This is a genomic window from Emcibacter nanhaiensis (assembly GCF_006385175.1).
Taxonomy (GTDB): domain Bacteria; phylum Pseudomonadota; class Alphaproteobacteria; order Sphingomonadales; family Emcibacteraceae; genus Emcibacter; species Emcibacter nanhaiensis.
Map to the genome: position 1 here is coordinate 1 of NZ_VFIY01000009.1, position 48,813 is coordinate 48,813.

Here is a 48,813-nt window from a genome sequence, read left to right on the forward strand (position 1 = left end):
CAATTGTCTCAGAGGATCGGAGATATCGCTTGGTGGTCAGATCATAGGCGTTGCCGATGTTGTGTCAGCGCTTGTTTCTAAACGAACATATCGCACCGCTTCAACCGCCGACGAGGTTGAAAAGATTCTGATGGACCTGATACCTCATCAGATGGACCCCGAAATTGTTCAGACTGCTCTGGATTGTTTAAGGGCTGAAGTAGACGAGATATTCATGGTAACTGACTATGCCCATGAAATGCAGAACGCCGTTCATCATTATCATTAAGCCGGCATTTAAACTGGGCACGCCTTAAACCAAGAACACGCCTAATCTAAAAACAGGCCCCCGCCTTTGCTCGCTTGGGGGGTCGAACTGGCGGGAGCCCGGCAGCTGTAGAGCCACAATTATTTATAGCACAGAACTTGGCTCAACTGACTGTAAATATTCATATTTGAACATATAATATCTTTGCTCACCACTCAGACTGAATTACTCCAAGCGTCCCAAACACCTTGTATAGTAGCAATGAGGCAAGGTGTTATTATTTTGTTGGTTGCGGGTGATTTGAACCTATAAACTTAACGCATTGATTTTATTGGGTATTTATATTTCTACCCAAATATGAGAAATGTAACCCACTGGAATATAAAGATATTTTTCATATGATTGGTTGCAGGGGCACGCAATCACTGATGCAGTCAATTGAAGTTGGCAGCTGTATTTTAACAACTACCGTATAAATCAAGGACGAACTAGCAGCTGAACCAAGACTCTTATTCTCTTCAGTTTTTTCGCTTGATTTTATACTACTGACCTACTTCAGTTCACGGAGGTTCATATATTTTTATGCTGAGCGTAAGCAGCGGAAACATCATTGGAGGGCACCAGGATTGTGACTTCGGTTCCCTTCCCAACCTCACTTTCAATAGCCAGCCTTCCGCCATGCATTTCGACCAGATGTTTACACAGCGGCAAGCCCAAGCCAGCCCCTTCATGGCTGCGCGACTGGGCACGTTCCACCTGCCCAAAGGGAAGCATAGCAAGTTCAATATCCTCCCGGCTCATACCGATTCCCTCATCTCGGATATAGAACACCAGATACCCGGAAGAATCACTTGCCAGACGTAGGGATACTTGACCGCCATGTAGGGAGAATTTAATGGCATTGGACAAGAGATTGGATAAGATTTGCCGAACGGCCCCCTCATCCATGCAAACCTCATCAATCTGCTGAGGGTTCTCAAAAGCGAGGCTTATACCTCCGGCAGCAGCCACAGGGGCAAATTCGTCATATTTTTCCTGAAGGACTTTTCCGATGTTGAACAGGGCCGGGGCAATATCAAATTTTCCGGTCTCGAGCCTGGATATTTCCAGTATATTGTCAAGCAGGACTAGTAACCTCTCTCCACTGCTATGAATGTTCTGGATATATTCCCTGTATTTTTCATGGCCCAGGCTGCCAAAATATTCCTCCATGATCATTTCAGAATATCCGATGACCACATTCAAGGGCGTGCGCAACTCATGGCTCATATTAGCGAGAAAGTCATTTTTTACCCGGCTGAGTTCCAACGCCTGTTGCATTAGTACATCCTGACGTTGCTTACATTTCTTTTGTTCTGTTATATCGGTTCTGACCGAGACATAGTGAGTTGGCAAACCGGAACTCTCGCCTAGAAAAGGAACGATTGTTGAATAGACCCAATACTCTTTTCCCGCCTTGTTCAGATTGCAGATTTCCCCCTGCCATACTTCTCCAGAGGAAATGCACCTCCAGATCTCCTCATAAAATTCCGGGCTGTGTTTCCCGGATTTGAGGATACGGTGATTTTGTCCCATTAATTCCGAGGAGGAATACCCGGAAGTGTCACAAAACTTCTGGTTCACAAAAATAATGGTACCTGATGTATCCGTGATCGAAACCAGAGCATGATGGTGAAGCGTCTTTTCCAGATTCCTCGTATAATTTTCCACCAATGTCAATTTCTCGCTACTGTCCGCATATTTGGCTTCTGTCTCGGCCTCACGGGTCTTGTCCCGAACAATGCCTGACACGGCCTTTAACCGCCCTTTGGCATCAATTTCAGGAACTCCTTTCACCTCTATAAACTTGCGCTCCCCTTCCATATTGGTAGTTACAAAAGTATGATTGAAAGGCTTACCTTTCTCGAACGCCTCTTCAAGGCTGTTTTTCAGTTCTCGTCGGTCATCCTCATCGAAAAGTTCACCTATGGTTTCCATCGTCGGCATAGAGTCTCGCACGAAAACCCCAAGAATCTTAGAAACCTCGGGAGACCAGTGAACATACCTCGTTTGTTTGTCGACCCGCCAAAATCCTGGACCTGCATCTTCCTCCATATTCAATAATCGCTTGCGGAGACTTCCATCTGCTGAAACGTTTGCTCCGACTTTCAGAAGATACTTCTTACCGCGCAGAAAGAAAACAAAGCTAGACCACTTCACCGAGATCACATTTTCGTTCTGATCTTCCTGCTCCAATACCCTCTCCTCGGGTTTGTCGCCATAAAGCTGTTTCTTCACGCTCCTGATTTCTCCGGATGTCAGGTCCGCAAAGACATCTTTCTCCGGCTCAGTGAGAGTATCGGAATGTTTTTCAGGGAAAGTCTCTTGATAACGCGGATTGGAGACAAGAAGTCGGCCTTCAAGATCAGTAACAACAAGAAACTTGTATTCGATTACGTAAAACCCTAAAAATTCCGTCAGAACTGAAAAAAAATCCATTGCGCCCTCTATGCTAGATTTCTGCCCCACATCAAACTCCCGACGCCTGCAAAGTGAATGTATTTTGCCTGGGCTTTACTTTTCTTTTTCTTCAGTGCAGTCTTTCCGGGTACCTTCGGCTTAATTTCAGAGATGTTTTGAGGAACAGTCTTTCGCAGCTGATCTCCTTGATGCGCGAGCGAGCCAGCGTCGGTTGGCGTTTAAATCAAAGCCAGGAGCGATAAAATAAGATAAAGGAAGACCGTACACCCTCTTAAGATTGCTCTTCCTATGACCGTTCATTAAGCCTAGGTTCTAACAACCCACCCCTCCACCACCTAAGATTTCAGATAATTCTAAATCAAGACAAAACCCGACTGCCACTATTCTAAGCTACGAGTTATCGGCTAATTTCTACGGATTCTTACATTTTGCTAGAATTATTTAACTGTTTTTCTATGCGACCCGTCGAACGTCCCCACATATTGATTTCTTGATCCAACGAGGGATGTAGTCCTCATTATCAAAACCATCTCCTCCAGGCCTTTTTTAGGACTTGTACCAGAAGGCCATTGAAGCTTAAAAAAGGTGAAATATTACAATATTTTAGTTGACAGAAGTCCATTTTCCAGAAGATGAACAATAGTGGATCATGACTAACATACAAAAGATATGCCTGTTGAAAGAGGCACCTTTCACTATTCCTACACTGAGCCGCTGGTTTGTCGACGAGTGGACGTCTTGGTACGGACCAGAGGGCAAGGGAAACTCCACAAGAGATTTGGAAGCCTGTCTGCAGCACGATAACCTACCTCTAGCCGTAGTTGCGCTTGATGACAACAATACTGTCTTGGGAACAGCAGCATTGAAACTCCAGTCGCTCGGAAGCGAGTTAGGATACGGGCCGTGGCTATCCGCACTTCTCGTCGGCCGCCCTTTCCGGCGGCAAGGTATAGGTAACTCTCTGATCCGCGCCATAGAAGACCAGGCCCGTCAGCTCGGTCTGAAACGTATCTATGTTTCTACAGACACGGCCATCTCCCTGGTCACACGGAGAGGGTGGATTCTAACAGGACAACAAGTGGCATCCCCTCGAGGAAGCGTTCCAATCCTTTATCGCAACCTATGATCGACCCGAAGATTACAACCGCCATCTCCGAATATAATGGGATTGGAGCTCAGATTCCGTCTGAAATGTCTATTTCTAAAATTTCGACTTTCTGACTTTTTCGATGTACTCTGAAATAGAACCTCTCCTATAAGGATCTTGGGCTATCCCTTTCAACAGATTCAACAATAGAAATACCCGACATAACACTAAATCTACGCCATTCCGGGCTTGGAAATTATTCAGAAGAAGCCAAGACTATGCTAGTGAGACAATTAATCAAACGCACAGAAGAAGAGACCTGTCTGCGAAAACATAAGGAGGTGCATCAAATGTTCGTTCCTTCACACTTGGCGAAGCGATCAATCCGGCACAGCGCGACGATGCTTTGTTCACCGTGCAACCCTTCCAGCACAGTCCGGCCCTTCTCTTTCATGTTAACCTTGCGGCGGATCGACCAGCGGGTCTATCGTCACAGGTTCAACCAGCAACGCAAATATTCACCGGGAAAACAGGTAACCAAGATATTGCCCCGCCCAAAACCTGAATTCTTCCTCTGCTGAAAGCCATTCCTTTAAAATTTCCGCGTCAGTCCATTTAACAGGTCTGAATATAACCTTTATCAGAGGCCTCCTTGTTGTTTGTCACAGTCACCAGCAGACAGCAGCGACATATATGACGGCTGTGATGACAATTGTCGCAATGATATTGAGAATGAGTCCTGCCCGCATCATTTCGGGTATGGAAAACATCTGAGTTGAAAAAGCAATTGCATTTGGCGCCGTTGCCACAGGCATCATGAAAGCGCAGCTTGAGGCCACAGCCCCAGCAACAGCGAAAAACAACGGATCCGCCCCGCTAGCTTCTGCAACCGGGCCAAGCACCGGTAAGGCTGCCGTTATGGTTCCGACATTGCTCGTGAATTCAGTCAGAAACACGATCGAACCAACAACAAGCGCCATCAACAAAACCAAAGATATCTGGCCGGTTCCCCGCAACTGGCTGCTCAGCCAGTCAGAGACACCGGTATCCGCTACTATCGCAGCAAGCGACAATCCACCACCAAACAGAATCAGCATTCCCCAGGGTATTTTCCTGGCAGTTTCCCAGTCCAGAATGGCGCCGGCATTACCTCCGGATGTATTTCCTGACGGCACTAGAAAAAGAACCAGCACACCAGAGAGTGCAATGACTGTATCGTTCAGGTTGGGAAGCCCGAGAATTTCCGATAGAAGAGGTCTGAGGATCCAGCAACCGGCAATCATAAGGAAAATAACAACAAGTCGTTTTTCCGACGTCGTTACTTTTCCCAGAGCAGTCATTTCGTCGTAAATGATTGAGGACACTACCGACGTTTCCTTCACGTCGAAACGAAAGGTGATCTTAGTCAGCACCAACCATCCGGCCGGCAGCAATAGCAGAGCTACAGGTACGCCGAACATGGCCCACTGAAGAAATGTCACCGTCTGACCGTAAGCTTCGCTCAGATATCCGGCAGCAATCACGTTAGACGGTGTCCCTATCAGCGTGGCGATTCCCCCGATGTTCGCGCCATAGGCCACACCGATGACAAGACAGACTAAGAACGGATGTCGTCCCGCCTCGCCACCAAGAACCGCCCGACCAACTGTTAGAGCGATGGGCATGATCATTAGGGTGCTTGCCGTATTACTGATCCACATGGATAAAAGAGCGGTAACAAACATAAAACCCGCGACCACATGTGACAAATTATGACCCACCCTCAACAGAATCCACATGGCGACGCGTCTGTGCAGGTTCCATTTTTCCAGGCTGGTAGCAATGATAAACCCGCCCAGCAACAACATTATTACCGGATGGGAGTAGGGCACCGCAACAGTCTTGAGATCAGCAACATCCAGCAAGGGGAAGATAATCAGCGGCAACAAGGAGGTGGCAGGAATCGGAATCGGCTCGAATACCCAGAATGTCGCCATGAGCATCGCAACACCGATTGTTTTCCAGCCGTCAGCGCTTAACCCGTCCGGAGGAGGTAAAAGCAACACGGTCGAGAACAGCAAAAGCCCCAAAAACAGCCCCGTTAGCTTAATAGAAGACATATTTCATCCTTTACATCCGACCGGGGGATATTCGCCTTGCGGGCCAAGCCTGGAAACGCAATCAACAGGGCCTTGTTTTTCTTAAAATAATAGTTGAAAAATTTGTTTGCCGCTGTGATGTTGCTGTCTCCAATATAATCAGCCAAGTAAGCCTCAATCGGTTCGCAGTAGTTATTATTTTTAGTTTGGTAAAACATATGCACGACTCAAATTATATTCAGCGAGTGTCCAACCGTCTTTGAAGACAGACACCATGAATTGCACAAAACCTACATCACACTGGCTCGGAAACTCTTCAGAAGAAACCGGGAATGTATCCGTGATTTCTCTAGTCGAACGAGTGGAAGAACGGACCGGTCTGTGGGAACATAAAAACCTGCTTCAAATGTTTATCTTTTCACATTTGACAAGACGAACATTCCGGTCCGTCACAATTGGGACTGCCAACCAAGTCAACCCGGAGTAAAATGAACCATGGGCAAAACAAGAGGGCAGTGATTTGGTTGGACCTCCGCACGGTTCACTCTTATCGTGGGGGGGACGGTGAACCGGCGGAGGCCCTGCAGCTTTACAAGCTGCACCTCTTCTTGGCACGCCAATGCCAGGATTTGTATTCATTTAGATCTGTCCCGAAAATCTACTAACGTCCAAACCTCTCCCATAGGCAAGATGCCTCTGTCTCTTCACACACCGTCTCGCTGGGAAAGCTATAAACCAAACCCGCCATAATGATATTGACGGCGAAATTGTCGTTGGAAAATGGAAGCCCCAAAGCGTCATACTCTAGAAAGTCTTTCTCGGACCAACTCAATCTGCCGTGGTAAAGATATGGGAGTTTCTCCTTCACAACCCAATCGAAGCGGTCCACCGATTTAGACATACCAGGAATATCATCAAGATATTGGCCAATTATGCTTTTACCAGTCACCTCGGCTGTTTCAGTCCCCACCAACCGAATTTGATATTTCTTCGTATCCTGCTCGACGTTGACCATAGCGATATAAGGCAATAAATGCGGCACATCAATTGGGCGAAAATCCTTTCTCCGCGGTATCGATCTTGCTCCCCTGATTTTACACCAGTAAAGGAACAACTCCTTGAGAACATTGGACTCTATATCCGAGAGATTAACAGGGGACTTAAACATACAACGCCCCTCCTTTCCACTGGCAATTACATTTTCTTTTAAACTTTAAATTCAGTCATACTGAAAATACAAAACCCTGATTGCGAAAAAACACCCCATACTCCCCCCATTTGACGGTCGTCGTCTCTGTTCACATTCTCCCGCTTACTTTTTTACCAAATGCACCGATGAGCAAGGGTAGGTATTCAATTTTAAAGTGTCTTCGACACGATAAAAACTTACAGGCTCCCCGGAGATAACAAAGAAACCTCTGTTCTCCTCATCAGAGAAATAGGCTCCCTCAAGGGACGGTTTTTCCATTCCAAAAAAAGTGAGAATCATACGTTCTTCCGTAACGAAGTGGATGCGCCTTACAATGCATTCTTCCTGCTTGCCGGCAAAAGTTTTGCCTTTGAGAGTATCGTATGATGTGGAGTGATCGGTACTACTACATCCGGCAAGGATACTGCCCCAAACTAAAAAAACTGCAATAAGGATTAATCGAATAATCTGCTTTCCACACACCTTTTTCTCCTCTCCGCCAAACCTATTTTGTCTAGAATGTAATTGTTGCAATGATTGTGTCTCCATAACTTCCAGATTCAACAGTTTGTCCCATTGGAACCAAGCCATAGATCACGAAATCATCCTGACAAACTGGTGTTTTGTTTTTCAATTTCTTGCATTTCTTTGGAGGCATCGCCTGGGTGCCACCTGTACCATCTCCCCAGATAATCGAATAGTTCTGTTTTTGATAAAGGTTATAGTTGAGCGGTACGCTCCCCTTCATCATCGTACGCGGACTGAATGATCCACTTACACCCGTATCAATCGCCAAAGAATAGGATACATTGGCAGTCGCACCGCTTATCAACTCACACGTCACACTGAGGCTTCCCGTGCTGCTCACGTCAGCGGGGTTAAGAACACTATAATTTCCGAACACGACATCCGTTGTCGAAACACTACAGCTGTAGTTGGCGAACGCTGGGTCAATAGTTCCCCAAACCAGAAAAAGTGAGACCAACCACTTTCTAATGACAGATAAAAACTGGAAGTACATTTTGCTCAACCTCTGACTGATTAGTATTGAAATCCACCTCAAACTCACATGTTTCTGATCCAACAGTCAGAAAATAACGTTCTAAAGAGGTTTGAGACGTCAAATAGACACGCCCCTCATAACCAACAGGTAGAGCGTCGGAATGATCCATAGTCTTAACTAGGGTCCCAGGTGGTGGAAATTCTCCACTGAGAAACTGAACAACTCCCTCTTTCCGGTAAATTTTAAGCGGTGTGAAACTGACAACAGACACTCTGCTCCGCCCAACAAGAACATCCGCTGAAGTTCGATTCATGCTTACGCTCAATGGAAGAACTGTGTCATCGATCGACACCTTGCCTGGAACGTGGGCAGACTGCGGAAAAGCCAGCCACCCTTCCTCCCCTGTTTCTCCAACTTTTCGATTGTTTATATAAACGGGAACTTGTGGCAATTGTGGAACCTGCACTAACACTGTTCCCCGATCTGCTTCCCGGGTGGCAATAAGCTTTCCCTCAGCGACAAGAAGCCCTCCCCCCAAATGCCCATGCCAGCCCATCTTACCAAAACGACGAAATAGATTCATACGCGCGTCAATGGCTGCTCCCCTGTATTCAAGCATGGCGCGTCCGTCCATTTCCTCTCCCACTCCCAGATCAATGTTATATCCAACGCCTGTTTCGCCTCCGATCGACTTTCCAAAGCCTAGCCTTGCTTGACGCGTTCCATCGGTGTGACGTTGTAGTTCGCTCGAAACACGCTTGCCACCTCCGAGCGGTACAGTCCAGGACAAGCGAATACCCAGTTCGTTTGTTTCTCCTTCAATCCACATTCCACCAACTGACAAATAACCCATTTCCCCGAGGGTTCTTGAATAATTGAGCGAAACGAAACCAACATCATCGTCTGTGCGACTATTCATCCAATGAGCGGAAACATTCATCATTCCCCCAAACAAACGCCGACTTCCCCAAAAATTATATCGGGTCTCTACATGTTGTTCGTCGCTCCCACCAACCTGCCGATAGCTCTGGCTGACATAACTGACATCACCGCCGAAATTAAAAGTTGGAGACTTTCTACTGAACGAGACCCGAAACATATATCCTACGGGAGGTCCAACCTCATCCGGCTCCAGCTTCCAGCTGAGACCAGTTCCGAAAGAAAGTACTCCCAAATGACCGAGCATAACCTCGCCACCTAAAACCCCATCAATTACACTTTCATTTGCCTCGAGAGCCCCGGATAACGTAAAGTTACCGGATAAGCCGTAACGGAGAATGCCTTGTGCAAATGGTTGGGAATATTGGAAGTCCTCTTCCGCCCAGGAGTCACGCTCCCATCCTAACGTTACTCCATAAGCCGCAATATCCTCCCCCAGGAGTTCTGTTGCAATATAAACGGGATACCTGCCAATGGTTGTTCCTCCCTCGTGGTTCCTGGTCATGAGTTCGATCTCCGAAAAACCGTCCGGTGCCGGGATATCTCCAATACCGAAACGACCACGAGGGATTTGGGCTTGAAAACGGGAACTTCCATTCACTCTGAGGTCAACGTTTTCCGAAGTCATCAACAATCCGCTCACCATAGGTAGAGAATAGGAGACAAAATCGGGATCTATATCAAAATTACTGAACCAGCTGATACCTCGATAAGTAACCGGTGCGACTACCGACATCCCTCTGGTAATACCATCTCCAATGACTAAGGTTCTATGCCCTTCTATATCATCGAAAATTGCTGAACTTTCCAGATGATATAAATCGCCCTTTTCACCCGATACCCCCCAACGGCTGTGCACAACCCCCCAGTTCCCGGAAATACCAATGTTGCCTGCCCCCAGACCGTATATTTTACCATCAGCTACATAGGCCTCAAGGTCATAATCAAGAAAAAATGCCGTCACTGCATCAGACGTGACAGCGGCAGGAGAGCCTTTTTTTCTTCCGCCGGCACTCACTTTGGTCAGGCAATAGTGGCAAGGAGATAACTGAACGTGCAAATGAGCATGTGCGGAATCATAATGAAAAGAAGCACTCTCATCCTGCTCAAATGGCCTATACAGATCCCCATCCAACAAGAGATAACTCCCACTGTCCTCGATCCTGAACGCGTCCAATTTTCCCTTTGGAAGTGCCCAGACACCTTTCTGCCGGAACACAACTATCGGCTCTTTTCCCCCTTGGTCATTTATGGTGAGAATTACAACCATGGGAGTCCAGGCCTCCTTCCCTATTACAGCGTTGTTCACCGAAGAAATAACCGATGAAGCCGCGAGTTGTTCAGGGACGGCGAGCATCGCGCCCGTTAATAACAATACTAAAATTCCCCACATCGCTTTCTACATTAAGCACCTCCACAGATGATGCCTCCTTCATCTCGGTCGGGCAGGAAAGAGCAAGCGTCGTAACACCCAGTATGTAAAGTGGCGCTCTGAACTTAAATGTGTTCTTATTTGATTTCGCCTCCACTGACAGAAGCTTCGCATGGCGAGAACCCGAATTCTTTACATTAAGAACGCATTTGTCGCTCTGTTTTTCGTAAAACAGCTCCAGGGGCCCCGCCTCTGCCTCTCTGCCCCCCACAAATAATGGCAATACATATCGCATACGCAACGAAAGCCCCCCTCCGGAAGACGGTGATCGAGGCAACTCATCTATTACCAAACGATATGCCTTCTCGCGCTCCGGATCGGCAGATATTCCTGATTTTAATGCATACCGAATAGTTTGCTGTTCATTAGGGCCAATACGCATAATAGGTGGGGTCAGAATAATATCGTTAGACTTGACCAGAACGTCATGCCCTTTCTTCTTCTGCTGCCAGCCAAAAATGCTTGCCTGCAGAGTGACCTCCTTGTCCTTCTGGTTAATCACATTGACTTTGCCGCCTCGAGAGCCATCAGCGTCCAATGTGAGGTGTATCGGTCGTATCACGATCCCGGTACCTGCAGATGCTGAAAGAGAGGAAACGCCCATCAAAATGAAAATGGCAAACAGAAAAAATACTAAGGACACTCTCCACACAATTCACCCCCTCATCTAGCTATTGAAGCCCATATTCCAAACCGACCATCCGTCACAGGAGCCAAACTTTCCTACGCATGACAAGAATTCTCAGAAACTCACCGTTACAGTGATTGTATCACTGTAACTTCCCACCACGGCGGGTTGGTTAGCAGCGATCTGACCATAGACTGTAATAGCCTGATCCAACCCATCTCCCGTACCAGATACGACGTCGGTACCAGAAGTTTCACCCCAAACCATATTGTGAGCTGCATCCTGATACAGCGAATAACTCAAGGTGTCGCTGCCGCCACCACCCGTCATCTTACGAATAGCCGTTGTCGCACCGCTACCAGTTCCGGCATTCAGAAAAACTTCGTATGCTGTTGAACTCGAGCATTTTACCGTAATGCTTGTTGTCGCCTCCACTGCAAGACCAGTGGTTACAGAATAATCCGGGAAAGCCAGATCTGAAGCACTGACAATACATTCCGCCAATACTGTCGCTGTAACATTAAACGTTGTTGTACTGGTCGCAGCATAGAGACGCCCCCCCAAGCTGCTAAACAAAACTGCAAGAAAAATCAGACTAAATTGTCGTAAACACTTTAATATCATTACTTTATAGTCCCTTTGCCTTTTGTGTTGACACTTCCACACGCCGCCTCAACCCTCAAGAGTTAACTATTTCCATAAAACGGCAGTCTATTTATGCATGTGATGCCCCCGCCACCAGCCAGATGGCACACTCGACAGATGGCGGGGCCATCGCTCTCAGAAAACCGACACGGCACTAACCCAAACACCTTGAACGGTAGAATATCTACAATTCAGGTAGAGAGCACATTTCGTAGAAATACACTCAAGTATGTGTATAAGGCTGCCACTTTCCCGATAGGAAAGCGAGCCTGGAATACTACGAAAGAGTGAGTAAATTCTACGCCATTCTCCGCTTTACAGGCCTGCTAGCGTTTATTTGGAGGGGAAAAGCCAAAATAATTAACAGTTGCTTAATTATTTCAGTTTTCTTCCCTGAAACCACACGTTCAGGGTATCCCTCCATCCACCGGAAAGAGATTTTCTAAAGACGTGCCGAGCGTATCTACTTCCGTTCACCAGCGGTAGGATTCAGGAAACACTCAAGCATCGATTCGGGACTTATGATCGACTTACCATGAATTGAGCTGATCGAAAGTAACTTGGGCATATTTATCAGGATAGTCGCCACTTAAACCATGGACAGTAGATTATAGTATGGATACCTGCTCAATTCGCAGCCCCGGCAACTTCTCACCAGTCAGGATCTCGGAACCGAAGTAAAATTCGACATATTCAGTCGCTCACACCTACACTCGGTTCCTCAAATCAGTTCATTCCCTGGCTGTGGATAGCAAGTCATCTAGTTTTTCATGCAATTTGTTTAAATCAATAGGCTTTTGAAGTTGCAAATAATGGTCTGCCCCCCCAAATTCCACACTAAAATTTGCATCAAAATTACCGCTGATGAAAATAATTTTATCGCTTCGACAACGTTCCAGAAACTCGTGTGCAACCTGATATCCGTTCATTAACGGCATCTCAACATCCGTGATCAACGCATCGCAAGTCGAGTGCGCGAAAAATCTAATTGCCTCTACAGGATCACTGAAAAGGAAAGCTTTATACCCCCAAAACCCCAAAAGCTCCGGAATTTCCTCCAAAAAGTCTTTATCATCATCTACAACGGCTATTGTCCTGGAAAAAGTTGAGCACATGTCGGCTTATTCCCTGCGAACAAATTCATGTGAATTTGGTTCCTTATATAATAGATTCCGAAGTAAACCTGTCATCAATCACGTCCCTTTGTTCAGGTATTGGAAGAACAATAGTGAAAATCGTTTTCCCCGGCGCAGAACTCTCAAGATACATACGTCCCCCCATATACTGCACAACATTCTGGGAAAGTGACAAGCCAACTCCAGAGCCTCCTGTCTCCTTCTTTGTCGTAAAAAATGAGTCGAACACTTTACCTTGAATTTCCTTTGTTACGCCAATTCCCGTATCAATGACTGAGATCTTCAAATAGGCCTCGTTGGCGCCCGGTTTTATAATAATCGTAATTTTTTCCTGATCCGAATTGTCGCGTTTCTTCTGCAAAATTGCATCTTTCGCATTCAACACCAGGTTCAGTAGCGCCTGTTCAAAAAAAACAATATCTCCATCCAGATAGGGTAACGCCATCTCTACATTTACATCCAAACTTATATTCTTCAGTTCCAGGGATGTCCGCATCAGTTCGACAATATTGCCAAGAGCCTTTCCCAGGAAAAATCTTTGCCTTCGAAAAGCATTCTGCCGATACAAGAAACTTATATGCCCGATGAAGTGTGAAATCCTATCGATTTGAGAGGAAATCTTCAGCGCTTTTTGAACCACATAATCTCTGTCGTTACCATCAAAGTTGGCCAAGTTCGACGCCGCCATCTTTATTACATTTAGCGGCTGATTCAACTCATGAATAATGTTGGATGACATTTCACCCAACAACTCAAGTCTGTTCTTGTGAAGATCTTTTTCTTTCATTTCCGGTTAAGATACGCCTTCAAACAAACTTCGAATTTTTCAATATCCAAGGGTTTACAAAATATCGCCAGCGGGCTGTTCCTGTTTTGAGACAACTCCGCCTCAATCTCATCCAAACCGCTTATCACAAAGAAAATCTGCTTCGGGTTTACTCCCAAAACCAGATCCAATAGCCTCCCGCCACCGTAGCCGGGAAGATCAAGATCCATACAAACAATTGCATCAGGATCGTTTATAATTGAATGAATGGCATCTTCAGCCGAATGAAACACTAAAGACCTGATACGAAGCCTCTCAAGATACTCCGTCATCTCGCTGATAAAATCAGCATCATCGTCAACCAATATCACGCTTCGGCTAGTCACCAGCATTTCCCGCTTCAAAAGGATCCGGATTGAACTCCCCGCATAACCTCATACTCGCAAGAAATTTTCTAAGCCTTCTCCTCCCTGTCTCTGTAAAAACGACAAATGAACGACGCCGACTCCTGGTATCATGCCTTTTTTCAACGATTTTAAGCTCCTCCAACTCGTTAATTTTACGCTCTAGCGTAGCTTGAGGTAACTGTGTTGCAGTACACAGGGAGGTCATAAATGACAATTTCCTTGAATTCTCACACTGAAGCATCTCTCTGACAATAAGTAGAGCTTCCTGGCTTAAACTGTTGCTCAAGAAATTTTGATTAGCTAGGACAAGAATAGAGAAAGATCTAAATAATTGTTCCGGCGTGGAATGTATAATACCGGAGTAATCCAGAACTGCCGAACCTGATTGCACAGGCCTCAACTGGTACGATAGTGGAGATACCAAGACCGGAAAATTCAAACTTTCAAAATCCACAACTTGCTCATCCGGCCTCTCCTTTCCCCTGATCTGTCCGACCACATTGTTGTAGATCGTGAGTTTGTTAACAAAACTGTCCGTCATATTGTCGTCATCCGGATCAAACATGGTGTGTTGAAGATGTTCGTTATAATTATATTCTGATAACGATATGCTTTCCTTGAGCGCATCAGGATTAATCGGCTTGACCAAATAATTCACAACATTTTTATCCAACCCGTGGACCAAGTCATCCAGATTGGGATGTCCCGTTACCAATATGGCCTGGATACCTCGCTCACGAAGTGCACCACTATGCAGCCGGTCCAATAACTCAACCCCGTCCATAATCGGGAGCCTCACATCGGTGATAACAATACCGATATTGAGATTGGTACTGATAACCTTCAAAGCATCGACACCAGTTGTTGATGTGTGGCAAATGTACCCAAAACTTTCGATATATTCATGCAGTTCGGACAGAAACTCTTCATCATCGTCAACGATGAGAATTTCCGGGTTTTCCCAGGTGCCGTTTGACTTATCCCTATATTGCGATCTCATTCACTCATACCATCATTCAAAAGATAGTTCGGGATACGGAGGGCAAGAAAAAGGTCCCTAAATTGGATAAGTAACAGCTTGCTGTCGCTGCCAACCCAAAGGTATTTCCAGTGCCCGCAAATTCTTCCTGATCCCGCAGCTCCTCGAGCTTTCTTCTGATCATATTTCCAGATCCTCCCGCAGAGCCATTTCTGCTGCTTCAGGCTTGTGAAACAAATACCCTTGAAACCGGGGGACACCCAGCCGCTTGAGTTCACCAAAGACTTCTTCCGTCTCCACACCTTCTACAACCAGATTAATGTCGAGACTTTCTGCAATAGAACATGCTGCAGAAACGACGGCTTGATCCACAGGACTTGAGAGAATATCTGCAACCAGGGAGCGTTCAATCTTGATGCCGTCAACAGTCAACGTTTTCAGAAGATCAAAAGAGTTATATCCTGTCCCAAAATCATCGAGATAGACGGGGACATCAAGTGAGCGGATTTGTTCTATAAACTCTATTTCCTCAGGAGACCAGTGTACTTCATCCGTCTCTGTGATTTCCACCATAAGCCGTTTCGCTGCTTTCGGGTTTTCGGAAAGCCGCTCCAGAAACCATTCCCTGAATAGATGATCACATAAAGAAGCTGCTCCAATATTGATCGCCAGATAACGGCCATCTGATGGGAAACTGTCATCACTGACCAACTCAATAGCCTTAGTCACAACTTCTTCATTGATTTTGGTGATCATGCCAAAACGCCTGGCCGCAGGCATAAACACTCCAGGCGCAATCACTCCACCATCCTCTTTCGGCATGCGGATCAACGCCTCATAGCCCAGTGTTCTTAACTCAGGGGAGACCACTCTCTGGAGAAAAAGTTCAAAACTGTGTTCTGATAAACCCTCTTGAATTTGATTAAGCCAATCAACCGACTGCCGCGCTTCAACAATCGAGGAATCATCGAACCGAAAGACGTGTATGTGCCCCCTCCCTTCCTGTTGCGCTATCTCGCATGCAGCGACAACTTCCGACATAAATTCTTCCGACTGAACTTCAGGTCTGTCCAGAACAGTCATGCCGGCACTTGCAGTCACCGAATAAACCCGTGCATTGTAAAGAAAACGATACTCCTCAATAGCCCCAACCAGTCTTTCCGCAACAGCTCTTGCTTTATCAAGGGATAGATCATGCAAGAGGACAGCAAACTCATCACTCCCGATACGCCCAATGATATCGCCATCCCGGATAGAGGTCATGAGCACCCAAACAATATTCTCAAGCATCTTATCCCCCGCATCGCGGCCGCAGCTATCATTAATTACTTTGAACTGATCCAGATCGATAAGCAGGAGAAATGCAGGGTTCTTGTCTGTTATGGTCCGCCGGGCAACATCAATTTGTTCAGAGAAACCACGACGATTCAGCAACGCCGTTTGCTCATCATGGGTTGCGAGCCAGCTCAAATGTTCCATCAGGGCCACCTGTTCTGCAGCATCACGCAGCACGAGAATTGCCCCCGCAGGTCCAGCTTCCCCGCCCGGTAGCCTCACACATGACAGGGTTACGATACTGGAGTTGTCTCCAACTCCCTTGATGTTTACAAACCTATGAATGTCTATTGTTGGCCGACCTTTCAGCGCCTCATCAACAGGATTGGCCATCTGTCGACCTGTAGCGCGATCGAACACCGACAATATGGAGCCAGCTTTTTTACCGATTATATTCTTAACATCAGTGCCGATAATATTTGCGGCTGCTTTATTACAAAGTCTGATCACGCCCTCAATATCAGTTCGTATCAGACCCTCCGTCATCGAAGATATTGTAATATTGGCAAGATCGTTCGCCTCCCGCAGCGCCGATTGTGTTTGTTTAAGACCTGAAATGTCATAGCTCCTGGCCAGGACCAGAATGACTGTTCCGTTTTCATCTTCAATTGGCTCGAAATAGACTTCCTTGGTTCGAATCTCACCCTGGGCATCACATTGATCAATTTCAAAGAAGATACTCTCCCCCGCAACGGCTTCCCGGAACCTCCGCTTCACGCGCTTGCGATCATCATCGTCAATCCAGCAGGATTCTTCCCATAATATCGGATCTCCTTTAACATCCGAACCCGACCCGGCAGGAGTTGATGAAATAGAGTCTGCTGAGACACGTTTCCCTTCCGGGGTATAGATACTCATAAAACGTTGCGTGGCATCAAAATAGGTGCGGAACCGCTGGTTAGTCTCATCCAGTCGGCGTTCAAGGTTTTTGCGCCAGCCGATATCCCTATAGACAAAATTTAGATAGAGTTGTCCGCTCAATGTAAAGCACAAAGCCGAGACCTCTGCTTCCACAACCCCTCCATCAGCTCGCTTAAGCTGTGTCAGATAGACCGGAGCAAATGTTGCCTCACCATCGTGCTTCTGATTATTTGCAAAAATTTCCTGGAAGTACCGCGTGTCCCAATCAGATAGCCATGCACCCACAAGTTTCGAAGGGTCGCGTCCCAGCATTCTTGCAAGAGCTGTATTCGCTTTCACGACTTTCAGATTCTCCAGAGAGATTACAACCATTCCGTCGCGAGAGTTCTCAAAACCGATAGTTTGCAGCTCCTCGCCGATCTCGGAGTTGCTCTCTATCCCGTCAATCCCATTTTTCTCTTTGCAAATGACATAAACATATCCCAAGCCATGGAGTGAAAACGCGGCAACACTCACCTGCACAGGCAGCAAACTGCCATCCTTTCGGCGCCAAGATGTTTCCATGAAGCCTTGTCCACCCCCACGATAACTTAACTCGTGAGATCTCTCGAGTATCTCGTCCTTGCTTGCCTCCGCATCCCAATCCCAGGGATGGAGCCCCAGAACCTCCTCATAGTCCAGTTGTAGCATCTGTAAGAAAGCCTGATTGGCCTCCACAACTTCCAACTCGCGGCGATAATCAAGAATGGCAATACCGTCAGTAGACGTTTCAATGGCAACTTTGATCAGAGGATCACAACCAGACTTGGCTTGTGCGTCAAGTCCATTACCCTCCTCTCGATGCAATTGCGTTTGACTGGGTCCCTGTACACTTTGACTGGTGGGTTCATGCGTCATACCATACTGTCCTTTCTCATTCAGTCAGCCACATATTGCCCTGAAACACTCTTTCAACTCGCTATTCACTTTCGTGTTTCCACTAAAATCTCTCTCAGCCAGTTTCCTTGCTTTTGCCAACTTCCTTGTGTTTTCGGGCAAATATCGAGTTTCCCTAGATCACAACGGACATGTTCGTTTGCACCCAGAGGTCGGCCGCCGCCGATCCGCCGAGATCGTAGAGGTTATAGGTGATGCCGCCCTCGGTCTGGGTGCCGAGCGAGGTGGCGCCGGCGGCGTTGACGGTGCTGGCGTTGTAACTGGTCACCTTGAGCACGTCGGTGTCGGATATCGCAACGATATCCTGATAGGTCACCGTCAGCGACTGGCTGGGGCTGACAAGCAAAATTTCTTCGATCCCCACCAAAGCGATGCCGGGCATCAACGTCGAAAGGTCTATTGCGCCAGACGACCCATTGATATTCAGCAGATCGGTTCCCGAACCGCCGTCGATACGGACGAGGCCGGCCTGACCAACCGTGCCGAGATTGCCGAGCGCGCCCTCATTCAGATAAAACCAGTCGTCGCCGCCGTTGCCGAGCATAACAGGGAAGCCGCTGCCATAATTGTAGTCGAATTTCTCGGAACGGTCCGTGCCGACCAAAAGGTCATGACTGCCAGTTCCGATTAACTTCTCATCCATGCCAGCGAAATTGCCCTGCGCATCGATCGCCGCATAGCTCACGCCGTTATTGCCAGCGCCGTCATTCCACATCCAGGAGACGACGACATCGCCATTGGGCTGCCCCGCGACATGCGCCGTGGTTTGCGAACCCGCCGGGCTTTGGACATCGGCCTGGACCTCGCTGCCCACCTTGTTGCCCAGGGAATCGAACCGCTGCACGAAGACATCGGTGCCGCTGCTGCCCGGCCCCTGCCAGCTCACCGCGAAGCCGCCATTGGGGAGCGCGGCGATATCGGGGTTTGTCTGCGTCCCGGAGATGGTGGTGTTGGCCGTGAAGGTCGCGATCGATTCCGTACCATCGGCGTTGAAAACCCGCACCTCGACGTCGCCGAGGGAGGAATTATACCAGGTGACGGCAAACCGCCCATCCGACAGATGCGCGATCCGCGCATTATATTCGCTGGCGCCGGTGGTGGCGACGGCGGTCTGACCGCCCACCATGGCGCCCGTATTGTCGAAACGCTGAAAATAGACATCGGAGCCGGTGTCCCAGACGGTGACGAAACCACCGCCGTCGAGCGCCGCCACCTCCGCACGCTGCTGCGTGCCGCTGGCCGGCGCCGCTAAGAACTCGCCGCCATTCTTGGTGCCGTCGGCGTTGAACCGCTGGCCATAGATATCGCTGCTCTTTTGCCAGACCACGACATAAGTCCCGTTGTCGAGCCCCGCGGCGGCCGGATTGGCGTCCGAATTAACCGTGGAACTGATCTGTAGGGCGCCGACTTTCGAATCGGCAGCGGAGATGGAGGTGTTATAGGCCTGCACGGCGACATTGTATGTCCCGCCATACAAGCTTACCCAGGTCGCCACATGGCCGCCGCCTGAAACCCCGGCGACCGCTCCGTTATATTCCGTTGCGGCGCTGTTCTCCTCGTAAGTGATACCTGTGAAGACGTTGCCGCCAACGTTATAAACAGTGGAATACGACTGATAATAGGGACTGCCGGTAGTTTTAACTATGACGAATCCGCCCCCCTCCAATGGCGCCAGTTCCTGATCGACAAATACAGCAGTGGAAGTGGGCAAACTCTGGAGGAGATGCTCCGCCTGGACCTTGATGGTGACGTTAGAGGTGTTGCTGGTGGCCGCCCCCTTGGTCGCGACAACGCTGGCCGAATGAGCTGTCGAGGAATAGGCCAGCGGGGCGATCGTATCGTCGGCCAGCGTCCAGGTGCCGTCGCCATTATTGGTGGCGATGTAGGGGGTGCCGTCAACCGTGACCGTAACCACGGCGTCGGGATCGTCGACCAAGCCGTGCAGGGCCGGGGACTGGTCTCCGGTTTCGATAGAGATCGCCCTGACGGTGATCGACGCCGGAGCGGCGCTGGTGACCGCGCCGAGCGAACCCGCCGCGCCCTGGTTACCGGCAAGGTCGGTCTGGCGCGCCTGCACCTCGCCCGCCGCATAGGAGCCGAGAGGCAGGGTGAAGGTGCCGCCGCTGCCGGCCGTCCAGGTGGTTCCGTTGTCGGTTGTATATTCCCAGCTCGCCCCACTCTCAAGCCCGGTCACGGTGACGATATTGTCGGTCAGCGACAGGCCGACGGCGGCGGGCGCCGTCTGGTCGATCTGCGCCCAGCCGAGATCCTCGCCGGCGACCGGCGAGCCGCTGACGATTTCGCGGATCTTCACATCGCCCGCCAGATAGGTTCCCTCGCTGAGGGTGAAGCTCGTCCCCGTGCCGGTGGTCCAGGTGGACCCGCCGTCCGTCGAATATTCCCACGACGTGGCGGTCGGTTCGAGCTTGTCGATATTGACGGTTCCGTCCTGGCTGATGAGGTCGGTGGCGGAGCCGCCCGTATCGTTCGCGAGGTACATGTAGAGCGTGCCGACGACCGATATCGCGCCCAGGTCCGTGGCAGTGCTCTGGTTGCCGGCAAGGTCGGTCTGGCGCACCTTGACGTCGCCCGCCGCATAGATGCCATTGTCAAGCGTGAAGCTCGATCCCGATCCCGTGGTCCAGGTGGTTCCGCCGTCGATCGTGTATTCCCAAATCGCATTGGCTTCGAGCCCGAAGACATTGATCCGGCCATCGGCCGTCTGGCCGTCGCCGACAACTCCGGTATCTTGCGCCCAGGCCATTGTCGGCGCTGAGGGGGTTGAGATGTCCACGGTCACCGCGCCGAGATTCTGGGGACTGCCGATGACGGCGCCGCCGCCGTCTTTTTCGCGCACCTGCACCACGCCGTCGGCATAGGTGCCCGCCGCCAGGACGAAGCTCGTGCCCGTGCCGACGGTCCAGCTCGCTCCGCTGTCGAGCGAATATTCCCAGGTGACGCCGGTGGTCAGGGTGATATTGACCGTGCCGTCGCTGGTGATGCCGTCCGTGCTCGACACGCCGGTGTCGTTGGCCAGCACGGCGAGGCTGGTGATGGTCCAGGTTCCGGACAGCGACCCCGCCGATCCGGTGTTGCCGGCGACGTCGGTCTGCCGCGCCTGCACGTTACCCGCATTGTAGACGCCGTTGTCGAGCACGAAGCTGGTTCCCGTGCCGGCGGTCCAGGTGGTGCCGCCGTCCACGGAGTATTCCCACGTCGCGCCGGCTTCGATGCCCGTGACGTCGATCTGGCCGTTGGAGGTTTCGAAGTCGCCCACCGCGCCGGTGTCGGTATTGATGGCAAGCGAGAGCGCCGCCGGATTGGCGGTATCGATCTCGACCGCGCCGAGACTGGCCTCGGCGCCCGTGTTGCCGGCGACATCGGTCTGCCTGACTTTGACGACCCCATCGGCGTAGGTTCCGCCGGCGAGCATAAAGCTCGTGCCGATCCCGCTGTTCCAGGTCGTTCCGCCGTTGGTCGTGTATTCCCAGGTCGCCCCGGCTTCGAGATTGCCGATATCGACCAGGCCGTTATTGGTGATCTTGTCGGAACTGGACGAGCCGGTGTCGGTGTTGAGACCGACGGTCAGCGCCGCCGGGTTGGTGGTGTCGATCTCCACCGCGCCGGATAGCGCGCCGACCGCGCCAAGATTGCCGGCGACATCCGTCTGGCGCAGCTTGATGTCGCCATCGGCATAGGTTCCCTCGGCGAGGGTGAAGCTCGTCCCCGTGCCGGCGTTCCAGGTGGTTCCGCCGTTCACGGAATATTCCCAGGTCGCCCCGGCTTCGAGACCGGTGACATCGACCTGACCGTCATTGGAGATGAGGTCGGAGCCCGAGGAACCCGCGTCATTGGCGAGCGCCGCCGACGGCGCCGCCGGGTTGGTCGTATCGACCTCCGCCGCGCCAAGATTGGCCGCGGCGCCGGTGTTGCCGGCGACATCGGTCTGGCGGACCTTGACGTCACCGTTGGCGTAAGTTCCCTCGGCGAGCGTGAAGCTGGTGCCCGTCCCGGCGTTCCAGGTGGTTCCGCCGTCGGTCGTGTATTCCCAGGTCGCCCCGGCTTCGAGGCCGGAAATGTTCACCTGGCCGTCGCTGGTGATGAGGTCGGAGCCCGACGAACCGGTGTCGTTGGCAAACGCCGGTGTCGGCGCCGCCGGGTTGGTAGTATCGACCGTCGCCGCGCCGAGATTGGTCTCGGCCCCGGTATTGCCCGCGACATCGGTCTGGCGCACCTTGACGTCGCCATTGGCGTAGACGCCTTCGGCGAGGGTGAAGCTGGTGCCCGTGCCCGCGTTCCAGGTGGTTCCGCCGTCGCTCGTATATTCCCAGGTCGCCCCGGCTTCGAGGCCGGAAATGTCCACCTGGCCGTCATTGGTGATGAGGTCCGAACTGGACGAGCCGGTATCGCTGGCGAAGGCCGCCGTCAGCGCCGCCGGGTTGGTGGTGTCGATCTCGACCGCGCCGGAAAGCGCGCCGACCGCGCCCAAATGGCCCGCAAGGTCGGTCTGACGGACCTTGATGTCGCCGTCGGCATATGTCCCTTCGGCAAGAGTGAAGCTCGTGCCCGCGCCATTGTTCCAGGTCGTGCCGCCGTCCACGGAATATTCCCAGGTCGCCCCCGCTTCGAGGCCGGTCACATTGACCGTTCCGTCATTGGAAATAAGGTCGGATCCCGACGAGCCGGCGTCGTTGGCCAGCGCCGCAGAGGGCGCGGCCGGATTCGTCGCATCGACCGTCGCCGCGCCGAAATTCGTCTCGGCGCCGGTGTTGCCGGCGACATCGGTCTGGCGCACCTTCACGTCGCCGCTGGCGTAGACGCCTTCGGCCAGGGTGAAGCTCGTGCCCGTCCCGGCGTTCCAAGTGGTGCCGCCGTCGCTCGTATATTCCCAGGTCGCCCCGGCTTCGAGGCCGGAGATGTCCACCTGGCCGTCGCTGGTGACCTGGTCCGAACTGGACGAGCCCGTGTCGTTGGTAAACGCCGCCGTCAGCGCCGCCGGGTTGGTCTGGTCGATGGTCACAGCACCCAGGCTGCCGGGATCGCCGACGACGAAGCCGCCGCTGTCCTTCTTGCGCACCTGCACGTCACCGTCGGCGTAAACGCCTTCGGTGAGGGTGAAGGTTGTGCCCGTCCCCACGTTCCAGGTGGTGCCGCCGTTAGTGGTGTATTCCCAGCTTTCGCCGGCGCCCAGGCTCACCACCACGTTAACGAGGCCGTCAGTGGTGATCCCGTCCGACGACGATGCACCGGTGTCGTTGTCGAGCTCCACTGAGATCAGCACCGTCAGCGCGCCCGAAAGCGACGCCGCGCTGCCCGTGTTGCCGGCCAGATCGATCTGGCGGGCCTGCACGTCGCCGTCGGCATAGGTTCCCGGATCGACCAGGAAGCTCGTTCCCGTCCCGGCGCTCCAGGTGGTGCCGGCGTCGGTGGAATATTCCCAGCTCGCCCCAGCTTCGAGGCCGGCCACGTCGATCTGGCCGTTCGATGTGATCCCATCGCCGGGCGTGCCGGTATCGGTGTTGAGGGCGAGCGAAAGCGCCCCGGGGTTGGTCATATCGACCGTCGCCGCGCCAAGGTTGGCCGCGGCGCCCAGATTGCCGGAAACGTCGGTTTGTCGCACCTGCACGTCGCCATTGGCGTAAGTACCCTCGGAGAGCGTGAAGCTGGTCCCGGTCCCGGCGTTCCAGGTGGTTCCGCCGTCGATGGTGTATTCCCAACTCGCCCCGGCTTCGAGGCCCGTGACATTGACCGTGCCCTCATTGGTGACGAGGTCGGAATTCGACGAGCCCGCGTCCGTGGCAAACGCCGCCGTCGGCGCCGCGGGATTGGTGGTGTCGATGGTCACCGCGCCGGAAAGCGCCCCGGCCGCGCCGAGATTGCCGGCGACGTCGGTCTGGCGAACCTTGATGTCGCCATCGGCGTAAACCCCTTCGGCGAGGGTGAAGCTGGTGCCGCTGCCGATGTTCCAGGTGGTTCCGCCATCGGTCGAATAATCCCAGCTCGCCCCGGATTCGAGACCGGTGACATCGACCTGGCCGTCATTGGTGACGAGGTCGGAGCCCGACGAGCCGGTGTCGTTGGCCAGCGCCGCCGAGGGCGCCGCCGGGTTCGTCACATCGACCGTCGCCGCGCCAAGGTTGGCCGCGGCACCCGTATTGCCGTTGACGTCGGTCTGCCGCGCCTGCACGTCGCCATCCGCGTAAACGGCTTCGGCGAGCGTGAAGCTCGTGCCCGTCCCAGCATTCCATGTGGTTCCGCCGTCGGTCGTATATTCCCAGGTCGCCCCGGCCTCGAGGCCGGAGATGTCCACCTGGCCGTCATTGGTGATGAGGTCCGAACCCGACGAGCCCGTGTCGTTGGCAAAGGCGATCGCCGGCGCCGAAGGCTCAACCGTCTCGATGTCGATGTTTCGTGTTCCCCCCACACTGACATTGCCGGCGGCGTCCTCCGCCGTGGCGTTGATCGTCGTCGATCCGTCAGGCGGAACCTCGCCGGACGCAAAGGTCACCGTCCATGCACCGCCTCCGTCGGCGGTCGTGGTCTGGACGCTCGTCCCCCAGGTCACGGTGATCGCGGCATTCGCTTCAGCCGTGCCCGATACGGCGACACCCGCCGCCTTCTCCGTGGAATTGACGATGTCGTCGCTCGCTACGGCGCTAATGACCGGCGCCGAGGGCGCCGCGGTGTCGACCTCGACGGACCGGGTCCCGGCGGAACCGGTGTTCCCGGCCGCGTCCGTGGCCGTCACGCTGATCGTCGTCGATCCGTCCGCCGGAATGTCGCCGGCAGCGAAAGACGCTGCCCATGCACCGCCCGCATCGGCGGTAACGGTCTTCACCGTACCATCCCAGTCAACATCAACGCTAGCCCCCGCTTCCGCGGCACCTGTGATAGTGACGCCCGCGGTCTTCTCCGCCGCGCTGACGCGATCGTCGTCGCTGACCATGTTGATCGTGGGCGCCGATGGTGCGACAGTGTCAATGTCGACGGTTCGTGTGCCGGCGTCTCCCGTATTGCCCGCCGCATCCGTGGCGATGGCGCTGATCTGGCTCGATCCGTCCGCCGGCACCTCTCCGGACGCGAATGTCGCAGTCCAGGCACCGCCACCATCGGCCGTGGTGGCGTGGCTCGTCTCGCCCCATGTCACTGTGACTACAGAGTTAGCCTCCGCAGTACCCGAAACGGTGACACCGGCCGTCTTCTCCGTAGCATTTACAATATCGTCTGTAGCGACCTCCGAGATCACGGGCGCGGTCGGCGCGCTGGTGTCGATGGTGACGGGCCGCGTGTCCGCTGTACTCTCATTGCCGGACGCGTCCGTCGCCACGGCGCTGACCGTCGAAGCGCCGTCGGCCGGAACCTCGCCGCTGTCGAATGCCGCGGACCAGGCGCCGCTGGCGTCGGTCGATACGGTCTTGGTTGTCGAACCCCAGGTCACTTCGACGCTGGCACCCACTTCCGCTGTACCCGTGACGGTCACGCCAGCCGCCGCTTCGGCGGATCCCACGAGATCGTCCCCGGCGACCGCATCGATCGCCGGCGTCGCGCCCGTTGTATCGACGACAACGTCACGAAGCGCTGCGGCGCTCGGTCCCAAACCGGAATCGGCCGTGGCGCTCACCTGTGTCGCCCCGTCGGCCGGAACTTCGCCCGAGGTGAAGGTGACGCTCCAACTACCATCGGTCGCAGCTGTCGTTGAATGCGTGACGCCGCCCCAGGTTACGTCCACGCTCGCCCCGGCCATCGCCGTACCGGATACGACGACGTCCGCAGCTTTTTCTGTGGTATTAACGACATCGTCACCGGAAATCACGCTGATAACCGGCATGGTCGGAAGCGAGGAGTCGACGGTCACTGCGACAGCCGCCTGCGGGCCGACATTTCCGGCAGGGTCGACAACCTCTGCCGTAACCGCATGACTTCCGTCAGCCGTCACGCCGGCGGCCTGAATCTGCCAATTTCCGCTGGCAGGAATTGTTACCTCCCCGATGAAAGAGCCGGCGTCGTAAAGCCGTAAGACGGCCCCCGCCTCACCCGTACCTGCAACCATGAAGTTGCCGGCAACAGCCGACGAGAAGTCGCTGGTAATCACCGGCGCATCCGGCGCCACCGTATCAACAATGACGCTCTTGGTTTCCTGGGCACCCCTGTTACCAATCGCGTCAATTGGAGTAACTCCAACCTGTGTCAGACCGTCCGCCGGAACTTCGGACGAATCGAATGTCAGCGACCAGACACCATCATTATCAACCGCAGCGGTTTTCGTCACTCCGCCCCAAGTCACTTCAACACTGGCACTGATGGCCGATCCAGACAAAGTCACGCCCGCCGCTTTTTCCTCAGCATTGACATAATTATCGCCGCCAATATCTGCAAGTGTCGGGAGCGTGGTATCAACAATAACCTCCCTCAAACCTGCAGCACTCTCATTACCTGCGATATCGGTTGACGTGGCGCTGATTTGCGTCACACCATCACCGGGTATTTCCGCCTCCGAGAAACTTACCGTCCACGCGCCAGCCGCATTTGCTGTCGCCAATTTCGTCAAACCACCCCAAACAACTGAAATGGTCGTATTCGCTTCTGCGGACCCTGTTACCTCGACCCCAGTAGATTTTTCCGAGAAGTTCACAATATTATCGCTTGCAACCGACGCAATCATCGGTGTCGAAGGTGCGACAGTGTCAACGTTCACCGAGTGTGTTCCCACCACACTGACATTCCCTGCTACATCTGTCGCCGTAGCACTTACCTCGCTTGCACCGTCAGTTGGAATCTCTGTGGCATCGAATCTGACGCTCCACGCACCAGCTGCGTCAGCGCTTACCGTATGCACAGTTCCGCCCCAATCGACGTCGATACTGGCACCAACCTCAGCCGTACCTGTAACGACAACACCTGCAGATTTTTCCGTGCCATTGACTCTGTCATCATCTGCCACAGTGTTTATAACCGGAGTTGTAGCAACATCATCAACAACGACATTCCTTGTCGCTACGGCACTGATATTTCCGACATTGTCAGTCGACGTCACCCGCACTTCCGTTACACCGCTGGCGGGAACTTCACCGGATAGAAATGCTACCGACCAGTCGCCTGCTCCATCCGCCGTTGTAGAATGTTCAACGCCGCCCCAGTTCACTGTGATCGTTGCATCTGCTTCCGTTGTTCCGGAAATCGTCACACCTGCAGATTTTTCAGCGCCATTTACAATATCATCAATTGCAACAACTGAAATAACCGGCAATGGCGGCGCAAGGGCATCAACGGTCACATTGATAGGTGTGGACCCACTGACGTTCCCGGCATTGTCAACGAGCTCTGCACTCAGTGAGTGTGCGCCGTCTGCCGTTACATCCGTTGCCTGAACCTGCCATATGCCCGATGGCGATACAGTCGCAGACCCGATGAGGGTCAACCCTTCATAGAGGTTTACTTTTGCCCCTGCTTCACCCGTACCAGCAACCATAAAGTTGCCGGCTACCGGTGAGCTGAAATCGCTCGTCACAACGGGTGCTGCCGGAGCGGCGGTATCCACATTGATATTTCGTGCGATAGTCGCGCTACGGTTTCCGGCCACATCGGTGGTCGTAGCCTGGATTTGAGAAATACCGTCGGCAGGGACTCCACCGGCCACAAATGTAACAGTCCATTGCCCTCCGGCATCAGCCGTAGCTGTGTGCGTTGTACCATTCCAGACGACTTCGACTGACGCCCCCGCCTCTGCTGTACCGGTTACGTTAACATCCCCTGCTTTCTCGGAAGCATTAACGATATCATCTGTAGCAACAGATGCAATTGCCGGTGCGCCTGGCGCCGTCTGGTCAACAGTGATCATTGCTGTCGACGCAGTCACCGGCCCGACCGCACCGACGCTATCAATCTGCCTCACTTGTATATCACCTGTCGCATAGCTTCCCGCATTCAGCGTGAAGCTCGATCCCGTCCCCAACAGCCAGGTTTCACCGCCGTCGACGGAATATTGCCACTTGGCATCCGTATCAATCCCGGAAACTTCCATTGTCCCATCGGAAGTCACGCCATCAGCACCCGAACTCCCTGTATCCTGCGTGAGAGCCAGGCCCAGACTACCCGGGGCAGGCTTGTTCCCGGGGACGCTTGTCAGCGGAGGGTTCGGATCACTGCCAAGAACATCTTTCAGGTCTTTCGTGCGCACCGATCCATCGGCAAACACCAATTGGTCATTTAGGGCTCCCCCACCTGCCGCAACCGTAACAGTTTCCGTATTACCCCCCACCGTACGTGTCAGTGTCAGCGTCGTTCCAGCAACAGTTTTTGTATAGTCGGCAAAATTTCCACTAAAATAGACAATATCAATACCACCACCCAACGCCGTGGCGTCAACCGTTGCCCCTGGATTGACATAAACTTTGTCGACACCCAAGCTCCCGATGGTCGTGAAGCTCATTCCTGGTTGCGAGGGGGCAAACTCAATACCCGAAGCATCCATGGCAGCTGCTTTGGTTTCCGCATCGAAGCTGCTCGGCAAGTTTGGAGATGCTGATGTTTCTGTTCCGGAATCGGGCACCGGTGCCGCACCCCCGGAAGCAAGATGAGTATAAAGGTCATAAGAGCTGACAGTACCGTCGGCAAAAACAAGGACATCACTTGCCGCAGATGATCCGGAACGGGTAACCGTAACGGTTTCAGTTTTACCGTCCACTTCCCTTTCCAGGGTCATACGTGTTCCCGAGCGAGACAATGTATAATCTGAGAACAGCCCAGAGAAATATATCCGATCGGCGCCAGCACCACTCGCCGTGAAATCAAATGAGATACCCGGGCGGACAAACACCGCGTCTACACCTGTGGAGCCGAGAAACTGGATCGACTGCCCTGATAATGTCAGTAGCCCATAATCCAGAGCAAATTCCTGGTAGTTTGATCCAGGAGACGACATGATGACATATTTTGATGTAATGGGCATAGCTCGCTCACTCCTAATATCTTTCGCCTGCACGCAATTGACGCCGGCAAATCAACTTAATTGTTCTTTTGCGCAGCGACATCAGCTTTGGATGTCGCTGCAGTATGGTTCTACGTTCAGAGTTCAATCACCCTGAAATCACGGCGGAATCCGTCACGCCTAGGGCGGTATTTAACGCTGACAAATTGTCATAGCCGTCCGTTGAGCCGGCAACCGTCACATCAAGCCAGCTTTGGCCGGAAATCCCGCCTGTTGCGCGTGCAAATTGCATTTGGCTTGGTGCAGACCCACTGTGGACGTAAAAATCAAGGGACAGATCATTTGCACTCGTACTGAGATCAGAAGCCTGATCATCGATGTAAATTCTGTCATCCGCTCCAAATTCACTTAAAGCGACCCAAAAGTCCGCATCAGCCTGAACACCGTCAAAGTCTGTTCCAGAGTTCGCCGGATCGGGATCGGCATCGACAAAAACAAGAGCGTAACTGCCTCCTGACAGGTCGTATGTCGCAGCAGCATTCGCGGCAAGCGTGTTGCCGACCCCACCTATGTCAAGAAAACTGTAACTTGCTGCAAGGGCATCCGTGTCGGTCATAATCTGCGACGCGGCAGCGGCAGAGAGCCCGCCGGATTGCGCGGATCCGGGAGTAACTGTTGTGAAATTCAACGCTGTCGGATCGCTTACCGCATCGGAAGACAACCCACTTGATGCTCCGGTAAAGGCGCCAGCATCAATCTCAATGTGATAATCGCTCCCAAGATCGAGATCAAACGTCGGATCTATAACGATAGTATTGCCGGAAATTGTCACCTGCGACGTATCACCAGCATCAATGGTAAATGTCCGCGTCACGGTTTCCCCGTGGAAGCCCGTCGCCGTGTCGTCAACAATTCGGATCATCTTTCCGGAAACCGCTGTCACATCCTCGCTTGCGGTCAACACAATATTGGAGTGGACATCCAGGTTAGTCACATTGTCGACGTTGCTGGTAAATGCGAGTTGGTCAATAACCTCCAATGAGAAAGTCTGCTCCGTCGTCAACCCACCACCATCGGTCGCGGTTACTGTAACATCGCCCGTTCCCACGCCCGAGGCTGTCCCCGAAATAACACCCGTTGCACTGTTGATGCTAAGGCCTGCCGGCAAACCACTCGCACTATAGGAAAGTGTATCTCCGGCATCCGGATCAGAAAAACTTCCACTAATATCGAATGAATAGGCTTTACCAGTAACAGCGCTATTGGCAGTAACTGCCGATGAAGTAGGAGCTTCATTGACATTTGTCACATTGACCGTAACATCCTGGCTATCGGTCAATGAACCATCACTTGCCGTCACAGTGATTGCATAGGAGTCTTGAGCTTCATAATCCGGTGACGCTACGAATGAAATTTCTCCCGTTGCACCGTCAATTGAAAATGCTGCCGCGTCCGTTCCCCCCAAACTATACGTCAAGCTACTGTTTGCAGCGAGAGGATCCGGATCCGTAGCAGACGCCGTATAGACAACACCCGTTGCGTTTTCTTCGAAGCTTGCAGTTTCACTGGCCTGTGCAAAGGCAGGCGCTTCATTGATCCGGTCCACGATATAAGTCTCGTTGGAACCGGAAGGAGTCGTTGACGCAAGTGAAAGTCCCACTTTGTCAACAATCGTGCTCCCACCGGCAATGCCGAGCGACAGGGCACCGTCTTGCGTGGCGCTCGTCAAATCGATCGTTACTGTAAAGACGTTTTCACTACCGGAAACCGGCGCCACAGCGGACACCGACGCCCCCGCCAGAGATGCGATAAAATCAGAAACTGCCGGTGTTGCACCAAGAGCTTCGCTGAAAGTTACCGTATAAGCGACACTGTCAACCGCCGTCAGACCGTCGCTACCAACCCCACTTGTCGTCCCGCGCTCCACCGAAACCAGTGTGGGAGCTGTCAATGTTCCATTGTCGACAACTGACTGTTCCGCGCTTCCTTTGAAAGGTGTACCGTCAGGTGCTTCACTGTCAAACTCGGCAGCACCATCTTTAAACAGGGTCTCCGCTGCAACCCCGGAACTATTGTCTGTATAGGAAACGTCACCGCTGCCGCTATCATAAGACAGTCCGGCAGCCAACACACCCAGACTGTCTCCAACAGGATCCTGACTGCCTCCAGTACGTTCAACATTCTCCGCACCTGCCAGAATTGCCAGTGCCTGACCATATGACTGGGCCACGTCGGACGCACTTGAGAAATCGGACTGGTCAACCGTTACTACATCCGAGGTAACGACATTATGATCGCCAAGAACGCCAAGCCTTGTTCCAACAGCAACGTTGACACCGTTTATCGTTCCCGCATCTGCAGTCGGCGTCGTTGTACCGGCCCCCATGATCAATGCAGCAAGTTCGGTTGCCGGTGTAATATTAAGGGTTACAGTGGCGCCCGCGGCTACATCGATCACATGTGCTGCACGTAAATCACCCGTCATTGTATAGGAAAGACCAGTGACTTCGCTGTTGTAATTGACCTCCCCGTCATTAACGTCCGTCGCAACAGCCAGAACCGTTCCCGTATAATCGCTTGCCAGCACGATTTCATAGTGCCCGTTGGAATCCACGTCGGAAGTTCCAAGTACGGCACCGTCCGCATCATAGAGCGTGACCGTAACACCGTCGTAAACCAGCCCTGCGGCAACCTTCCCCTGAACTACCGTTTCAGGAACGTCAATGATATTGATCACGATATCCTGACTTACGCTTGTTCCGGAATTGTCCTTCCCGACAAGAGTGATATTATAGGAAGTTTTCATTTCATAATCGGGGCTGGCCTTAAAAGTTACTTCACCCGTCGAGGGATCAACATTGAAAGCATCCGCATCTTCGCCTTCAAGACTGAAGGTAATGGAGCCCTTACCGCCTGACACTTCCGCTGTCAGTACAGACTCCGTTCCATTCTCCAGATACTCAATCGTAAGATTCCCATCGATAAACTCGAGTTTGTCGTCACTACCTCCAAAAACCTCGTCACCCCAGAGTGGGGCTGTAATCCCGAGAGCACCCACACCAAAAACAAGCGCCTCATGAGAAGAAAACCATCCCTCTTCTTCTGTCGCTGCTTCAGTGGCAGGATTGCCCTCATTGCTATCCACTTCAAGGTTATTCTCTGAACTTTCCAGATAAGCCACCTGAAAGGCACCGTCATCCGCCGGGACATCTTCAGCAACATCGGAAGTGACGTCATCGGTTTCGCTATCATCGGAACGTTTTTCTTCGTCGTCTTCCGTCTTCTCAGACCGTTCTTTCTCGTACTTTGAAATTCGCTCGGAAGTTTCTGACCTTTTATGAGTTTTCTCAGAAGAATTTCCCCTGGTTTCAGCTGATGGAGCGCCATTCATCACATCCATCCCCGCTGCTCTGCTCACATCGGTGTCCTTAGTTTCTTCCCTTTTTGAGACTTTAGAATAGGCCATAATGGTCTCCTGTTTATTGCGTCTAAATTGATCTATAGATTTATCGTTCAGATAATGATTCCGACATCGTCTTGACTATTGGCTTGGCTATATAAGAAAGAACCGTTCTCTCCCCCGTATTAATTTCAACAGTGCCGGTCATCCCGGGTTTAATATCAACGAGCTTCCCCTGCCTCTGGCTTTCCTGCCAGGCCAGGAGATCTGACTTGTCCACTTTCAACCATACTTGATAGAAAATTTGTTCCCCCGTCGGCGCTTTCTCGCTCAACGCGTCGGGACTGATATAGATGACTTCCGTCTTGAAACTGCCGTAAATGGAATAGTCATAGGCATCAACCTTGAAATAGGCAGGAAGACCGGCTCGAACTTTCGCCATGTCCGCAGGAGAAAGCTTCGCTTCGATAACCAAATCACTGTCTGTGGGAACCAACTCCAGAACGACATCACCGGGACGCAATTTTGCTCCGGGTGTTGTAAAATATATCCGGCGTACTACACCATCGGAGGAAGCCTTGATCTCCGTCCGGTTTAAAATTTCGTTCCGCTCCGCAAGGATCTGCTCCTCACTCGCGAGTTGCTCTTCAGCTTTTGTCATTTCAGCCTGGGAGTCAGCAAAATATTTATTCCTGCGATTGGAAACCGCCCCTTGAAGTTCCGCTTCCCTCTGTTGTAAGCGCAAAAGCTCGATCTTGCCGACATCACCATCCCGAACCAGCTTCTGACTGATCAATATTTCCTCTCGTACAAGCTCCAGGTTCCGGTTGAGTGCAGATATCTCTTCATCCAGTGCACGCAATCGGGCCTTATATAACTGTGTTTGATTTTCAACAAACTCTTCATAACGGGTGACCTCCGGAGGAAAAGCCAGCTCCCGGCCGAACACCTCGGCCCTCAATCTCACCAAATGCGCACGCAATGCTGCGACTTTGGCCAGACTATCTTCGACTGCGGCCTCAGCCTGCGTGCGATCAAGACGCACAAGGATTTGACCCTTTCGAACCTTATCCCCTTCAAATACAAGAAGTTTCTCTATCACGCCGTCATTTGCCGACTGGATCATCTGAGTACGGGAGCGGGCAATAACCTGCCCCTGGGCCCTTGATGTTTGTGCGATCTTGGACATGGATGCCCATCCGACTAAGGCAATGAGCCCCGCAAAAATCACAAGCAACAGCCAATATTCCCGCCCAAGTGCGGTGCTGTCGTTTTTCCGAGAAAGTGAGATGGAGGAACTCATTCCGCACCTCCCTGGGCTACGACATGTCGTTCACCCCCGTTTTCATCTTTCACGTCCTGATTTACAGGGCCAGTAGCGGCCTGATGATTCTGCTGCAATCGCGCGATGACCATATCCCGGGGACCATCCATTACAACGCCTGCAGACGTCACAACAATGATCCGTTGAACCAAGTTCAGCAGCGCTGGCTTGTGCGTCACCAGAACCAATGTATTTTCAGGAGAAATCATCTGGCGCAATGCCATAAGACAAGAGCGTTCCGAACCGTCGTCCATCGACGCAGTCGGTTCATCCAAAAGCCAAACCTCCGGATGGGACAGCAAGAGCCGGGTAAAGGCAATAAGCTGTTTTTGCCCTCTGGAAACACCATTGCCGCCCTCGGTAATCGTCAGGTCCAGCCCTTGAGGATGGGAAGAAATAAAAGGCATCAACCCGGTCGCCGTGGCGGCCGCAACAAGCTGCTCCTCGCTAATATCCGACATCCCAAGGAGCAGATTCTCACGCAAGGTTCCTGCAAAAAGTCTCACTTCCTGAGGAAGATAACCTACAACTTCACTAAGATGCGGTCTGGATATCTGCTGAATATCCAGTCGATCAAGAAGGACTCGTCCATCTTTGGGGGCATACACACCTGCCAACAGCTTCAGCAACGTTGACTTTCCGGCACCAATCGGGCCAAGCAGCGCCACCTTCTCTCCTGGCTTTATCTCAAGTTTATCAATGGAGAACGGCTGGCCACCCGCAGCATAAGTGAACCTGATACCCTCAAGTTCATATCCCCCGTGAAGCCGTTCTGGAACAAGCGGTTGGTTGCAAGTGTCGTTATCGTTGCGCAGGGCAAACACTTTTTCCAGGTTTTCCATCGCCATTCGCGCATGTGCCCATTGCACAATCAGACCGGGAAGCATGCCAATAGGGGTGAGGATGCGACCGGAAAGAATAGCGCATGCAATCAGTCCCCCCATGGTAATCGTTCCATCGGTAATGGCGATAAATGCCCCCGATGCAACAAGCAACGTATAGCTGAGCTGCTGCATCGAAGCTGACGCAAAACTCGCCAACTCCTGATACCGCCGAACTTTCAGATCATCCGAAATGGCGTCCTGGCTGAGAGAGCCCCATTTGATTTGCGCCAGCCAGCCGGCTCCCGTTGCCTTGATGACTTCAGCGCCTTCCACCGCTTCTACCAACAGGCCAAGTTTTCGGTTTGAAGAAGCTGTACCGGTACGCGTATGTTTGACAATTTGAGTTCTGGACAACATCCCGACAGCAACAGCCAAAACGACAAAACTCAAAATAATTCCCACCAAAACAGGGCCAGCCAGGAAGAACACAACACACAGGAACAGAAGCGCGAAGGGTATGTCAATCGCATATAGTGTTGCTGCGAAGTAGAATGTCCGAATGGTTTCGTAGCTTCGCAACTGGGCCGCAAGCGTCCCCACACTTGCAGGAAACTGATCAAGACGTATTGTAAGAAGCCGTTTGAATACACCGTGCGAAACTTCAGAATCCACATCCCGTATCGCCGCCTCCAAAATAGCGGACCTTGTTAGCTTTAGAACAAATTCCAGAAATATCGCAATGCCGACACCGATAGTGAGAACAATAAGAGTTGAATATCCCTGTGTCGGAATAACCCTGTCATATACCTGCATGGAATATAGTGATGTGCCGAGCGCCAGGAAACTGACCATTGATGCTGCAAGCGCGGAGAAGACAAAAACCCTGCGTCTTTCCCTGAGCGCCTGCTTGAACAACTTCTTGGCGGAAAAACTTCCGTTCGCACCAACCCCCGGATCAAAAATCCGGCAAAATTCTGCACCATCGGGAAATTCACTCACATACTCCCTGGACGAAACATCCTCTAGGCCCCACCCTCGCGTCGGAGAGAATTCAAAAACCAAGCTGATTTGCCCAGCCGGGGAGACCATAAGACAGGGAAGGTCGGTTTCCTGGAGGGACCTTGTCCAGGACCCCGCACGAACAGACAGTGCCCTGCCCAGCACATCAACCAGGCATTTCTGCAGTGCCACCCGATATGCCGGCTCACCTTGCTGTAGCAAATCCGGATATTCCCCTTTCAGCACAGCAAGTTCCCTACGTGACAACCTGCGCACATTCGGGAATATGCCACTTAACCGGTTATTTAACCAAGCCATTGTTTTTTCAGGAGAATATAACTCTTTATTCATGCCCCACTCCAAATCTCTCCAGATTCCCCGTCAAAATCTCCAGCCTGTATGTCGCCCCCACAAACTGAGCCTCAATGTCCGCAAGGGAAGTTTCAATTGCAGCCAGCTCCCTCGCCGCATTTATGACATCCAGCCAGCTTCGCTTTCCGGCAACGAATAATCTTGTGTAGGAGTCCAACACACCCCGACTGGCTTCCAGCGATTGCTGCAAAACTTCTTTCCTGCGGACAACCGCCTGAAAGTTTTCGCATTCGGATTGAAGCTGCGCTGAAATGTCACGCCGAGCTGCATTCATCGCTTCTTCCCCGGCTCGAACTCGCGCTTTTTGAGCGCGCACCCTCGAAAGAGTAGACAATCCTGCTCCCGGCACATATCTCAAGGCGACGAGGGCCCGGAAATCATCGCGGTCGTTTGTAGAAGAAAGATCTCCATGGCGATACTCTGCACGCGCCACCAAATTCGGCCAGGCCGACGCTGCACTACTGTCCACTTCGGCTCGAGCCGCAGCAGTTTCATATTTCAACCTCTGCAGACCGGGATGAAGCGCGAACGCCCGCTCTATCAAGACAGCACAGGACTCCACAGGCCTACCCTCAATCTCTTCTGAAACATCCACTGAGCCCAACGAGACGCCCTCAAGCTCAGAGAGATGGGCAAGAGCGCTTCGCTCCTGCGCCTCAATCGCCTGCAAATCGCTTTGCGCCTGCCTTACTCTCGTTGAAACAAGATCTTGATCACCTTGGGCGGAAACACCGGCATCAACCCGATGTCGGATCATATGGTCATACTCTGATAATCTGGAAATCCGCCGCTGAACCACGCGGATACGAGCCACAGATTGTTTCCAGAGCTGATAGGATTCAACAACCTTCAATGCAATATCCAGTTGACTCAATTCGATGCCTTTCTCCTGGGCACCTGCACGGGCAGTAGCCCCCCTGAGATCAGAGCTCAAACGTCCACCGGTCCACAAAGGCTGTTCCAGCGCCACCACAACATCCGTTCCGCCGGTATCCTGCTCTACTCCCACGGTAGGACTGGGATAGAACTGCCATTTAGCTTCAGCAACTTCAGCCTCAGCCCCCTCAAGCGTAGCTCGCGAAGACATTACCTGGGGATGCCGCTCAATAGCTCGTTCTATCAAGGCATCCAGCGTCAATCCGGAAACTCGCAACAACTTGTTTCCGGTTTCTACGGCAGCAACTTCAGCAAAAACGACATTGCACCCCAGCGACAGAAGAACCGCGACGGCAATCAGCGCATGCCTTCCACAAAACTCGGCCAATCCAAAACGCCTCCATCTAAACAAAAGATTTTTGGCTCGCCTCGCTTCAATCACTTCCCGCATAACTGTATTGACGCACAAAAACGCCTTCCTCGCCCATACTGCAAGCATGACAAGAGAACCCAACCGCCCCGTCCAGAAGGGCATTATTGGAATACGCAAAAATACATTTCTTTTTGAGAAACGTTCGCCCGCCACTGACACACCAGCCCAGCCCGAGTCCCCTCGGTGCCCACTAGCCGCAAGACTGCTTTTCGGCGGCATCCCCTCAGGGAAATCCCTATGATATACTATCGTCACTCTCGCCCCCCCTTCAGGCAAAAACATCATCACTTGCGACGCCAATTGGAAAACAAAATGCCGCCGCTACCCTGATACTATTTAAAGAGCCCCGTATAACTTGTTGACTTGCATCTTACTTTCCCTAACCCATGGTTGCGAGACCGCTGTTCTACGAGCTCAAGGATTTCTTCTACGAAAAAGTGAAAAAAAGCTTTCCTGACATTAATTAAAAGTTTAAGCATCAATGCAATCAGGGGCTTATCTAGCAAATTATAGGAAAGTAAATTCAGGGTTCTTAAGTAGCGCAAACTCCATAATGACCGGGAGGGGAAAATGGAAACGTCTGAAAGAACTGTTCAGCCCACTATAAAAAGTTGCACAGCAGAGTGGCTGATCGAAACAGATCACGACGGTATAAAGTCGGGGCAAGCTGAAGATGTTGAGATACATAATGTTACGATGGAAGGCGGCCTGGTAGAAACACACATCGAAGTGTTAAATCTCAGTGCCGGATTGGCGATCACGCGTGGCATACATACATTTGATCCTTCAATCCAGCAGGAAAGTATCCCTTTAGCCAGAGTCCAGACCGCCTTTGAAGCCCCTGCTCTAGTCATTCAAGCCGCCAACTCCGGTTCCATCAAAGTGGAAGAGAAAAGTGTCGACAAAACGTTACATTTTGACACATCGAGAAACCTTTTCCACTTTGTGAGACAACTGGATTTTATACCAGTTCTAAGTACAAATGAGACCATTTCCGTAACAGTCTTGAAAATGGAAAAAGCGAATCTTGAAGCCTTGATCGGTAAGCCCCTAACTCAGAAACTACTCCATGCATTACAGCTTTCCAGAGCCCCTGAAGCGCGATCGATGCTTATTCCTCAACATATATCCAATGTACTCTACAAGAGTATAAGCGGGGATGTTCGGGGGGATATGAAGAAGTTATTTGTTCAGAGCCATATTTTGGAATACCTATGCATACTGGGGAGTTTCCTTCTCTCCCGGTTCGACCAAAACTGCGATATTCACCAAGCTGATGACGTCGTACGGGAGCTGCATGCGGAATTAATCAATTGTGAGGGGAAAATTCCCAGCCTTACTGAATTGGCCCAAAAATACCACACGTCAGCTAAAACCTTGAATGAGCAATTTAAGCAAACTTACGGTCAACCAATTTATAGCTATTTTAATGATCGCAGACTAAATGAAGCACATATTGCACTTGCACAGACACCACTCCCTATGAAGGTTCTGTCCGCCCGGTTGGGATACTCTCATGTGAACCATTTTATCAACGCGTTCACGAAAAAGTTCGGATACTCTCCCGGCACTTTAAGATAGCAATAGGGTGAAACTTACGGCCTTGCAACTAGAGAAAACTTGCTACTTGCAGTCAGATTTCCAACAAAGCGAATTGAAATATCTCATGCGTTCACATCACCCAATATAAAATCCGTCCTGAAACCAAATCCGAGTAAAGCGCCGTCATCTTTAGACCTCATTAAGAGTGAGTGTTACTCGCACATGGGGCGGAATTTTACACCTTTGTATCAACAAAAATGCTTCAGAGAAGGGGGAAGTAAAAGTGATTTGTATATTTTCGTTCAGTTTGGCAGCAGTTGCCATTTTCATAGGGTCTTTGCATTTACATGCATCGGAGTCTTACTCGCTTTACACTCTGAAGTATAAAGCTTGTACACAACGCGTGGAGAGATCATTTAACAAGTTCACAATAGTGGATGATTTCCCCTCCCTTGCTCGAACAGGCCATCAGTCTATTCCGGCGATCGAGTCAAACAGGGCGCGGTCCTGCATTGATAGGTCTACTGACTTCTCTTCAACGGCTACGCCGATAGTCGGTCATGCAAGGAAAAGAGCGATAACACACCCTCTCCCATCCTGCACTGGCACGTGCGCCATATCTTTTACTGAAGCGCATTATGAGGAGAATGCTCTTGCAGTGCTCAGCGAGGAATCTCATGCGGATCATCGAAAACGGCACGCCATAGAACTTGAAGAAATAGTAGTTACAGTTGACAAACTCGAGGAAGGCGTCATGGCCACACCCTTCGCAGTAACCGCACTGCAAAGTGACCATTTATTCAGATCGGGTGTGGATAGCCTTCAGGAACTGCGTACTATTGTATCCAGCATACAATTTTCCAAGAATTCTGGTGCCAACATAATTTCTATTCGCGGGATCGGCGCCGAACTTCTCAACATCGGCGCCGAACCGGGTGTGACTGTTAATCAGGACGGAGTTCCTCTGTCCAGTCCCAACTTTTATGACATTGACTTTCTGGACGTGGAGCATGTGGAGATCCTTCGTGGACCTCAAGGAACGGTCAATGGCCGGAATGCTACTGGTGGAGCAATCAACATTTACTCGAAACGCCCAACGAATGAGTTTGAAGCCGGTGCAAAACTTTCACTTGGTAACTATAATCATATCGGACTGGAAGGATATATTAGCGGACCGATTTTGCATAACAAGGTTCGAGGCCGCCTGGCGATCAAAAGCGACCGGGCCGACGGATGGTTGCATAACAGTTTTCTCAACAAAGACATCGCCACAAAAGACAGGATACAATTACGCGGAATATTGGAAACAAACCTGTCGGATACCCTGGAGACGACGCTGATAGTTGGCATAATAACTGACAACTCTGTGAAACAGGGAACTTTCGAACTGGGACGTATCCGGCCTGACGTACCTTCTCTGGGAGAATTTTATGGAGTTAAGGAAGTTGACCCGGACAAACTCATTCTTGAAGCTGATCAAATCAGTTCAGGAAACAAGAAACAAGTTTATAGTTCCCTGGGTTTGAGGTGGGCAATCTCTCCATCTATCTCATTGCTCTCCACCACCTCCTATATTGACCTGAACGACAAAAACTCTCTGGATACAGATGGAACTCGCCTCAGCGTTACACAATTTCCCGAATTAAACTACGACGTCTGGCAATTATCACAAGAGTTAACCCTGTCAACAAATCTAACCGATAGACTGGACCTTATAATGGGGGGACTTTACTTACGCCAGAATGCCAGAGAACCAATACACTTTGTGTCTGAGCTTGTTCTAGGACTAGCTCCCGGACTTTTTATTGATACTCCAGAAAATAACCTGTCATCCTACTCCGCATATGCACAACTTAGATATCAGCTAACCGATAAGTTTCAACTCTCGGCCGGCGTTCGCTACACTTACGATTGGAAAAGTACAAAGGAAGCAATTACGCGTCGTGATGAAAACGCTTCCTTCAGCGCCTGGACTCCCCGGTTTGCTGTAGATTATACAGCAACAGAAATGATAACGCTGTATGGCAGCATCTCAAAAGGTTTTAAATCAGGCGGATTCAACACATTCCAGTTGACCTTTGGCCCCTACCAACCGGAAACCGTCTGGAGTTATGAAGTAGGAAGCAAATTGAAACTTTTTGACAACCGGATCTTTATGTCGGCTGCCGCCTTCTATGCAGACTACACAGGAATCCAGCAACATGTTTTTGGCCTCGACGGCAGCTTCTTGCCAACGGTTCTCAACGCCGGAAAGGCAGAAATAAAGGGAATTGAAATCGAAATAAATGCCCTTGTGACCGATAATTTCCGTCTTGATTTTGCCGGTTCTTACTTGAATGCAAAACTAACGGAATTAAGAACAGCTGACACAATCTTTCCAGAATTGGGAAAAACCAACCCTGCCACCGGTCTTAACATCCAGAACCTCTCCGGCAATATGTTACCGCGATCACCTGAATTCAAAGTATCAATGTCAGGAGAATATTCCCACTCCCTGAACGATGATCTGACAGCTACACTGCGTGTTGAGTATACATGGCAAGATAAAGTCTATTTTTCGGTTTTCAATCATGAGGGAACCTCACAGGGAGCATACGGGCTGCTGAATCTTTATGCATCCCTTGAAAGCGAGGATAGTCGCTGGGTGCTGAGTGCATCGGCGCAGAATCTATTGGACCAAAGATATCTTAGTAATGCTATGGATATCAGTCCAGGTACTACTCTATTTCCTCGTCGCCAGATCAACTTCGGCGAACCTCGCATGTACCAGCTGACCCTAGCATTCAAGTTGTAGACAAGCCTGAAAGGAAAGTGGAAGCAGAGTTAAGGTCAATCCTAAATGGATATATTAGAGTTTTTCCCGGTATAACGCCCTCTGAGGGCAAGTGAATACTCCCTCTATTCAACTCGATTGACTGCATAGTTAAAGAACTGATGACAATGACGGGCCCCAATAGGAGACAAAGAAAATTCTATCAAACATTGGATCGACAGCAAGCAATTGCATTCTACTGCGATACTCCGTGAATTAATCTTCGCCATTCTTCTGCGCCCGTATCCAGCTACCATAATTCTTCCCCAAATTCTGTCTCCGTGCGGCGCTTCCACTTTGGCATAGTAACATGGTTCCCATGCGATATACCTGTTCGCTTCAGAACCACCAACCAAGTTAAAAAGAGAATTTTCAAGTCCACAAGAAAGCTGTAATGATCGACATACCAGACATCTAGAATAAATTTTTGCTCCCAACTTATGGCGTTACGCCCATTAACCTGAGCCCAACCACTAATGCCTGGTCTGACTTCATGACGACGCATCTGTTCACTAGAATACCGAGTGGCATATTCTGCGATTAATGGCCGTGGACCGATCAGTGCCATATCTCCACGCATAACATTCCAGAGTTGAGGATATTCATCAATGCTCCAATCTCGCAAAAATCTGCCTAACCGGGTTAAACGGTGCTGCTCTTCCAGCAAATGACCCTTTTCGTCCCGCTCATCTGTCATGGTACGAAATTTGTATATTACAAATGTAACACCGTCCAAACCAAGTCGTTCCTGCTTGAAGAAAATAGGAGATCCCAGCTTGATCCGAACAACAATCGCGACAAGCAACAACACTGGAAAAAAGGTAACTGAAAGCAAGACGGCCCCGATTAGATCAAGGAATCTTTTTCCATATCTTCTATACGCTGAACCCCGCAACACATCCACCCCTGTCTTCCAAGTAGTAATTGGGTTACCTCATTACAATCATAGTTCTGCAATCTTCAAATTTCAGAAGTTGAAATATAGTAGAAGTTGCTAACTTTCTGCAGCCTCGGGTCCTAGTGGTGTTTTTCCCTCGGTTTGATTGTTGCCGCTAAATTCAAGCTCCCACATTTTGCCTGTTTCATTGACAACACAGCAGTGTGTAAATTTTACACCTCATTTCCCAAGCATCAAGAATTGCAAACTACGAAATTGGACAATTCTCTACGCCAGAAAGAAGCAAATACCTATGAGTATGGAAGACCAATCACAGAAAACGCATGTCCTCGGCAGCTCTTCTCTCTCACCCACTTTGCCGCCCTTCCCAAGTTTCTCTATCTTCAGGTTCTTCGTCATGATTATCGGGAAGCCGCCAGCAAGTAATTCCCTGTTTGTAGAACAGTTTTGCCTTTGATATAGGATACATTTTGGCTTGAAGCATACTGTGTTACTTGAACTCTCCTTCCACTTCAAAAAACTCAGCCTGCATGAACTTGTCTCAAAAAAAGCAGGCAAGGAAAGCCTTGGGGTAATGGCATGCTTGTCTCCTTCAACAAGAACTACCTTCGCGACCTGGTGATCAAAGATCGCTTTCGGCAATGAGACTCTCATCGCCAACTAAATAGGCAGAGCTCCGCCACCGAGATCCAGGGTGCCGATCTGAATCTCGGCGGCACCAAAAGGTGATGACACCGGAAATGATGAACGTAGCAACCAAGATAGTTCTGATGATGACTCCTCAGCGCAATGATTTGCCCCTGCTTATTTGATGCGTTGTCTATTTATTCAGATTTTTGCGGCGAATAATCAGTAACAGTCCGATAATAGCCAGTGAAAGCGTCGGAGGTAAAGAAATCCTTATAATATGCAAAATCATTTCATATGTGTCAGACAGACCATCTTCATAAACGATGCTAAGCACGATTTCATAGCTGCCAGCGCCCATAAACAGCTCCGGATTGTCCTTGATCACATCACTCAGAACAAGTGGATTGCTGCTGTCGCCGATATTCAGTTCTTCACCGTCTAGAATCCAGCGGATATCGAACAATTCCGGTTCTACCTGTTGCAGAAGAAGCTCGTTTTCCTGCCGCCCGGCAAACAGGTCACACAGGGAGATTTCGTTCAGGGTTGAACCGCAACCGTTAAGGTCAAAATCATCGCCCAGGTAGATAGTCTGCTCTGGAATCGCATTTGCCTCAAGTTTATAATCACCCGTACTGGCAGCCGTATCTGTATCTATTACGATAACTCTAACACCACCTCCGCTGCTAAAGGCCTCGACCGGACTGGCGTTAGAGCCAAGGCCGGAACGGGTATTGGGATTGGTAAAGAATTGTGCGATGGTCTTGGCGGTAAAGTCATTACCAAACGGTCTTGTATGACCCGGACCACCAGCGGCCGGAGCGACATCATTCAGGAAGGCCAGCAATTGCTCATTGAGCTGGTTTTCAAATTCCTCCAGGCTCGTCGGACTGATGACAATGCTGACGATATAGGTTTCTTCGTTGCCAAGTTTTTCAAAAGAGAGACGTACCGGTTCGCCATTGGTCTGGATCAGGGAAGTGATTAGCCAACCTTCTGGCTCTCCTTCTTTGCCGAACGTTACGGGAACCAGAGGTGTTTCGCCATCCATTTCGCCCGGACGGCTTTCAAGCACGATACCGCGGGAAGTTAGTTTTGCCTGACGCTTGCTGCTGCCGGCGCCGACATCAACAACCCGGAGTTCATTGCCGTTAAAGCCGAATTTTCGGCCAAAGGGATAAGCCAGCCTGCCTCCAGAGGGGAGGGTTGTGGTGACCACATACAGGCGGTAAGTACCAGCTTCCACATCTGTGGTGCCGAATTTATTCACATTGAGAACACCGTCCTTGATGAAATCATTCTCAGGGCTGGCTTCCAAGGCGACCAAGCCTTTGCCGCTGATCAGGTTGCTTTTCGGGCCAACACGCATAAAGCCGCGATGCGGCGTTTTGCCGTCGGGACCAAAGTCCCAACCGTAATCCCCGGCCGTCAGGCCGAAATCAGACAGAGAGGTAAAGGGCATGGCATAAGCAGAAGTGGCGGAGCGTGCCGCTGCGTCAATGACTCTCCGCGCTGCCTGTTCAAGTGCTGCACTATCCAGCGGCATCTTGCCCAGTGCGCTCAGCATTTCTGAGGCACGTTCCCCGATCTCCTCCGGAACGCCGTCCTTTTTGTCAAAAAAGTCCTGCAAGAGCTGGAGTGCTTCATCGGATCCGTCAATTGCGGCAGCCAGCGCATCGTCAAGAGTGATGGCCTTAACAGCTTTGCTGTCTTTCGGGAAAACAGGCGAGGGAGCCTCTTTGTCGTAGAGCGGTCCTTGCGGTATCAGAGCGGATTTGCGGATTGGTATAACCGTGCCATTTTTGTCAACAGGGGCAATCGGCTCACTGTCTTTTTCCTCAGGTTTTTTGAGGAGATTGTCGACGGTTTTCTCGAAAGTGCCGTCTTCGACGATAACAAACGGTTCGACCTGTTTCTTGACAGCTTCGCGTGTGGAATCTGTGTCAACAAAATCGTAATAGATCCAGGCTCCAAGTGTAACTGTTCCGACTGCTGCCAAGAGTTTTAGTTTTGCTTTCATTCGCGTTCACTACTCTTAGACATTTTTACTCCGAATAAAGGACTATCGTATGTTGATACCCGAAACTGTAGTAGTCGACTACTTCAGTTGAAATTAATTAAGGGGGTGAGATCATATTCATGTTTTAAGAGGAAACTAAAGTGTTTCAACTGTGACCTTGCCCCATCAGTATGTGTTGTCCAATGAATTTGATGGCAATCATGAATTTATTCGCCGTCACCTAAAGTCCCAAGTGTCACATTTTAATGCTTCCTCAACTTTTCAACAAACTGCTCTGCACGCTCGGGGAACTACGTAACGCCCGGCCCTACAACACACGCAAGAAATCCCCGTTGGCCCCTGAATTGATCGCTAGGTCAATCAAGTGACCTGCTTCATAGAGCAAGTCTGTGATCTCTAGATAGTCGTCATCTGAATACTCTCAATAAACATCACCTAAGCCATTTCTGCACTTCCAGTTTTCGAATGCAATACAGGCTTCCTTATTGGGTAGAAGATTGTCTTTATTCCGTATAAAAAACACGGCATCACAACCTTGATCCTCTCCGGCCTTCTTAGGTGTGGATGCCGCAAGGGTATCTATTTTGCCGCCTGCCTTGGGTATTTCGGCTGCTACACACAGCTTGACAAAGGGGCGCATAGCCGCCTGGCCTTGAATAAGCGCTTCTCTTACCGCAGAGGCTGCTATCAACGACCCGGCTGTAAGGACAGGGGCAATTCCCAGGGTAACTCGCATGGGACTGCCGGATCAGGATCTGGCGGATATCCTTGTCTGTGAGGGAAGCTTGGTTGTTGGTCTCACCGGCAAATGCAGTCGCAGGAGTGAAACATACTGCCAGAGCGATTATCCAGCTTTTCATAGTACTATCACCCCTCTTACGGACACAAGGATGATAAACGCTGAACATATGAGCGTGAGGAAATGTCGCGTTGTCTTTCTCCCAAGCAGAATATTCCCAAAGATATGCAACTATTCGCCCCCATTATACATGCCTATTTATGAGTAGTGCTTTGAGTTGAACCAATCTTCAATCAGTGGTATGGAAACCCCATTTTTCTAAACATAAATGCCCCTATCGATCCCTTAGCTGGTTGAACAACTTCTTACAGAAAGTGGTTTTCTTAATTAGGCTCCAAACATGAATTTGTCATGTTTTTACCTCTAAAAACTTGAAACATTTTTATGAATATGCTTATATCGATAAAGTAAGGAGCAAGAAATGAGTATTGCAAAAGAAGTTGAGAAATTTGTTGAAAGATATCCTGCTGGTCAGATTTTTGACTATCAGGCCGTTCCTGCATATGCTGAATCTTCTTCCGCAGTGATTAAGGCCTTTAGTCGTCTTGTCGCTGAGAGAAAACTCGAACGCTTTTCCAAAGGTAAGTTCTATGTTCCTAAAAAGGGGATTCTTGGAAAAGCCAAGCCAACCGATAACGATCTTATTAAATCTGTTTTGTATAAGTCAGGCAAGCGTAAAGGCTATATCACAGGTCTCGCTTTATATAATCAGCTCGGCTTAACCACGCAGATGCCGAGCACGATTACGATTGCTTATGCCGGCGGAAAACAGATTAGAGACTTTGGCACGATCAGGATCAAAACAATCCCTACGCGCGCTCCCATTTCCGAGAAGAATGTGCTCTATCTTCAGTATCTAGATGTACTGAAGGATATTAAGAAGGTGTCAGATTCAGACCTTGATACATCCCTGATGATCATGAAGAAGAAGCTCAACAGCCTTAAGCGGACTGAAAAGAAGAAGCTCATCGAATTTGCAGAGGATTATTATAACCCTCAAGTTTGGGCGCTTATTGGTTTGTTGCTAGAGGGTGTTGCAAAGAAGTGGAAGCAAGAGCTCAAGAGCTATCTAAACCCAACAACAACTTATAAGCTTCATCTAGATGAGAATAAGTGGCCAGATGCAAAAGACTGGAACATCTATTAATGAAACTCCATGAAGATGAAGAAGCGTTTCAAGAACTGATTGTGGCCACGGCCCAACATATCGGCCTGCCTGAGGTTCATGTTGAAAAAGACTATTGGGTGACGAAGGCGCTTAAAAACTTGTCAGAGTCTGACTACGCGCGAGATGCCGTTTTTAAAGGCGGTACATCCCTCTCCAAAGCCTATCGTCTCATTGACCGTTTCTCAGAAGATATAGATCTGGCAATCTTCTCCGAAGGGAGATCACGGGGTCAGTAAACGAAGCTTTTGAAGAAGATTGAAACAACGGTCTCTGAAGGGCTGGAAGCCATTGAAGATGAGCGTATTAAAAAAGGCGAGAAATACAGGAAAACGGTCTATGCCTATCCGCGTTACGGTGCGGGTGGTGAGTATGGCCAGGCGAGTAACGATCTTCTTGTAGAAGTGAATAATTTCACGAATCCAGAACCCGCAAACGAAATGCAGCTACAAACTCTTGTCGCTGAAATGCTCGCTACGAGTGATCGGGATGATTTGATCAAACAATTTGATCTAGTCCCCTTCCCCGTATTGGTTCTCTCCGTGCGGAGAACGCTTGTCGAGAAGATATTAGGAGCTGTAAAAGATAGCTATCACGATGACCCCGCCGCCCAGCTATCCAAGCGCATTCGCCACCTTTATGATATTTGCCTCATTCTAAGAGAGGTTGAACATAGCGACTTTTTAGGCTCAGAGGATTTTGCGAGCTTATGTGAAAGTTGTATCGCTGATGAGCGTGTTCTTTTTGAAGATACAGCCCCGCTGTTTGATATTCCGCTGGGTGAAGCACCCTTATTTTCAAATTTCGAAGATTGGCGTCCATCTATTGAGGCAATTTACAACACTGAATTTCAGAAGTCTTGTATATCGTGACCTCCCACATATGAATGAGATAGCAGCAACTATTCAGGTCACTCGAGGATCGTTATAGCTTATCAAAGGGGTTCGCGAGAGAAGAGGGAAACACTTCGGGCTACTTCAACATCAATGAGGCAAAAGTTACGTCTATTTCTTCAATTTCAAATCTTTCGTTCATTTTTGCAGTCCCCCTTGCCAAGTAATCCAATTGTCTAAAACTCGAATTATACTGTTTTCTTTTTGACATCGGTGGTCTCCATAATTGAGACCAGAAAACACTTTTCTGCAGCTTATGTCACTGTCCAATTTCCAGGGACTAGCTCAATGTTACTACAGGATGCACTTTCTTCTATCACGCTTCTATCACGCGAATATTTCGTCTTATTTTATATAAGATGGCCATAATAATACACCTAAAGTAAATTATTTACTAAATAAAAGTGCCCTTTGTGATCTAACAACAGTAGATTTCTGTATTAAATTGAGTTAAAAAGTCACATACATAACTATGATGTATAACAGTCTCGCATAACTAGCACATATTGTGTTGGGAATGGTGGGGCGTCTGAGTGGGGGAGTGTTTTTATGTTTATGTATCCCGTAGAGTTTTCAGATCTTAAACACGATGTTCATAAGGAGCTGTTTCAATATTGGAACAAGATTAGGGGCACTCGATCTATGCCACGCCGGAAGGATTTCGAGCCGACAGAGGTGCCAAATGTGTTGAAACATATCCTCATGGTGAATGTAGAGCAAGCTACAGGTCGGTATCTGATCCGGCTGCTTGGATCGGAAACAGTACAAGCCTTG

The 48,813-nt window shown here is 50.6% G+C and carries 26 protein-coding genes and 2 pseudogenes; 7 read left to right on the top strand and 21 right to left on the bottom strand.

Annotated features, from left to right (window positions below):
* Positions 1-268, top strand: a pseudogene (locus FIV46_RS18195) (hypothetical protein); the annotation flags it as partial.
* A 549-nt stretch (positions 269-817) separates the two neighbouring features.
* On the opposite strand, the gene FIV46_RS09405 reads toward FIV46_RS18195, so the two are convergent.
* Entirely contained in the window at positions 818-2,755 is a 1,938-nt protein-coding gene (locus tag FIV46_RS09405; RefSeq protein ID WP_139940674.1) for a PAS domain-containing sensor histidine kinase, read from the bottom strand.
* Between the two features lie 601 nt (positions 2,756-3,356).
* Here FIV46_RS09405 and FIV46_RS18455 point away from each other — a divergent pair.
* Complete coding sequence (locus FIV46_RS18455; RefSeq protein ID WP_139940675.1) at positions 3,357-3,833, top strand: GNAT family N-acetyltransferase; 477 nt, start codon at positions 3,357-3,359, stop codon at positions 3,831-3,833.
* A gap of 629 nt (positions 3,834-4,462) precedes the next feature.
* Here FIV46_RS18455 and FIV46_RS09415 read toward each other — a convergent pair.
* The 17 genes from FIV46_RS09415 to FIV46_RS09495 form a co-directional block, all read right to left on the bottom strand.
* Positions 4,463-5,893 (bottom strand): SLC13 family permease, encoded by a 1,431-nt coding sequence (locus tag FIV46_RS09415; RefSeq protein ID WP_139940676.1) that lies wholly within the window; start codon positions 5,891-5,893, stop codon positions 4,463-4,465.
* Positions 5,894-6,533: 640 nt separating this feature from the next.
* The gene (locus tag FIV46_RS09420; protein WP_139940677.1) at positions 6,534-7,040 is read right to left on the bottom strand and encodes a PAS domain-containing protein; all 507 of its coding nucleotides are present in this window, start codon (positions 7,038-7,040) and stop codon (positions 6,534-6,536) included.
* 144 nt (positions 7,041-7,184) lie between these two features.
* Positions 7,185-7,625 (bottom strand): hypothetical protein, encoded by a 441-nt coding sequence (locus tag FIV46_RS09425; protein WP_139940678.1) that lies wholly within the window; start codon positions 7,623-7,625, stop codon positions 7,185-7,187.
* Positions 7,576-8,082 carry a Csu type fimbrial protein gene (locus FIV46_RS09430; protein ID WP_139940679.1) on the bottom strand — a complete coding sequence of 169 codons (507 nt, stop codon included), beginning with the start codon at positions 8,080-8,082 and terminating at the stop codon, positions 7,576-7,578. The genes FIV46_RS09425 and FIV46_RS09430 overlap by 50 nt, the downstream gene beginning before the upstream one ends.
* Positions 8,054-10,273: a fimbria/pilus outer membrane usher protein gene (locus tag FIV46_RS09435; RefSeq protein WP_181163162.1), complete on the bottom strand. Its 2,220-nt coding sequence runs from the start codon at positions 10,271-10,273 to the stop codon at positions 8,054-8,056. Before FIV46_RS09435 ends, FIV46_RS09430 begins: the two co-directional genes overlap by 29 nt.
* 70 nt (positions 10,274-10,343) lie before the next feature.
* Positions 10,344-11,078, bottom strand: coding sequence for a fimbrial biogenesis chaperone (locus tag FIV46_RS09440; RefSeq protein WP_139940681.1), 735 nt, complete (start codon positions 11,076-11,078; stop codon positions 10,344-10,346).
* Positions 11,079-11,177: 99 nt separating this feature from the next.
* Positions 11,178-11,687 carry a Csu type fimbrial protein gene (locus FIV46_RS09445; protein ID WP_139940682.1) on the bottom strand — a complete coding sequence of 170 codons (510 nt, stop codon included), beginning with the start codon at positions 11,685-11,687 and terminating at the stop codon, positions 11,178-11,180.
* 752 nt (positions 11,688-12,439) lie between these two features.
* Positions 12,440-12,823 carry a response regulator gene (locus tag FIV46_RS09450; RefSeq protein ID WP_139940683.1) on the bottom strand — a complete coding sequence of 128 codons (384 nt, stop codon included), beginning with the start codon at positions 12,821-12,823 and terminating at the stop codon, positions 12,440-12,442.
* 43 nt (positions 12,824-12,866) lie between these two features.
* Positions 12,867-13,631, bottom strand: coding sequence for a sensor histidine kinase (locus FIV46_RS09455; protein WP_139940684.1), 765 nt, complete (start codon positions 13,629-13,631; stop codon positions 12,867-12,869).
* The gene (locus FIV46_RS09460) at positions 13,628-13,996 is read right to left on the bottom strand and encodes a response regulator (RefSeq protein ID WP_181163163.1); all 369 of its coding nucleotides are present in this window, start codon (positions 13,994-13,996) and stop codon (positions 13,628-13,630) included. The genes FIV46_RS09455 and FIV46_RS09460 overlap by 4 nt, the downstream gene beginning before the upstream one ends.
* Positions 13,989-15,017, bottom strand: a complete 1,029-nt coding sequence (locus FIV46_RS09465) for a response regulator (protein WP_139940686.1) — start codon at positions 15,015-15,017, stop codon at positions 13,989-13,991. Before FIV46_RS09465 ends, FIV46_RS09460 begins: the two co-directional genes overlap by 8 nt.
* Before the next feature lie 159 nt (positions 15,018-15,176).
* Positions 15,177-18,089 carry an EAL domain-containing protein gene (locus tag FIV46_RS09470; protein ID WP_139940687.1) on the bottom strand — a complete coding sequence of 971 codons (2,913 nt, stop codon included), beginning with the start codon at positions 18,087-18,089 and terminating at the stop codon, positions 15,177-15,179.
* A 154-nt stretch (positions 18,090-18,243) separates the two neighbouring features.
* Entirely contained in the window at positions 18,244-29,076 is a 10,833-nt protein-coding gene (locus FIV46_RS09475) for a beta strand repeat-containing protein (protein ID WP_139940688.1), read from the bottom strand.
* 127 nt (positions 29,077-29,203) lie between these two features.
* Entirely contained in the window at positions 29,204-32,521 is a 3,318-nt protein-coding gene (locus FIV46_RS09480) for a beta strand repeat-containing protein (RefSeq protein WP_139940689.1), read from the bottom strand.
* A 40-nt stretch (positions 32,522-32,561) separates the two neighbouring features.
* A complete protein-coding gene (locus tag FIV46_RS09485) occupies positions 32,562-33,758 on the bottom strand; it encodes a beta-barrel domain-containing protein (protein ID WP_139940690.1) in 1,197 nt (398 codons plus the stop codon).
* A complete protein-coding gene (locus FIV46_RS09490) occupies positions 33,755-35,953 on the bottom strand; it encodes an ATP-binding cassette domain-containing protein (protein ID WP_139940691.1) in 2,199 nt (732 codons plus the stop codon). Before FIV46_RS09490 ends, FIV46_RS09485 begins: the two co-directional genes overlap by 4 nt.
* A complete protein-coding gene (locus FIV46_RS09495) occupies positions 35,946-37,436 on the bottom strand; it encodes a TolC family protein (protein ID WP_181163164.1) in 1,491 nt (496 codons plus the stop codon). Before FIV46_RS09495 ends, FIV46_RS09490 begins: the two co-directional genes overlap by 8 nt.
* A 417-nt stretch (positions 37,437-37,853) precedes the next feature.
* On the opposite strand from FIV46_RS09495, the gene FIV46_RS09500 reads away from it, so the two are divergent.
* Both FIV46_RS09500 and FIV46_RS09505 read left to right on the top strand, forming a co-directional pair.
* A complete protein-coding gene (locus FIV46_RS09500; RefSeq protein ID WP_139940693.1) occupies positions 37,854-38,864 on the top strand; it encodes a helix-turn-helix transcriptional regulator in 1,011 nt (336 codons plus the stop codon).
* Between the two features lie 715 nt (positions 38,865-39,579).
* Positions 39,580-41,619, top strand: coding sequence for a TonB-dependent receptor (locus FIV46_RS09505; RefSeq protein WP_219846056.1), 2,040 nt, complete (start codon positions 39,580-39,582; stop codon positions 41,617-41,619).
* Positions 41,620-41,887: 268 nt separating this feature from the next.
* On the opposite strand, the gene FIV46_RS09510 is transcribed toward FIV46_RS09505, so the two are convergent.
* The 3 genes from FIV46_RS09510 to FIV46_RS18460 form a co-directional block, all read right to left on the bottom strand.
* Positions 41,888-42,532: a sugar transferase gene (locus FIV46_RS09510; protein WP_139940700.1), complete on the bottom strand. Its 645-nt coding sequence runs from the start codon at positions 42,530-42,532 to the stop codon at positions 41,888-41,890.
* A gap of 823 nt (positions 42,533-43,355) precedes the next feature.
* Complete coding sequence (locus FIV46_RS09515; RefSeq protein WP_139940695.1) at positions 43,356-45,182, bottom strand: hypothetical protein; 1,827 nt, start codon at positions 45,180-45,182, stop codon at positions 43,356-43,358.
* 421 nt (positions 45,183-45,603) lie between these two features.
* On the bottom strand, positions 45,604-45,918 hold the full coding sequence (locus FIV46_RS18460) for a hypothetical protein (protein ID WP_181163165.1): 315 nt from the start codon (positions 45,916-45,918) through the stop codon (positions 45,604-45,606).
* A gap of 484 nt (positions 45,919-46,402) precedes the next feature.
* Between FIV46_RS18460 and FIV46_RS09525 the strand changes: the two genes are divergently transcribed.
* The 3 genes and pseudogenes from FIV46_RS09525 to FIV46_RS18465 form a co-directional block, all read left to right on the top strand.
* Positions 46,403-47,128, top strand: a complete 726-nt coding sequence (locus tag FIV46_RS09525; RefSeq protein WP_139940696.1) for a DUF6088 family protein — start codon at positions 46,403-46,405, stop codon at positions 47,126-47,128.
* Positions 47,128-48,018, top strand: a pseudogene (locus FIV46_RS09535) (nucleotidyl transferase AbiEii/AbiGii toxin family protein). Before FIV46_RS09525 ends, FIV46_RS09535 begins: the two are co-directional and overlap by 1 nt.
* Before the next feature lie 576 nt (positions 48,019-48,594).
* On the top strand, positions 48,595-48,813 hold a 219-nt coding region (locus tag FIV46_RS18465), incomplete at its 3' end, for a PAS domain-containing protein (protein ID WP_425458935.1).

Excerpts from the sequence above, each read along its gene's own strand:
- FIV46_RS18455 (WP_139940675.1), top strand. The coding sequence starts at position 3,357 with ATGACTAACATACAAAAGATATGCCTGTTGAAAGAGGCACCTTTCACT.
- FIV46_RS09415 (WP_139940676.1), bottom strand. The coding sequence starts at position 5,893 with ATGTCTTCTATTAAGCTAACGGGGCTGTTTTTGGGGCTTTTGCTGTTC.
- FIV46_RS09420 (WP_139940677.1), bottom strand. The coding sequence starts at position 7,040 with ATGTTTAAGTCCCCTGTTAATCTCTCGGATATAGAGTCCAATGTTCTC.
- FIV46_RS09430 (WP_139940679.1), bottom strand. The coding sequence starts at position 8,082 with ATGTACTTCCAGTTTTTATCTGTCATTAGAAAGTGGTTGGTCTCACTT.
- FIV46_RS09435 (WP_181163162.1), bottom strand. The coding sequence starts at position 10,273 with ATGGTTGTAATTCTCACCATAAATGACCAAGGGGGAAAAGAGCCGATA.
- FIV46_RS09445 (WP_139940682.1), bottom strand. The coding sequence starts at position 11,687 with ATGATATTAAAGTGTTTACGACAATTTAGTCTGATTTTTCTTGCAGTT.
- FIV46_RS09450 (WP_139940683.1), bottom strand. The coding sequence starts at position 12,823 with ATGTGCTCAACTTTTTCCAGGACAATAGCCGTTGTAGATGATGATAAA.
- FIV46_RS09455 (WP_139940684.1), bottom strand. The coding sequence starts at position 13,631 with ATGAAAGAAAAAGATCTTCACAAGAACAGACTTGAGTTGTTGGGTGAA.
- FIV46_RS09465 (WP_139940686.1), bottom strand. The coding sequence starts at position 15,017 with ATGAGATCGCAATATAGGGATAAGTCAAACGGCACCTGGGAAAACCCG.
- FIV46_RS09470 (WP_139940687.1), bottom strand. The coding sequence starts at position 18,089 with ATGACGCATGAACCCACCAGTCAAAGTGTACAGGGACCCAGTCAAACG.
- FIV46_RS09475 (WP_139940688.1), bottom strand. The coding sequence starts at position 29,076 with ATGCCCATTACATCAAAATATGTCATCATGTCGTCTCCTGGATCAAAC.
- FIV46_RS09480 (WP_139940689.1), bottom strand. The coding sequence starts at position 32,521 with ATGGCCTATTCTAAAGTCTCAAAAAGGGAAGAAACTAAGGACACCGAT.
- FIV46_RS09485 (WP_139940690.1), bottom strand. The coding sequence starts at position 33,758 with ATGAGTTCCTCCATCTCACTTTCTCGGAAAAACGACAGCACCGCACTT.
- FIV46_RS09490 (WP_139940691.1), bottom strand. The coding sequence starts at position 35,953 with ATGAATAAAGAGTTATATTCTCCTGAAAAAACAATGGCTTGGTTAAAT.
- FIV46_RS09500 (WP_139940693.1), top strand. The coding sequence starts at position 37,854 with ATGGAAACGTCTGAAAGAACTGTTCAGCCCACTATAAAAAGTTGCACA.
- FIV46_RS09505 (WP_219846056.1), top strand. The coding sequence starts at position 39,580 with ATGGCCACACCCTTCGCAGTAACCGCACTGCAAAGTGACCATTTATTC.
- FIV46_RS09515 (WP_139940695.1), bottom strand. The coding sequence starts at position 45,182 with ATGAAAGCAAAACTAAAACTCTTGGCAGCAGTCGGAACAGTTACACTT.
- FIV46_RS18460 (WP_181163165.1), bottom strand. The coding sequence starts at position 45,918 with ATGCGAGTTACCCTGGGAATTGCCCCTGTCCTTACAGCCGGGTCGTTG.
- FIV46_RS09525 (WP_139940696.1), top strand. The coding sequence starts at position 46,403 with ATGAGTATTGCAAAAGAAGTTGAGAAATTTGTTGAAAGATATCCTGCT.